This is a genomic window from Streptomyces sp. 3211.6 (assembly GCF_003634815.1).
GTDB lineage: Bacteria > Actinomycetota > Actinomycetes > Streptomycetales > Streptomycetaceae > Streptomyces > Streptomyces katrae_A.
Map to the genome: position 1 here is coordinate 115,344 of NZ_RBXC01000001.1, position 57,671 is coordinate 173,014.

Annotated in this window: 47 protein-coding genes and 4 pseudogenes (2 of these 51 cut by a window edge); 18 read left to right on the forward strand and 33 right to left on the reverse strand. The window is 70.0% G+C overall.

Features of this window, described 5'->3' with window-relative positions:
- The 7 genes from BX286_RS00500 to BX286_RS00530 form a co-directional block, all read right to left on the reverse strand.
- On the reverse strand, nucleotides 1-1,343 hold the 5' portion of the coding sequence (locus BX286_RS00500) for an NHLP family bacteriocin export ABC transporter peptidase/permease/ATPase subunit (RefSeq protein ID WP_398898870.1). 901 nt of this gene lie to the left of the window's left edge; only the first 1,343 of its 2,244 coding nucleotides appear in the window; it begins with the start codon at nucleotides 1,341-1,343; its stop codon lies off the left edge, out of view.
- The gene (locus tag BX286_RS00505; protein WP_121014288.1) at nucleotides 1,328-2,134 is read right to left on the reverse strand and encodes an HlyD family efflux transporter periplasmic adaptor subunit; all 807 of its coding nucleotides are present in this window, start codon (nucleotides 2,132-2,134) and stop codon (nucleotides 1,328-1,330) included. Before BX286_RS00505 ends, BX286_RS00500 begins: the two co-directional genes overlap by 16 nt.
- Nucleotides 2,135-2,216: 82 nt before the next feature.
- The gene (locus tag BX286_RS00510) at nucleotides 2,217-2,435 is read right to left on the reverse strand and encodes a hypothetical protein (RefSeq protein WP_079431433.1); all 219 of its coding nucleotides are present in this window, start codon (nucleotides 2,433-2,435) and stop codon (nucleotides 2,217-2,219) included.
- 1,089 nt (nucleotides 2,436-3,524) lie between these two features.
- Nucleotides 3,525-4,550: a 2,3-diaminopropionate biosynthesis protein SbnB gene (gene sbnB, locus BX286_RS00515; protein WP_100861994.1), complete on the reverse strand. Its 1,026-nt coding sequence runs from the start codon at nucleotides 4,548-4,550 to the stop codon at nucleotides 3,525-3,527.
- On the reverse strand, nucleotides 4,547-5,587 hold the full coding sequence (locus tag BX286_RS00520) for a TauD/TfdA family dioxygenase (RefSeq protein WP_100861995.1): 1,041 nt from the start codon (nucleotides 5,585-5,587) through the stop codon (nucleotides 4,547-4,549). Before BX286_RS00520 ends, sbnB begins: the two co-directional genes overlap by 4 nt.
- Before the next feature lie 41 nt (nucleotides 5,588-5,628).
- A complete protein-coding gene (locus tag BX286_RS00525) occupies nucleotides 5,629-8,205 on the reverse strand; it encodes an amino acid adenylation domain-containing protein (RefSeq protein ID WP_121014289.1) in 2,577 nt (858 codons plus the stop codon).
- A gap of 38 nt (nucleotides 8,206-8,243) precedes the next feature.
- The gene (locus BX286_RS00530; RefSeq protein WP_187344050.1) at nucleotides 8,244-10,838 is read right to left on the reverse strand and encodes a Pls/PosA family non-ribosomal peptide synthetase; all 2,595 of its coding nucleotides are present in this window, start codon (nucleotides 10,836-10,838) and stop codon (nucleotides 8,244-8,246) included.
- A 339-nt stretch (nucleotides 10,839-11,177) separates the two neighbouring features.
- Between BX286_RS00530 and sbnA the strand changes: the two genes are divergently transcribed.
- On the forward strand, nucleotides 11,178-12,143 hold the full coding sequence (gene sbnA, locus BX286_RS00535) for a 2,3-diaminopropionate biosynthesis protein SbnA (protein ID WP_079431428.1): 966 nt from the start codon (nucleotides 11,178-11,180) through the stop codon (nucleotides 12,141-12,143).
- A gap of 763 nt (nucleotides 12,144-12,906) precedes the next feature.
- On the opposite strand, the gene BX286_RS00550 is transcribed toward sbnA, so the two are convergent.
- From BX286_RS00550 to BX286_RS00565, 3 genes are all read right to left on the reverse strand, one after another.
- Nucleotides 12,907-14,412, reverse strand: a complete 1,506-nt coding sequence (locus BX286_RS00550) for a hypothetical protein (protein WP_121014291.1) — start codon at nucleotides 14,410-14,412, stop codon at nucleotides 12,907-12,909.
- Nucleotides 14,413-15,919: 1,507 nt separating this feature from the next.
- Nucleotides 15,920-16,780, reverse strand: a complete 861-nt coding sequence (locus BX286_RS00560) for an alpha/beta fold hydrolase (protein WP_121014293.1) — start codon at nucleotides 16,778-16,780, stop codon at nucleotides 15,920-15,922.
- A gap of 82 nt (nucleotides 16,781-16,862) precedes the next feature.
- On the reverse strand, nucleotides 16,863-17,522 hold the full coding sequence (locus tag BX286_RS00565; RefSeq protein WP_121014294.1) for an ATP-grasp domain-containing protein: 660 nt from the start codon (nucleotides 17,520-17,522) through the stop codon (nucleotides 16,863-16,865).
- Nucleotides 17,523-17,806: 284 nt separating this feature from the next.
- On the opposite strand from BX286_RS00565, the gene BX286_RS00570 reads away from it, so the two are divergent.
- Complete coding sequence (locus BX286_RS00570; RefSeq protein ID WP_100862002.1) at nucleotides 17,807-18,307, forward strand: VOC family protein; 501 nt, start codon at nucleotides 17,807-17,809, stop codon at nucleotides 18,305-18,307.
- Between the two features lie 263 nt (nucleotides 18,308-18,570).
- On the opposite strand, the gene BX286_RS36260 is transcribed toward BX286_RS00570, so the two are convergent.
- From BX286_RS36260 to BX286_RS00580, 3 genes are all read right to left on the reverse strand, one after another.
- Nucleotides 18,571-18,729, reverse strand: a complete 159-nt coding sequence (locus BX286_RS36260) for a hypothetical protein (protein ID WP_187344051.1) — start codon at nucleotides 18,727-18,729, stop codon at nucleotides 18,571-18,573.
- Between the two features lie 95 nt (nucleotides 18,730-18,824).
- Complete coding sequence (locus BX286_RS00575; protein ID WP_121014295.1) at nucleotides 18,825-19,265, reverse strand: SRPBCC family protein; 441 nt, start codon at nucleotides 19,263-19,265, stop codon at nucleotides 18,825-18,827.
- Between the two features lie 311 nt (nucleotides 19,266-19,576).
- Nucleotides 19,577-20,017, reverse strand: coding sequence for a hypothetical protein (locus BX286_RS00580; protein WP_261993283.1), 441 nt, complete (start codon nucleotides 20,015-20,017; stop codon nucleotides 19,577-19,579).
- Between the two features lie 680 nt (nucleotides 20,018-20,697).
- On the opposite strand from BX286_RS00580, the gene BX286_RS00585 reads away from it, so the two are divergent.
- The 4 genes from BX286_RS00585 (at nucleotide 20,698) to BX286_RS37200 (ending at nucleotide 24,573) form a co-directional block, all read left to right on the forward strand.
- Nucleotides 20,698-21,405 carry a hypothetical protein gene (locus BX286_RS00585; RefSeq protein WP_100862005.1) on the forward strand — a complete coding sequence of 236 codons (708 nt, stop codon included), beginning with the start codon at nucleotides 20,698-20,700 and terminating at the stop codon, nucleotides 21,403-21,405.
- Between the two features lie 234 nt (nucleotides 21,406-21,639).
- Complete coding sequence (locus tag BX286_RS00590) at nucleotides 21,640-23,184, forward strand: IS1182 family transposase (RefSeq protein ID WP_121014297.1); 1,545 nt, start codon at nucleotides 21,640-21,642, stop codon at nucleotides 23,182-23,184.
- Nucleotides 23,185-23,301: 117 nt separating this feature from the next.
- Nucleotides 23,302-24,169, forward strand: a protein-coding gene (locus BX286_RS00595) for an IS5 family transposase (protein ID WP_187344052.1) whose coding sequence is annotated in 2 segments (ribosomal slippage) — nucleotides 23,302-24,122 and nucleotides 24,121-24,169 — 870 coding nt in all. Because the reading frame shifts where the segments join, the coding sequence is not laid out codon by codon here.
- Nucleotides 24,170-24,450: 281 nt separating this feature from the next.
- Nucleotides 24,451-24,573 (forward strand): hypothetical protein, encoded by a 123-nt coding sequence (locus BX286_RS37200; protein WP_257790377.1) that lies wholly within the window; start codon nucleotides 24,451-24,453, stop codon nucleotides 24,571-24,573.
- Between the two features lie 70 nt (nucleotides 24,574-24,643).
- On the opposite strand, the gene BX286_RS00605 is transcribed toward BX286_RS37200, so the two are convergent.
- The 8 genes and pseudogenes from BX286_RS00605 to BX286_RS00640 form a co-directional block, all read right to left on the reverse strand.
- Nucleotides 24,644-25,186 carry an SMI1/KNR4 family protein gene (locus BX286_RS00605; RefSeq protein ID WP_121014298.1) on the reverse strand — a complete coding sequence of 181 codons (543 nt, stop codon included), beginning with the start codon at nucleotides 25,184-25,186 and terminating at the stop codon, nucleotides 24,644-24,646.
- 375 nt (nucleotides 25,187-25,561) lie between these two features.
- Nucleotides 25,562-25,657 (reverse strand): annotated as a pseudogene (locus tag BX286_RS00610) (IS481 family transposase); the annotation flags it as partial.
- A gap of 467 nt (nucleotides 25,658-26,124) precedes the next feature.
- Complete coding sequence (locus BX286_RS00615) at nucleotides 26,125-26,454, reverse strand: hypothetical protein (protein ID WP_121014299.1); 330 nt, start codon at nucleotides 26,452-26,454, stop codon at nucleotides 26,125-26,127.
- 244 nt (nucleotides 26,455-26,698) lie between these two features.
- The gene (locus BX286_RS00620; protein WP_148710232.1) at nucleotides 26,699-27,880 is read right to left on the reverse strand and encodes a cytochrome P450; all 1,182 of its coding nucleotides are present in this window, start codon (nucleotides 27,878-27,880) and stop codon (nucleotides 26,699-26,701) included.
- Nucleotides 27,873-28,445: a DUF5825 family protein gene (locus BX286_RS00625; protein WP_148710233.1), complete on the reverse strand. Its 573-nt coding sequence runs from the start codon at nucleotides 28,443-28,445 to the stop codon at nucleotides 27,873-27,875. The genes BX286_RS00620 and BX286_RS00625 overlap by 8 nt, the downstream gene beginning before the upstream one ends.
- Entirely contained in the window at nucleotides 28,442-30,358 is a 1,917-nt protein-coding gene (locus tag BX286_RS00630) for a RiPP maturation radical SAM C-methyltransferase (RefSeq protein ID WP_261993601.1), read from the reverse strand. The genes BX286_RS00625 and BX286_RS00630 overlap by 4 nt, the downstream gene beginning before the upstream one ends.
- Nucleotides 30,359-30,411: 53 nt before the next feature.
- A complete protein-coding gene (locus BX286_RS00635) occupies nucleotides 30,412-31,680 on the reverse strand; it encodes an MFS transporter (RefSeq protein ID WP_185117132.1) in 1,269 nt (422 codons plus the stop codon).
- 86 nt (nucleotides 31,681-31,766) lie between these two features.
- Entirely contained in the window at nucleotides 31,767-33,005 is a 1,239-nt protein-coding gene (locus tag BX286_RS00640; RefSeq protein ID WP_398897968.1) for a cytochrome P450, read from the reverse strand.
- Between the two features lie 598 nt (nucleotides 33,006-33,603).
- Here BX286_RS00640 and BX286_RS36265 point away from each other — a divergent pair.
- The 6 genes and pseudogenes from BX286_RS36265 (at nucleotide 33,604) to BX286_RS37980 (ending at nucleotide 39,361) form a co-directional block, all read left to right on the forward strand.
- Nucleotides 33,604-33,765: a hypothetical protein gene (locus tag BX286_RS36265; RefSeq protein ID WP_159036654.1), complete on the forward strand. Its 162-nt coding sequence runs from the start codon at nucleotides 33,604-33,606 to the stop codon at nucleotides 33,763-33,765.
- Nucleotides 33,766-33,855: 90 nt separating this feature from the next.
- Nucleotides 33,856-35,817, forward strand: coding sequence for a B12-binding domain-containing radical SAM protein (locus BX286_RS00645; protein WP_159036655.1), 1,962 nt, complete (start codon nucleotides 33,856-33,858; stop codon nucleotides 35,815-35,817).
- Nucleotides 35,814-37,058 (forward strand): hypothetical protein, encoded by a 1,245-nt coding sequence (locus BX286_RS00650; RefSeq protein ID WP_121014304.1) that lies wholly within the window; start codon nucleotides 35,814-35,816, stop codon nucleotides 37,056-37,058. Before BX286_RS00645 ends, BX286_RS00650 begins: the two co-directional genes overlap by 4 nt.
- A 41-nt stretch (nucleotides 37,059-37,099) precedes the next feature.
- The gene (locus BX286_RS00655) at nucleotides 37,100-38,065 is read left to right on the forward strand and encodes a ThiF family adenylyltransferase (protein ID WP_100862013.1); all 966 of its coding nucleotides are present in this window, start codon (nucleotides 37,100-37,102) and stop codon (nucleotides 38,063-38,065) included.
- A gap of 330 nt (nucleotides 38,066-38,395) precedes the next feature.
- Nucleotides 38,396-38,901, forward strand: a pseudogene (locus tag BX286_RS37975) (Tn3 family transposase).
- On the forward strand, nucleotides 38,864-39,361 hold the full coding sequence (locus BX286_RS37980) for a Tn3 family transposase (RefSeq protein WP_398897972.1): 498 nt from the start codon (nucleotides 38,864-38,866) through the stop codon (nucleotides 39,359-39,361). Before BX286_RS37975 ends, BX286_RS37980 begins: the two are co-directional and overlap by 38 nt.
- On the opposite strand, the gene BX286_RS00665 is transcribed toward BX286_RS37980, so the two are convergent.
- The gene (locus BX286_RS00665; protein ID WP_079431410.1) at nucleotides 39,333-40,448 is read right to left on the reverse strand and encodes a serine hydrolase domain-containing protein; all 1,116 of its coding nucleotides are present in this window, start codon (nucleotides 40,446-40,448) and stop codon (nucleotides 39,333-39,335) included. The genes BX286_RS37980 and BX286_RS00665 overlap by 29 nt on opposite strands.
- A gap of 346 nt (nucleotides 40,449-40,794) precedes the next feature.
- Between BX286_RS00665 and BX286_RS00670 the strand changes: the two genes are divergently transcribed.
- Nucleotides 40,795-41,715, forward strand: coding sequence for an AraC family transcriptional regulator (locus BX286_RS00670; protein ID WP_121014305.1), 921 nt, complete (start codon nucleotides 40,795-40,797; stop codon nucleotides 41,713-41,715).
- Between the two features lie 845 nt (nucleotides 41,716-42,560).
- Here BX286_RS00670 and BX286_RS36955 read toward each other — a convergent pair.
- The 8 genes and pseudogenes from BX286_RS36955 to BX286_RS35955 form a co-directional block, all read right to left on the reverse strand.
- Nucleotides 42,561-42,722, reverse strand: coding sequence for a hypothetical protein (locus BX286_RS36955; protein WP_222842045.1), 162 nt, complete (start codon nucleotides 42,720-42,722; stop codon nucleotides 42,561-42,563).
- Nucleotides 42,688-43,371, reverse strand: coding sequence for a recombinase family protein (locus tag BX286_RS00675; protein WP_222842046.1), 684 nt, complete (start codon nucleotides 43,369-43,371; stop codon nucleotides 42,688-42,690). The genes BX286_RS36955 and BX286_RS00675 overlap by 35 nt, the downstream gene beginning before the upstream one ends.
- Nucleotides 43,372-43,510: 139 nt before the next feature.
- The gene (locus tag BX286_RS00680) at nucleotides 43,511-44,269 is read right to left on the reverse strand and encodes a DUF3626 domain-containing protein (protein WP_187344262.1); all 759 of its coding nucleotides are present in this window, start codon (nucleotides 44,267-44,269) and stop codon (nucleotides 43,511-43,513) included.
- A pseudogene (locus BX286_RS00685) lies at nucleotides 44,264-44,998 on the reverse strand (Tn3 family transposase); the annotation flags it as partial. The pseudogene BX286_RS00685 and the gene BX286_RS00680, both read right to left, overlap by 6 nt.
- A 46-nt stretch (nucleotides 44,999-45,044) precedes the next feature.
- Nucleotides 45,045-45,275 (reverse strand): annotated as a pseudogene (locus BX286_RS00690) (transposase); the annotation flags it as partial.
- A gap of 190 nt (nucleotides 45,276-45,465) precedes the next feature.
- A complete protein-coding gene (locus BX286_RS00695; protein WP_121014306.1) occupies nucleotides 45,466-46,308 on the reverse strand; it encodes a cyclopropane-fatty-acyl-phospholipid synthase family protein in 843 nt (280 codons plus the stop codon).
- A 329-nt stretch (nucleotides 46,309-46,637) separates the two neighbouring features.
- On the reverse strand, nucleotides 46,638-47,222 hold the full coding sequence (locus tag BX286_RS00700) for an RICIN domain-containing protein (protein ID WP_315974780.1): 585 nt from the start codon (nucleotides 47,220-47,222) through the stop codon (nucleotides 46,638-46,640).
- A 627-nt stretch (nucleotides 47,223-47,849) separates the two neighbouring features.
- Complete coding sequence (locus BX286_RS35955) at nucleotides 47,850-48,557, reverse strand: DUF4232 domain-containing protein (RefSeq protein ID WP_148710235.1); 708 nt, start codon at nucleotides 48,555-48,557, stop codon at nucleotides 47,850-47,852.
- Between the two features lie 105 nt (nucleotides 48,558-48,662).
- Between BX286_RS35955 and BX286_RS00715 the strand changes: the two genes are divergently transcribed.
- Both BX286_RS00715 and BX286_RS36270 read left to right on the forward strand, forming a co-directional pair.
- A complete protein-coding gene (locus tag BX286_RS00715) occupies nucleotides 48,663-49,190 on the forward strand; it encodes a SigE family RNA polymerase sigma factor (RefSeq protein ID WP_079432177.1) in 528 nt (175 codons plus the stop codon).
- Nucleotides 49,191-49,581: 391 nt separating this feature from the next.
- A complete protein-coding gene (locus tag BX286_RS36270; RefSeq protein ID WP_121014308.1) occupies nucleotides 49,582-49,998 on the forward strand; it encodes a DUF4232 domain-containing protein in 417 nt (138 codons plus the stop codon).
- A gap of 290 nt (nucleotides 49,999-50,288) precedes the next feature.
- Here BX286_RS36270 and BX286_RS00725 read toward each other — a convergent pair whose 3' ends face one another.
- Together BX286_RS00725 and BX286_RS00730 are read right to left on the reverse strand one after the other, a co-directional pair.
- A complete protein-coding gene (locus BX286_RS00725) occupies nucleotides 50,289-51,356 on the reverse strand; it encodes an IS630 family transposase (RefSeq protein WP_121014310.1) in 1,068 nt (355 codons plus the stop codon).
- Between the two features lie 322 nt (nucleotides 51,357-51,678).
- The gene (locus tag BX286_RS00730; RefSeq protein ID WP_121014311.1) at nucleotides 51,679-52,998 is read right to left on the reverse strand and encodes an MFS transporter; all 1,320 of its coding nucleotides are present in this window, start codon (nucleotides 52,996-52,998) and stop codon (nucleotides 51,679-51,681) included.
- Between the two features lie 75 nt (nucleotides 52,999-53,073).
- Here BX286_RS00730 and BX286_RS00735 point away from each other — a divergent pair, with 75 nt between their 5' ends.
- From BX286_RS00735 to BX286_RS00750, 3 genes are all read left to right on the forward strand, one after another.
- The gene (locus BX286_RS00735) at nucleotides 53,074-53,571 is read left to right on the forward strand and encodes a transcriptional regulator (protein ID WP_079431401.1); all 498 of its coding nucleotides are present in this window, start codon (nucleotides 53,074-53,076) and stop codon (nucleotides 53,569-53,571) included.
- A gap of 701 nt (nucleotides 53,572-54,272) precedes the next feature.
- Nucleotides 54,273-54,695, forward strand: a complete 423-nt coding sequence (locus BX286_RS37205; RefSeq protein WP_237293241.1) for a hypothetical protein — start codon at nucleotides 54,273-54,275, stop codon at nucleotides 54,693-54,695.
- 208 nt (nucleotides 54,696-54,903) lie between these two features.
- Nucleotides 54,904-55,791, forward strand: coding sequence for a DUF4232 domain-containing protein (locus BX286_RS00750; RefSeq protein WP_079431400.1), 888 nt, complete (start codon nucleotides 54,904-54,906; stop codon nucleotides 55,789-55,791).
- Nucleotides 55,792-56,464: 673 nt separating this feature from the next.
- Here the strand turns inward: BX286_RS00750 and BX286_RS00760 are convergent.
- Nucleotides 56,465-57,671: the 3' portion of a tetratricopeptide repeat protein gene (locus BX286_RS00760; RefSeq protein WP_121014312.1), read on the reverse strand. The gene runs 3,599 nt beyond the window's last position; only the last 1,207 of its 4,806 coding nucleotides appear in the window; its start codon lies off the right edge, out of view; the stop codon is at nucleotides 56,465-56,467.

Consider the following 57,671-nt stretch of genomic DNA (forward strand, 5'->3'; position numbering starts at 1 on the left):
ACCGAGAGGTGTCCCTCCACCGCCCGCAGGCCGCCGATCATCAGGATCAGCGCGCTGTTGAGCGCCGCCAGCGTGGGCGCGACGACCGCCAGCCACGCGCTGGGCATGCCGAGGCGCTGCTGCACGTCGAGGGTGACGGCGTGCCGGCCGGCCCAGCGGCGGAAGAAGCCGTCCTCGCCGCCGGTGGCCTTCATCGTCTCGATGAGCTGGAGACCGCTGTAGGAGGTGTTGATGAGCCGGGCGTTCTCGGCGCGCAGCTTCTGGGTGCCGGTGGCCCGTACGCGGATCACGATGCGCATGGCCACGAGATTGAGCAGGGCGATGCCGATGCCGACGACGGTGAGCTGCGGATCGTACGTCCACAGCAGCACCGCGTAGAGGACGACGACCACCGCGTCCACACCGGCGGCGGCGAGGTCCCTGGCCAGGGTCTCGGCGACCGCGTCGTTGGACTGGAGGCGCCGGACCAGGTCTGCCGGGCCGCGCTGGGAGAAGAAGGCGACCGGAAGCCTGAGGAGGTGCCGTAGGAAGCGGGCGCTGCCCAGGGTGGAGGAGATGATGCGCCCGCGCAGCAGGTTGGCCTGCTGGAGGCCGGTGAGCACGGCCGTCAGGAGCAGGGTGGCCGCCATCGAGGCGAAGAGCACGCCCAGGAGCGAGGTCTGCTCGCCGATCAGGAACATGTCGATGTACGTACGGCTCAGCGCGGGCACCGCCGCGCCGACGGCCACCAGGAGGAGGCTGGAGAGCACGGCCGCGAGCAGGGTGCCCGAGGTGCCGCGCAGGCGGGCCGGCAGGGCGGCCAGAATGCCTGGCTTGCGGCCGGTGCGGCGGAAGCCCGGGCCCGGTTCGAAGGTGAGGACGACGCCGGTGAAGCCGGTGTCGAACTCCTCCATGGGAACGAAGCGCCTGCCCTTGGCCGGGTCGTTGACGTGGACGCCCCGGCGGCCGAAGCGGCGGCCCATGCCCTCGTAGACGACGTAGTGGTTGAACTCCCAGAAGAGGACGGCCGGGGGCCGCACTCCGGCGAGCGCGGCCAGGTCCATCTGCATGCCCTTGGCCGCGAGCCCGTAACCCCGTGCCGCCTTGAGGAGGTTGCTCGCGCGGGAGCCGTCTCGGGAGACCCCGCAGGAGACCCGCAGCTCTTCCAGGGGGACGAAGCGGCCGTAGTGGCCGAGCACCATGGCCAGCGCGGCCGCGCCGCATTCCACCGCCTCCATCTGGAGCACGGTGGGGGTGCGTACGGGCCGGGGCGTACGGCCTCGCGGGGCAAAGGCGGGACGGCGGCGCGAGGAGCGGCGACCGGCGTTCTTCCGCCGCTGCGGGGCGGTCACGGCAGCAGCCAGTCGATGGGCCGCTGCACGGCGAGGTGGACGGCTCCGGTGACGGGCGTCGCGGAGTCGACCGGGTAGGGGGGACCGTCCTGGGAGGACCAGCGGTAGCCGGACGCGGTCGCGGACGAGCGCTCGAGCCGCACGACCACGGCGACCGGATCGCCCTGCCGGGTGAACTGTGCGGCGAGCCGGCCGTCACCGAGGAAGCCACCGATCTGCGCCGCCGTCTGGGGCGCCCGGCCTACCGCCTGGACGCGGCCGCGCAGCACCCCGTACCGGGGCTGGGGGACGGACTGGACGGTGAGATCGACCGGGGCGCCCACGGGGATGGCCGCGCTGCTCGGGCCGGATACGTAGAGCAGGGCGGTCAGCGGCTCGGCGGGGTTCTTCACGCGTTCCACGGTCGCGACGTCCGCGCCGGTCGTCAGGACCGAACCGGTCTTGGCGACCAGCGTCGTCACCCGCCCGCCGGCCACCAGGCGTACGACCTGCTCGCCGCGGTCCGTCGCGACCCGGACCAGGGGCGCGCCGGGGGCCAGCAACTGGCCCTCTTTGGCCAGGGCCTCGGTGACCTGTCCCGCATACGGGCTTTGCAACAGGTAACTGCCCTCGGGGTGAGTGAGGATTCCGGGTGCGCTCAACTTCGCGGACACGGATCCGGTGCATGCCCAGATGCTCGCGGCGGCCATGACGACCACGGTGACCGCCAGCACGAGCCGGCCCTGCGGACGCGCGAATCGTACGGGCAGATCGAGTTCTTCGGGCGATTGCAGCTTGGAAAGCGCCTTTTGGCGGAACTGCACGGGGTATTCCTTCGACTGCGTGAGCCGCCGTGAACCCCGGAACGGCTGCGTTCCGGGGTTCACGGGCGACAACCGGCCGTACTCAGAGACCGGCGACGCCGACCTGCACGCCGGCGATGCCGGTGACCGCACCGGGCAGGGCCGTGGCGGCATGGACGGTGTCCAGGGAGGTCACGGCGCCCAGCACGGTCTGGACGTCGCCGAGGACGGCGCCGGCGAGGCCACCGGAAATCGCCACACCGCCGGCGACGGCGTCCAGTTCGGTGTCGTCGATCTCGCGGGTCTCGATGTCGTTACGCATGGTTGCGCACCTTTCCTTCGTATGAGAATTCGTCAATTGCCGTGACTGAAAGGGGAAAACGGCCACGGGCATTTCCGCCGCGGCAGCCCGGCCCGGGCCGAACCCGGGCAGGGTTTCCGAGAACCGCCGGCGGTGGGCAGATGTAAGCACGCGAACGAGTGGTCATGCCAACCGTGTTGACGCTCGCCGCGCCCCGGGGCGTGAACTCGGGCGAAGGGCCTCCCCATTCATTCGCCGGATCATCGCAACGCCTTCACAAGATCGAGTAACGAATATGCGAGGCCCACGGCGCTCACCCGACATAAAGGGGCACACGGCCATCAAACACCTGGGGCATTACGGTCATACCGCGGTGCGGCGCGGGAAGGGGCGCCCCTCCGGTGGCAGGTGTGAAGATTTGCCGAAGTGGTGCACCACGTTCCGGTCGCCCGGGGGAGGCCGGATCGTGAACGTCGGTCCGGTGCGGCCGGCATCGGCCGCCGGCTCGCCACCCGACACCGCGACTCCGCCGCTCAACACCGAGCAGCAGACCCGGCTCGGCAAGGCGGGCGGCACCCTGCGGGCCGCGCCCACCCGCCGAGGGCCCACCGGTTCGCGTGCGCGCGAATCTCGGCGGACTCCGGCACTACCCCGAAGGCGAGGCGGCCCGCTGACACCGCGCCCAGAGCACGCCCGGGCAACGCTCCACCCGAACCCTCGGCGACCGAAGGCTGTACCTCCTCGTCCACCCGCCCCACACAACCGGCCCTGGCCAGCCGATAGGTCAGAACTCACGAAACTGAGAAAATCCCCCACCGGTCTCTCACATCAGAGACGGTGACACCAGACACCAAAGAGGCCCTGACCAGCACCAACACCTCAGATCCCCCCTGTCTGCCACACCACCGTCCCGAACCCGAGAGATCGCACCTCGGACAGGACTGGGCCGCCTCGTGAGACCGGGGGCCGGATCCTGTGTACGGCCCCGGGTCCGGGCGGGCCCCGCCCGCAACGGTGCGGGCATCGAAGGCCGTTCCAGAAAATCTGGAACGGCCGGCGCCCGGTCGCGGTCCGGGCTTCGGCGAGGCCGAGTGCCTCGGCACGAGGTGCTCAGCCGTATCGGCGCAGTTCGTGGAAGAAGTCGTCGATGACGTGCAGTTGCCCGGTACGGGCGGCCTCGTCGTAGACGTGTCTGCCGACGACCAGGTCGAGCACGCCCAGGCCGAAGGGGGAGAACACCACCGGCCGGCCTCGGGGCAGTGTCGCGCGGCCGGTCGTCACGTCGTGCAGCGTGCCCGTGAGGAAGTCACGGTTCCCGGTGAGCTGTTCGGCAAGGTGGGGCGAGGTGTCGGCCTTGAGGCAGTGCTCGACGTCGTCGACGACGTTGGTCGAGGCGAGCAGGATTTCGGGGGCGAGGTCGCGCAGTGACACGTGCAGGACCAGGGGGTTGTGGTCGAACCATGCCGGGTCGGTGACGTGTGGCCGGTCGGCGACGGTGGCGAGGACGAGCAGGTCGCTGGAGCGGATCAGCTGCTCGGGGCTGTCGTGCACGGTGAGCTCGGTGGCCGTGTCGGCGGCTCGCAGGTAGCTGTGGAAGCCGGCCGCGCTGTCGGCGCTGATGTCGTGCACCCCGATCTCCTCGAAGGACCAGCCCGTCGCGGTCAGGAACGTGTGGATGTAGCGGGCGATGAGTCCTGTTCCGAGGAATCCGACGCGGGTCGGACGCGTCCCGCGGGCCCGGCTGAGCGTGTGGGCCGCCGACGCGGCCATCGCGGCCGTGCGGGTGGCGCTGATGATGGAGCTCTCCAGGCAGGCGAACGGGTAACCGGTGTCGTGGTCGTTCAGGATCAGCACGGCCGAGGCCCTGGGGAGGCCGGCCTGCACGTTGTCGGGGAAGCTGGAGATCCACTTGAGGCCGTCCACCCGTGCCCGTCCGCCGATCGACGCGGGCAACGCGATGATGCGGGCGGTCGGGCGGTCCGGGAAGCGCAGGAAGTACGACGGCGGGTTCACCGACTCCCCGACGGAGTGCAGGTGGTAGGTGGTCTCGATCAGGTCCATGATCAGGCGTTCCTGTCCCTGGAGGATGTGCTGGACCTGGGCTCCGGGGATCACGGCGAACGCGGGCGTGGTCATCGGGTGCTCCTGTCGGGGGACGCGGTGGGGGTGGCCGGGAACGGGGCCGGGGGCAGGGGTTCGGCCATGGCGACCAGGACGTCGCGCGGTGGCTCGAACGCTTCCCGGCTGTGGGCGGTGCGGATGTTGTCGATGAGCATCAGGTCGCCGGACTGCCAGGGCTCACGGACGGTGTGCTCGGCGTAGGCCGTGTTGATCAGCTGGACCACGTCCTCGCCGATCGGGTCGCCGTTTGGGAAGGCGGTGTTGAACGGCAGGGCTCCGGGGCCGTAGACGTCGAGGAGGTACTCCCGTACGTCGCACTCCAGCGTCCACTCGTTGAAGAACGCGATCTGGTTGAACCAGCAGCGCCGGCCGGTGGCCGGGTGGCGCACCACTGCGGCACGGTGCTGGCGGGTGCGCAGACCGCCGTCGTCCTGCCAGTCGAACTCGATGGCGTTGGCGCGGCAGTAGTTCTCGACGGCGGCCCGGTCGTCGGTGCCGAACGCCTCGGTCCAGCTGGCGCCGATGTCGTCGTTGTAGCTGCGGGTGAGCAGCCAGCCTTCCCGTTCGAAGCGCCGTACGAGCTCCGCCGGCAGTGCGTCCAGGACGGCCGCCGCATCCGCGAGGGCGGTGGCTCCGCCTGTGGTGGGTGCCGTCAGGCAGCCCAGCAGGAGCAGGCCGGGAGGTCTGTGGACATAACTGAGTTCGTGGTGCATGCACATGGGCTGGTTGGCGGGCCACGCCGTGGAGGAGTACACCCCGGGGGCGAGGACCTGACGGGGGGCGAAGGCTTCGGTGTCGGTCATCAGGGCGGGGGCCAGCCGGGCGAAGACCGCAGCGGCCTGCCCGGTGTCGCGCAGGCCGAGCCCGCGGACGAGTACGGCGCCGTGTTCGGCGGCGAGGCCCAGCAGTGCGCGGCGGTGTTCGGCCGCCCAGGCCGTGGGGTCGGCCGGGGCGGGGACGTGCAGGACCGGGGGCCTGTCCGGGTGCAGCTCCACCGGGGGCAGGGACGCGGCGACGGGCACGGAGCGGTTGACGGAGCGGGTGAATGACATGGACTTCGTCCTTTCGGTGCTGTCGCGGAGGAGGCCCGCGATCAGGGGGAGGCCGGCTGGGCGGGGCTCCGGTCGGGTACGGCGTCGAGGAACCGGGCCAGTTCGGCCAGGACGGGGTGGCGGGCGACGTCCGCCGGGGACACCGCGCGGTCCAGGGCGACGGCGAGTCTGACCGCCGACAGGGAGGTCCCGCCCAGGTCGAAGAAGTTGTCGCGGCGGCCGATCCGGTGTCGGGCGATGCCGAGCACGCTCGCCCAGGCGGTCGCGAGACGGCGTTCGCAGGGCGTTTCCGGAGCCTGGACGTAGTGCTCGGCCGCGTGCAGTCGTGCGGCCAGGGCCGACAGGGCAGTCCGGTCGATCTTGCTGTTGGCCGTGAGAGGGAGGCTTTCCTGCCAGTGGACGGCCGAGGGGACCATGTACCCGGGCAGGGACGTTCCCAGGTGGTCCAGCAGGACGCCCGTATCGATCGGGTGCGGGGCGGTGTAGAACGCCACCAGGTGGGCGCTGCGGTCGGGCCGTTCGGTGACGACCACGGCGCTGGCGCGCACCCCGGGCGCTCGCAGCAGGATGTTCTCGATCTCTCCGGTCTCGATGCGGAATCCGCGGAGCTTGACCTGGTTGTCGTGGCGGCCGAGGAATTCCAGCTTGCCGTCCGGTCGCCAGCGGCCGACGTCGCCGCTGAGGTACAGGCGCTCGCCCCCGCGGTGGGGGTCCACGAGGTAGGTCGGCCGGGTGCGCTCGGGGTCGTTGACGTAGCCGCGGCCGACGCAGACCCCGGAGAAGGCGATCAGGCCGGGCGCGCCGAGGGGCACCGGGTCGAGGCGCTCGTCGACGACGTAGAGGTGCACGTTGTTGACGGGGCGGCCGAGCGGGACCCGGTCGCCGTCCGGCGTGCGGTCCATGACCTCATGGTTGGTGTCGTCGCTGGTCTCGGTCAGGCCGTAGGCGTTGACGAGCTTGATGTGGGGCTGGGCGGTGAACCAGCGCTGGGCGAGTTCCCTCTTCAGCTCCTCACCCGTGACCGACACGTACCGCAGGTCCGGCAGCGTCCGGGGGTGCTGTTCGAGATGGGACACGACGACGTCCAGGTAGGACGGGACGACTTGCAGCACACCCACCCGGCCGCGGACGACGGTGTCGAGGAAGCGTGAGACGTCGAGGATCGCCTCCTGCTCGATCAGCAGGGTCCGCCCCCCGGCCAGGAGCGGCGCGAGCAGCTGCCACAGCGAGATGTCGAAGCACTGGGGCGCGGTCTGGGCGACCACCTGCCCTTGGCCGATCTCAAGGTCGTCGATCTTGGCGTAGAGGTGGTTGAGCATGCCCTGGTGCTCGCACATCGCGCCCTTGGGCTCGCCCGTCGAGCCGGACGTGAAGTAGATGTAGGCCAGTTGGTCCGGCTCGACCGCCACACCGGGATCGGTCCCGGGATACCCCTGGTCGTAGGCGGTGTCGACGATCAGCGTGCGGACCTCGGGCCGGACGGCCACCAGGGCCTGCTGGAGGGTGGTGGGGGCGCCCTGGGGGGCCTGCTGCGTCAGCACCAGCCCGCATCCGGCACGGGCCAGCATCGCCTTGATCCGTTCGGCCGGCAGGTGCGGCTCGACGGGCAGGTACGCACCGCCGGCCTTGAGGACGGCCAGGACGGCGGCCGGCCAGTCCAGCGTCCTCTCCATGGCGACCGCGACGACGCCTTCACGCCGCAGTCCCTGGGCGCGCAGGGCATGGGCCAGCTGGTTGGCGCGGACGTTGAGCTCCTGGTAGGTCAGCTTCCGGTCGCCGTGCTGGGCTGCGACGGCATTCGGGTGCTGCCGTACGCGCTGCTCGAACAGCTCGTGCGCCCGGCGCGGCGGCAGTGCTCGGCGCGGCCCGGCCAGGCCACGGAGCTGGAAGCGGAGCTCTTCGGCCGACAGTATGCTCCGACCCGTGTGGTCGGCATCCGGGTCGGCGGCCATCAGGGTGAGCACGGTGAGGTGGTATCCGGCGATCCGGGCGGCACAGCCCGCGTCGAGGACGTCGGTCCGGTAGCGCAGCCGGAGCGTCGGCCGTCCGGTGTCGTGGTGGCCGTCGACGCCCAGCCACAGCACCGTGTCCGCGGCCGGTGTGGCGCCGTCCCCGGTCTGCTCTCCGTCGACGGCGAGGCGGCCGCCGTCGATGCCGGTGGGATCGAGGACGGTCTCGAAGGGTGCGCCGGTCAGGTCGAGTTCGCGCCGGAGGTCGTCGACGGGGAAGTCCTGCTCGGCCAGTAGCCGCTCGACGGCGTGGTGACCGTGCAGCAGCAGCGTCCGCCACGAGCCGGGCCCTGCCGTCAGCCTGCACGGCAGCGGCCGGCCGTCGGCGGATGTGACGTACCCCGTGGTCACCTCCTGTTCGCCGCTGAGTGCGGCCAGCACCTTCGCGTGCGCGGTGAGCAGCACGTGGTCCAGCGGAACGGCCAGGTCGTCCGCCAGGCGGCGCAGTGCCACCGCCAGGCCTTCGGGGAGGCGGGCCTCGTACTCGGCCACGCCCGCGACCGGCCTGCGGGTCCAGCGTGGAAGGGACGTGCGGCCACTGCCGGTGCCGCTGCCCGCGGCTAGGACGTCGTGCCAGAACTCTCTGCCGGTGGATGCCTCGACTGCCATGACGGTCTCTCCTGTCCTGGTGCTGGTGTGATCGGGTGTCAGACGCCGTGTGCCGGGGGCGTCGCGGATGGCGGGGTGTCCTCGGGCTGCTGCCGGGCCGGGTTCCCTGCCCAGCGGGCTCCTTGCGGGACCTGCTCGCCCTTCATGAGGAAGGAGTCGCAGGCGAGCTCGACGCCGTCGGCGAGCGTCACGCCGTAGTGGACGAACGCGCCGACACCGAGGGTGCAGCCGTCACCGATCGCGGTGCGGTCGGACTTGAAGGCGCCGTCCTCCTGTGAGTGGCACTGGACGACCGTGCCCGCGTTCAGCGTGCAGTCGTCCCCGACGGTGACGAGGGTCCGCTCCGGGAAGAAGCAGCCGTCGTCGAAGACCCGCTTTCCGATCCTCGCGCCCAGCAGCCGCCAGACGACGTTCTTGAACGGGGTTCCGTTGAAGAGCTGCGTGTAGTCGACCGACGCGGCCTTCCAGAAGCGCTCGTGCCGCCAGAACGACGGCTCGTAGATCGAGCAGTACAACGGTTCCTGGGGCCTGAACCCGGCCGCGGCCCGTTCGACCAACGCGAAGTGGACGACGCTGATCAGCAGTGTGGCGACGCCGGCCAGCGCGAACGCCGACGCGCCCAGCGAGGGGTAGAGGGCGTTGGCGCCCAGGGCGACCAGGGCGACGACGAAGAAGTGGGCCCACCGCGCCGTCAGGTACAGACCCGCCGTGACGGCGTTGTGCCGGTTCTTGGCGGCCAGGCGCCGGCGCAACTCGTCGCCGCTCTCCAGGTCCTGGAACCTGGTGTCCCGCAGCACCGTGCGTGGAATGACGAAGGGAGGCGAGCCCAGCAGGCCCACGTCTTCCCGGACCTCTCCGTCGACCGGCACCATCACCTTCGTCGCCAGCAGACAGTTGTCACCGGTCCTGGCCTGCGCGGGATAGGCGATGCGGTTGCCGAGGAAGCTGTGGGCCCCGACCGAGACCCGGGACAGCCTGAACGACGTGTTGGAGTATTCGGCGTTGATCAGCGACAGCCCGTCGGCGACCATCGTCCCGCTGCCCACCGAACTCTGGAAAGGGCTGTCGTGCTTCACGCTGGTCCCGAAGTTCGACCCGGTCTGTGTGACACGGGACAGGTCGTAGCCGAGGTAGCGCAGGTAGTGGACGATCGCGGAGCTGTCTCCGAACAGCGCCATGAAGAACTTCCTGTTGGTCAAGACCCTGATGGCCCGGTGCAGGCCGTACTGGACGCCGTAGAGCGGATGGACCGTGTCCGGCTCGACCGCCAGGTTGAGCAGACGCGGTACGACGCCCTGGATGAAGAGCGCGACCAACGCGGCGCCGAAGAACAGCACCAGGGAGGCGGCCAGCGCGGTCAGGTAGAACGTCCCGCTGGTGAAGGCCGACGTCCCGACGCGAGACGGTGCGTCCAGCTGCGGCAGCGGGTCCAGCAGCGCGACGACGCCGCCGGTGGCCAGCGGCAGGTACACCATCAGGAGAGCCAGCAGCTGCCCGACGGTGTAGCAGACCTTCCTGGTGCCGGAGCGGTCGGCGCCACCGAGCGTACGGACCGTACCGACCGTGCGGAAGTCTGTACCGCCGGGCTCGGCCGGTGACCCGTGCCAGCTCTCTCCTGAGGGAACGCTCTGACCTGCGTGCAGGCTGGAGGCGTGCCCGAGCTGGGCCCAGGCGCCCATGGAGGTGTTGATGTCGAGGACGGCTTGTTCGCCGACGAAGGCGCTGTCACCGAGGGTGACCGGTCCGGTCTGGATGAGGCCGGCGTGCGCCCGGTAGCAGGAGAAGAGCACGTCATTGCGGATCACCGCACCGTCACCGATCGTGAGCAGATCGGTGCAGACAGGAATGTGCGTGGAGAAGATGGCGACATCGCGCCCGATCCTCGCGCCCAGCGCCCTGAGATACGCCGCGTACAGCGGCGAGCCGGTGAACAGGCGCACAGGGCTCGTGCGGATCAAGGTCTTGACCAGCCACCACCGTACGTAGGTGAGGCTCCAGACGGGGAAGTCCCGGGGCGTGAAACGACCGATGAGGGTCCATTTCGCCGCGATCGGCACCATGCACAGGCCGGCGAAGCCCACGCTGCCCACCAGCACGGACCGCAGGTAGACGTCGAGCACGCCCTGGCCGGCGGCGACCCACTCGAAGCCCCGGACCGTGGCCAGCGCGGCGAGGTAGGAGTACGCGAGGAACAGCAGGAGCTGGAGCGTTCCGCACAGCAGGTACTGCCCCGTTCCCGCCCTCGCCGGCCTCGTGGCCGCGGGCGCGGGCGCGGGCGCGGGACCGCCGGCGGCGGCGGGCGCGGCGCCGACGAGCGCGGAGGCGAGGCTGTTGACGGTGGGATGGCGGTAGACGTCCTTCATCGACACGGGCAGCAGGTCCGCCCGCTTCCGAACCCGGGCGCAGAACCGTGCCATCACCATCGAATCGGCGCCCAGATCCTCGAAGAAGTCGCTGTCGCCCGACACCCGCTCGATGCCCACGACATCGGCCAGCACCTGTGCGAGGAGCCTGGCGGTCTCGGCCGCCGGGCCACCGGACGCGCCTTCGGGCCCGGGTGCGGGCCTGCGCTCGGGAAGTACTGCGGGGACCGGCCGGGCGGCCGCCCGGGCATCAGTGGGTATCTGTGGCATGTCTGCTCCTCGACGACGTTCGGGGGGCGCAGCAAGGCGGAGGCCTTCAAGGGCGGAGGCGCGATGCCGCCCTTCCAGTAGGCCGGGCCTCCGGACGCCCGTCATGCCGCTCGATGTCGTGGCTTGACATGAGGTGTCCCCGGGGCTAGAGCGGCGGCGCCGAGCCGTGATGGCGACCGGTGTCAAGTCCCGAGATCAGGTGACGTGACAGGGCCGCGGTCAGCCCGCGTACTGGTAGTGGCCCCGAAGGCGCCGCAGCCGACGGATTGCTCCCCGAACCGCCGCCACACCGGGCCTCGGCACCCGGACGCCGATGCGAGTGCACACAAGGAGGCGACCATGCCGGTCATCTCGACCCCCCAGGCATTCAACCAGGACGATCTCTACATCGACCTCGAGGCGATCACCGGGCACCGGCTGTTCCTGAAGTGCGAAGGGTTCAATTTCGCCGGGTCGATCAAGCTCAAAGCCGCGATCGCGATGGTCGAGGCTGCCGAACGCGACGGCCTGCTCTCCCAGGACTCCGTCCTGGTCGAATCCTCCTCCGGCAACCTCGGCGTGGCACTGAGCATGATCGCAGCCAGCAAGGGCTACCGGTTCGTGTGCGTGACGGACTCCCGTTGCAACCTGGCGACCCGGCTGCTCCTGGAAGCCCTCGGCAGCGAGGTCCACGTCATCACCGAACCCTCCCCCACCGGCGGCCTGCTCGGCGCCCGGATCGACCACGTCCGCGCCCTGTGCGCGTCCGACGACCGCTACGTCTGGCTCAACCAGTACACCAACCCCAACAACCAAGCCGCCCACTACCGCACCACCGCACCGGCCATCGCCCGAGCTTTCCCTGACCTCGACGTGCTCTTCATCGGGGCCGGCACCACCGGGACCCTCATGGGGTGCGCCCGCTACTTCCGCACCTGGCACCGCCCGGTACGCATCGTCGCGATCGACGCGGAGGGCTCCGCCACCTTCGGACGGCCGCCCAACCGCCGCATGATCCCCGGCCTCGGCACCAGCATCCGCCCCCCGCTCCTCGACTGCTCCTACGTCGACGACGTGGTCCATGTCGACGAAGCCGACACGATCCGTACCTGCCACCAACTGGCCCGCCACGGCTTCGTCTTCGGCGGCTCCACCGGGACCGTGGTCAATGGCGCCGCCCAGTGGCTGGCCCAGCGGGACCGGCCGGTGACCGCGGTCGCCATCGCCCCCGACCTCGGGGAGCGCTACCTCGAAACCGTCTACCGGGCCGACTGGGTGCAAGACCTCTACGGCGACGACGTACTCCGGTCCAAGACCGCCGCCTGACGGCCCGGGCGCCACGCGTACCGGCCGGTGGACGGGTGGGCCGGGCTCGGTCGGTGCGCCGCTCGGGCGCCCGTCGCGACCGGTCCGGCCGGGGTGAGGACAGCGGCCGCCAGGTGCTCACGGAACCAGCGATGCCCCGGGTCGGTGGAGTTGTGGGGGTGCCGAGCCCTGCCGAGATCCAGGGGTTCCAGGTCGGGGGGGGGACATTCACAGGCCCATGGCTGCAGTGGTGCCGGGGGGAGCCGGCCGGCCAGGCTGAGGGCGACGAGGTCGGCAGGCGGCGTTCATGCTGATGCGCGGGCAGCGCACGGACCCGAGGATCTACCGCGACGTGGTCCGCGACGACCAAACGGTTCGCGGCCTGACCATCACCACGGAAGCTAGCACCACGCCTGGCTCGCCACCCCCGACCGGTACGTCCCTCGAACCGGCCGAGCACCGCCTCCACCCCGATCGAGTCCATCACCGCCGAAGCCGCCTCCGGGGCTGCTCAGGCACTTTCGCAGGCAGTCAAGACAACAGCGAGAACGGACACGACCTCCACATCACGGGCGTCTGCCGCTGGCCGGCCTGGTGATGAGTGGCTGGCTGCGTAGGTGAGAACGGAAAACGTTTGTAGGTGAGTTGCAGGAGCAGCCGCTTGTCACTGATGCCCGGAATGTTGACGAGACTTGGACACACCTGTCCGGAGCGTCGGCGTCGGCCGATGGCCGATGGCCGACGGAGCTTGCCAGACCTGTGATCGCTGGGAGGGCGTCGTCTCTCAGTGTCCGCCCTGCGGTGAGGTGGCGGAGTCGTTCAGGCAGCGGTCGAGCAGTGCGTGCATGCGGGGCATGGGGAGCGAGGGGTTTGCCGCGGCACCCTCGGCGGTGCGCGAGTCAGCGAGGAGGGCATCCAGGGCTTCCGGTGTCAAGCTCGGGTTGGCAGCGGCTGCCCGGCACACCGACTCGTCGGGGTCTTCCACCGGGGCCTCGGCCAGGGTGGGATCGGCTGCGGCAAGGGCCCGTACGTCGGTATCCGGGTGGCCGATGAGGTGGGCCCAGCCGGTGCGGGGGAACGCGGGCAGAGTCAGCAGGTGCGGTCGGTGGGCCGGGCGGGTGACGAAGACGTCCAGGAGGAGTTGGGGCGGAGCCAGCGGGTGGTGGCAGGCCAGCAGGATCCGTACCTCCTCGTCGTCGTCCTGTGCCAGTGTCGCGGCGAGTTCCGCAGGCAGGCCGGGGAAGCGCGCCGCGACCCGGCGGAGCACCGGTTCCTCGGACGCCGCGCAGGCGGCGAACCAGTCGGGCGACGGTTCGCCGGTCGGCTCCGTGATCGGGCAGGTGCAGTCCGGGCCATGCCCGATGACCCTGTCGATCGCCCAGTACTCGGCCCAGGTGCGGGGGAAGGGGCGGAGGCGTGCGCGCATCCGCACGTCCTCGTCCGGGTCCTCCCTCAGCTCCGCCACCAGGTCCGGTCCGAGGTCGGGCCGGGCGGCGACCAACTCACGGATCTGCGCCTCGGGGTGGCGGGCGAGCCGGGTAACGGCATCGGCCGGGGTTTGGGGATTCCAGGTCAGGGGGTGCACCGTGCCGTCCGCGAAGCACTGCTCGACGACCGTGGGGGACAGTGCACACGTGCCGAACACGAACGGCCTGCCGCGGGAGCCGTAGGACGGCAGCCTGGCCTCCACCCGTTCCGGATCCAGCACCCAGCTGTGCTCCTGCGCCGCCTTCCGTACCGCGGGGTCGGGGTCGTCGAGCAGGGCCTCCCGCTGCGCGTCGGTGAGCGACTGCCACTCCCGGGTGGCGCGTTCACGGAGCCCGGGGTGCTCGTGCCCGGCCATGGAGCGGTGGAAGGCCAAAGGGATCTGCCGGGAGGAAACGAGCTCCCCGACGATCTCGTTCGCGGTGAGCGTGCCGTCTTCGCCCCCGTCCCGGGCGGTCAGGAGGGTGACGAGGATGTCGTCCGGCAGTGGTCGGACCCATCGCGGGCGGAGATGGGCAGGCACGCCGCCGGCGAGCCACCCGCGGACGATCCCCGACGGGTCCGTCGCCAAGGGGACGAGTCGTGCGGGGTCGATGTGCCGGTTCTGCGCGAGCGCCCGGCGGATCCTTCTGTCCGGGTGGTTCAGGGCCGCGTCGATGACGGCGTCGGGCAGGTCACGACCCGCGCACATCAGCAGGCCGACCTCACCAGCCGCTGGATCGAGCAGGCGTGTCAGGACGTCGGAGGGCGCCGCCGGATTGAGGGCGATGCCGCGCAGCCACAGTTCGTGCAGAGAGTCGGACACCGCGTCATCCTGCCACCTCGCCTCCTGAACCGGGCCGCAGGACGGCTACCTCGTGGGCGCTTACCGGCGTCTCCGTCCGCAGGGATTTGGACCACGTGCCGCGGGCTTTGCTCTTCATGCGCACGCTGACCGTACGCGGCACACCGCCAGGCTCCGCATCCACCGCCGCCGGGGAACGCACGACATCCGGGGCAAGTCAAGCAACCGGGCGTTGCTGGAACTCGGCTACATCATCTTCCGCGCCCACAAGGTGTTCTCGCTTTGGGCAACAAACGTTCTCGCTACTGACCGACAAAGCCAGAGTGGCCGAGCGCAGCGCCGGTGGCGCGGGCCGTACGAAGCCCGCCAGACGCCCGCAAGGACGGGCGCGGCCCACATCCGGGCGGGGCGCGAAAGCCTTTCACAAGGGCATCCAGGCTCTGACTCGGTGCCTGGAGCGGGAAAGCGGCGGCACGACGGGGCGAGGGCATGTCGAGCTACTCCCGGACGGATGCCATGCCACCGGGTCAACCGGCGGCGTCCCGCTTCCTGACGGCCTCGAAGGGGGGTGTTGCCCGTGTACTGGTTGTCGCCCGCGGGGAGGCAGTTGTCCTCCCGGACGGTTCCCAGCCCGTCGCAGTGCTCGGAGCTCGTCCGGAAGAACACCGTGGTCGTGTGCGTACCAGGCCTGAGGCCGGGCAGCGCCGGGGACGCGAAGTAGGAGAAGGGCAGCCCTTCCTCGATCCGTACGAGGCGCAGGACCTCTGGCCCGAAGGAGAAGCTCCGCTCCTGCGGTGTACCGATGTCCTGGACGATCCGCACGCCGAGGAACTTCAGGACGAAGTCGTCCAGCGGCTTCGGCACGGACGGCGTGTATCCCGCCGGGTAGACGGCGGTGGCGGCGTCGGCGGCCGTGCCCCAGCTGGGGAAGCTGCGGACCCACGGCTTCTTCGCCACGGCGACGCGGCGGGCCGGCGGGCCGGCGGGCCGCCGGGCCGATGGGCCGATGGGCCGATGGGCCGATGGGCCGATGGGCCGATGATCCGTTCCCTGATCGACAGGAAGGCGTTGAGGTCGACCCCTTCCACCAGGCAGTGGTCCTCCGCCCCGGCGGAACGGGCCTGAGCCGTGCCCTGCGCCGTGGTCTCCTGCCAGCCCTGCACTGCCTGGGCCGTGCCGCTGCCCAGAGTCGTGAGAGGCCGGAAGCCATCGCGTGGAAGTACCTCATCTGCTCCCCTTTCCGCGGCTCCCCCGCCGCGGTCGCCATTGCCGGACCACGGCGGAGCACGGCCTCTGGCCTTCACCATCACCGCGGGCGCCGGGGCCGGCCGCCGGACGCGTTGGGGCCGGCGCCCGAGGCCCTCGCCGAACGCGGCCGCAGCGCCGCCGCTCAGGTGGCGACGACCGTGGACGTCGTGCGCGCGACCCTGGAACAAGATCGCCGGAGAGAACAAGGGCCGCTCGAAGGGCGGCGGCCCCGTCCTGCGTCTGGACGACGACGTCGAGGGCCTGCTCAAGGAGGTCCTGCTCAAGCAAGAGAAGAACCGCCGTGCTGCGCCGCCAGGGCATGGCCAGCCCGTCCCCGTGGAGCACCGACGCCCACGGCGTACACGCCTATGACGGGAGGTACTCCTTCCGCCAGGAAGGCCGTGACGGCGGCGGCGAACTGCTCCGGGGCGTCGTGGTGCACGACGTGACCGGCGGCCAGCTCCACCAGGCGCGCGCGGCCTTCCCGGAGGGCGACCATGGTCCGGGCGTGACCGGCCGTCAGCTCGTCGCTCTCCGTGCCGCGCACCAGCAGGGTGGGGCAGGGCACGGCGGTCCAGTCGGCCCGGTGATCACCGCACAGCGCCTTCTGGGACGCGATGGTGTCCTCGATGCCGAAGGAGAAACCCCAGTCCCTTTCCCGCCGGCGGAACGCGCATTCCAGGTAGGGTGCGGCCGAGCCCAGTGCCTCGGCCAGCGCCTGCCTGGACGGCGCGTGTGCGGGAAGGCGCGTGGTGAACGACCAGTCGCAGTCGACGACCGCGCCGATGTCCTCCACGATCAGCCGTTCGACCCGGTCGGGGTGGTGCGCGGCGAACTGGTAGGCGTTGACCCCGCCCAGTGAATGCCCCAGCACCGGCACCGGGCCGCATCCCAGGTGCCGGTGGAGGGCGAGGAGGTCGGCCACGTAGTCCCCCCGCCCATAGCTGTCGGCGCGGTCGGACTCCCCATGTCCGCGCTGATCGAGGGCGATCACCCGCCACCGAGGCGCCAGCGCCTCCGCGAGCGGGGCGAACGCCGATGCCTCGTTGTAGTGCCCGTGCAGGGCGAGGAGCGGCTTCCCCTGACCGCCGAAGTCCAGGTACGACAGCCTCCGCCCGCCTGTCGTGAAGTATTCGCGCATGGTGCCGATCGTAGGATCCGGCACTGACAGTCCGCGGCGGTCGGTCAGGCGCGGGCCCGGTCCGGGGCGGACCGGGGGCCCCTCAGGTGCGGCCGGTCCCGCTCGGCGACCTCGGTGAGGGGCCGGCGGCGCGGAGCAGCACGTCGAGGACGCGGTCCGGTTCGGCGGCGTAACAGTGGGCGAACCAGGCCTTGTTGGCCTCGACCACCGCCCAGCCGCCGTCGGCGAGCCGGCCGATGTCCAGACAGCCCGCGCTGGGCAGGCCGGCGGCCGTGGCCTCGAGGACGGTACGGCCGAAGGCACGGCTCTCCGTGTCCAGCGGCACCGGGTCGAGGCGTCCGTGGACGGCGCAGCGGCTGCCGGCGACGGCTTCGCCGTCGATGACGAACAGCCGGTACTCGGCCTCGAACTCCACCACCCCGCTGACCGGCACCGGCGTGGCCCCGTCAAGCCCGCCGGGCAGCGGCCCGCCGCCGGTCCCGTCCGCGTGGACGGCGGCGGGCAGCAGATCGAGCTTGGCCGAGGGCGGTTTCACGAAGAGCCGCTCCCGCAGCATCCGGGCCTCGGCCAGGGTGGTGAGCCGCACGGAGCGCCGCAGGAGAGGGCGCGGTACGCGCGTCAGCCACTCGTCGGCCGGCTCCAGCAGCCCGAGGCCCAGCGGACCGGCCCCGCGGGCGGCCGCACGGGGGCCGCCGTACCAGTGCACCCGGCGCCCCTCGGCGTGCGCCGCGCGGCCGACCACGTCGTAGCCGCGCCATGCGGCGGCGCGGGCGAGGAGTTCGGCGGTGGAGGTACGGGGGCGGGCAGGAAGAGTGCGGGCGGGGTACGGGCTTCCATTCCGCCGACCTTACGGGCTCCGGCAGCGGCCGGCTGCGGCTTCGCGGCGCTGTCGTCACCTCCCGATCCCACCGCGTTCGCGGTGCGTCTCGCGCGTGGCCACATCCGCACCGGGTTGTTCGAATTCGAATCACTCGGTATCGTCGAAGCAATTCGATTCAAATTTGAACTTCGCAAGGGAGAAGCCCGATGCCGGTACGCCGCCTCAACCACGCGGTGCTCTACGTCCGCGACGTCGCAGCCTCGGCCGCGTTCTACACCGACGTGCTGGGCTTCAAGGTCGACACCGAATTCCCCGGGCGGGCCGCCTTCCTCAGCGCCCGGGAAACGCTCAACGACCACGACCTCGGCCTGTTCGCGATCGGCGCCGACGCACCCGGCCCGCAGGCGGGCCGGGTCGGCCTGTACCACCTGGCCTGGGAGGTCGGCACACTGGGCGAGCTGGCCGAGATCGGCCGGACACTCGGCCAGCGCGGGGCGCTGGTCGGCGCCACCGACCACCACCGCTCCATGTCCTTCTACGCCAAGGACCCGGACGGCAACGAGTTCGAGGTGATGTGGCGGGTGCCGCGCGAGGGTTGGGCGGCACCCGGCGAGGCACCGAAGACGGGCCCTCTGGACCTGGAGGCCGCCATCGCCCGCTGGGGCGCCGACCTTGTCACCGGCGCCGCCGCCGGCTCCGCCACCTGAGGCTCACCCCGGGAACGGCGAGTCGATCCCCTTCCGGTGTGTGTCAGCTGATGCCGACGGCGGCCAGGGGTGGTGGTCCAGTCGGCGGCGACGGCCTGCCGGCCCACGGCCAGCCGGGGCGGCGCCGAACCCCGACGCACGAGTGGATGAACCGCCGTTTCCCGTCCCTGTGGTGCCCCCGGCCGGCATGGGCGCCCGCTGGCGGCCGATGTGACGACGCTCCCGCACGCCTGTGTGCGGGGGCCTGCACCAGATCGGCGAACTCACGGCGGAGCCGGGCCGCGAGCGTCCACACCGAGGGGTGCCGACTGGCCTTCGACCACGGGCACCCGCCGCGCACCCTGGCCGCGCTCGGTGTGCTGGCACCGCACGGCACGGCGGCTGTGGGCCAGGGCGAGTTCGGGGTTGTCGAGCGGCGGCATCGGGGCCTGGATGACGGGCGCACACCCCGATCCACACGACACGGCGACCCGGGAAACGCGGCGCATCGGCTCGGTCGCCTGAGAGCCGTCGTCGTTCAGGCCTTCCTGAGCAGCTGGGTGGCCGCGCGGCCGAACACGAGGCGGGCCGTCCGCTTCAGGACGCCGCCGAAGAGGCGCGGCAGGCAGCGGATGCGCAGTTCCTCCCGCCACACCACCCGGCTGCGGCCCCCCGGCCCTGGCCGGACCTCGATCTCCGCCCAGCCCAGGACGACCCGGCCGCGCTTCTCCAGCCGGCACAGGCCGGGCTCGTCGCCCGCCGGCGGGCGCCAGACCGTCACCTCCATGACGTCGTCGACGGTCACCGGTCCGACGCCCGACCGGGCCACGAAACGCGTGCCCTCGCGGGTCGGCAGCGCGGTGAGCACCTCGATCCTGGTCAGCGTGACCACGTCGGCGTGGCGGGGCCATTCCGTCAGCCTGCGCCACGCCTCCGCGGGGGCGAGCGGGGGATTGCGTTCGAAGGAAAAGGTGGGCACGCAGCAATCGTAGGGAATCGGTGCCGTCCACCGTGCGGCACGTCCCCCGCAGCCCACCGCCGTACAGGGTGAAGATGACCGAACCCCTCGACACCGCGCCCCCTGAGGGCCCGGCAGGGGCCTTCGGGTCCAAGGGGGCGGGCCGGGCCCACAGCATCGGGCCGGGCAACGTGCGTGAGGGCCGCCTCCCTGGCTCGGGAGGCGGCCCTCAACCGGCGGGCCTGCGATCCGGCCGCCCGCCGCATCCGGAAGATCCCCGCAGCGTCAGTCACACCCTGCAAAGATCACCGTCATGGGTCCGAGTGCGGTCGTCAGCCCGGGCACTTCAGACCGGTCCGCGCGGACTTCACCGCGCTGTCCAGCATCTGGGCCTGCGGCTTCAGCTTGGTGGCGGCCTCGGCGCCGGCGGTGTCGTCCGGCAGGCCGTCCCAGGTCTTCTTCAGCCCGTCCGCCGCGGACTTCACGGCCTCCCTCTGCGCCGCATTCCATTCCGCCGTGGACTTCGCGACCGCATCCCAGCCGTCCCTGACGTCGTCGTACGCGCTCTTGACCTGGTCCTTTGTCGCCGACGCCGGATTCAGTCCGAACAGTGCCGTCGCGTCGGAACGGAGCTTGTTCAGGTCGGTGCACAACTGCGCAGCCGCTGCACTGGAGTTGGGGCTCGGATCGGCCGCGAAGGCGGGAGAAGCTCCGCCGACGGAAAGGGCCAGCGCTGCCGCCGCGCTCAGGGCAGTACTCGGAATGTGCCTCATGGGTTTCCCCTCGTACGGGATTCCTCGGGTCGTCCCCGCCCCTGACAACCCCGAGCTTCCGGCTAACCACGCTGACACAGCCCACCGGACCCCGCAATCCGCGGCCGCCACGCCCTGGCAGTGCATGGCCGGCCCGCCTTGTCACGTCGGCGGCGCGGCAGGACCAGCGCGAGGAGGACGGACGGCTCGTATCCGCAGGGGCCGGTGTTCGGCCAGGCAGCGACGACGCGGGCGACGGCTTCGGCCTGCGTGGTGTGGAAGCCGCGCGGTCCGAAGGCGACGGACCAGGCGTGACAGCGGCCCCGGGAGCCGATGGCGCCGCCCTCGTCGGTGATGGGGCCGATCCCCGGCCCGTGAGGACGCCGCCCCGCACGGTCGCGGGCTTCCAGCGGCCGGAGCGAGCGCGACGGTGGCGACGAGGTCCTGGGGGTCACCCCGGAATCGACGGTCACTCCGTGTCACGGTAGCTGGGGCGGGTTAGCGCGCTGGGGTGAAGGCATCACAGCTGGTCAGTGCGATCTACCAGGCCGTTGACGGGCGTGTCGTCGGAACGGGAGGGCAGCTCCGGTTGCGGTGCGTGACGGGATGGCGGTGAGTGGTAAAGGGCATCCACCCCGCCCCGGGCCGACTCCGGCCACACCACACCGTCATCACCGAACAGGAGCAAGCCGTTGCACCGCATGACCCGCTATTCCGTTCCCGCCGCCCTCTGCGCGACCCTGCTGACCGCGTCACCGGGTATCGCGGCAGTCGCCCGCGGCCCCGAGCAGCCGCCCCTCAGCGTCACAGGAGAAGCCGTCCCCGGCAGTGACGCGTTGCTCGCACAAGTCCAGTCGCTCGGCGCTGCCGCCGGGGTGCTGGAGCCCGTCACGGATCTGCTCTCGGCGGTGCTGAAGTCGCCGGACGGGAAGGTGTCAGCGGCTGAACTGGCTGCGGTCAAGGCGAAGATCGAACCTGCGTTCGCAGACCTGAAGAAGTCCGTCCCCGCCGCACAGACTCCGGCGAAGCCCGTCGTCAACGCCCCGGCGAAGCCCGCCAACCCGCCGGCCGACCCGGTGGCGAAGCCCCCGGTCGCGAAGCCGGCCGACCCGGTGGCGAAGCCCCCCGCTGCCGAGCCCGCGAAGCCCGCTGCGCCGATCGCCCAGCCCCCGGCCGCCACGCCCGCGAAGTCGCCCACCGTGCTTCCGGCGGCCGCCCCCGAGTCCGCCCGTGTCGAGCAGGCTTCCGCCGCGATCGACAAGCTCAAGGGCTCCGTCGACGGCCTGCTGATGGTCGCCGAGAAGGGCGCCACCACGGCCGACGCCAAGGCCAAGGCGAACATGGTCGTGACCGACCTCGGCACCGCCCTGGTCGCCCTGCTCAACGTCCACAAGGCCCCCATCGCCTGAGTGCGGTCCCGCACCGAGCCGTCCCCGGCGTCCCTCGGGCGCCGGGGACGGCTCGCGTCCGCCCTCTGCACCGCCGCAGCCGCCTCCCCGCGAACCAAGTGCGCGGTCGGCCGAGATCACCGAGCCCTAGAAGACTGATGAAGATGTTGGGTTCTGGCCCCGCCGCGTCAGCGGTGGGGCCAGACTCGTGTTGTGGTTCAAGGGGAGTGGGTCGGGGAGACGGTCGGACCTGATGTGTGGGCGACGTGCCGGGAGTTGATTCCGGCTGGGAGTGTGTTCGCGTTCCTGGCCGAGCACCGTGGCCGGTTGTTCCCCGCGGCGATGTTCGCGGACATGTATCCGTCGGCGAACGGGCGGCCGTCCATGCCGCCGCAGATTCTGGCCGCGGCGATCACATTGCAGGCCCTGCACGGCATGTCGGACTTCGAGACGGTCCAGGAACTGCGGTGTGACCTGCGGTGGAAGGCCGCGTGCGGGCTGGGACTGCATGACACCGCGTTCGACCCGTCGCTTCTGGCGTACTTCCGGCGCCGGCTGGCCCGCTCCACCAGCCCGAACCGGGCCTTCGAGGCCGTGCGGGAGGTCGTGAAGGCCACCGGTGTCCTCAGGGGCAAGCACCGGCGGGCACTGGACTCCACCGTGCTGGACGACGCGGTCGCCACCCAGGACACCGTCACCCAGATCATCGGCGCCATCCGGGTGGTGATCCGGGAAGTCCCCGGCGGCGCCGAGGCTGCCGCCGCGCAGTGCACCGCCCACGACTACACCGACCCGGGCAAACCCCGCATCACCTGGAACGATGCCCAGGCACGAGCCAACCTGGTCGACGCGCTCGTCGGCGACGCGGTCAGACTGCTCGGGCATCTGCCCGAGCAGGAACTGGGCGAGAAGGCAGCGAACGCGGTCGGCATCCTCGCGCTGGTCGCCGGGCAGGACGTGGAACCGGCCGAGGACTCCGACGGCCGTGACGGCCGCTGGCGCATCACCCAAGGGACCGCCCCGGACCGGATGATCTCCACCGTCGACCCCGAGTCCCGGCACATCCACAAGACCCGCTCCCATCAGCAGGACGGATACAAGGCCCACCTCGCCGTCGAGCCGGAGACCGGGTTATACACCGCCGTCGCCCTGCGGCCCGGGGCCGGGCCAGAGCACCACGAGGCAGCCGTCGGCCTTGAACTGCTGGCCGAGGAGGACACCCCGGTGGACGCCTTCGGTGACACCGCCTACTCCACCGGCGACGCCCGCCAGGCCCTCGAAGAGGCCGGACACCGGCTGTTCCTCAAACCCGCCCCGCTGCGGCCGGCCGTCCCAGACGGCTTCACCCTCGACGACTTCGCCATCGACACCTCGGCCGCCACCGTGACCTGCCCCCAAGGCCACACCGTCGGCCTGTCCGAGCCCGGCGGCCGCCACCACCAGCGCAGGGCCGTCTTCGGGAACGTGTGCACCCGATGCCCGCTGCGTGAGCAGTGCACCAAGGCCAAAGCCGGACGCGTCCTGACCATCCGCCCCCACCATAATCTCCAAGCCGCGGCCCGCCGCCAGGCCGCCACCGACCCCGCCTGGCAGGCCGACTACCGCCGCTGGCGGCCACCAGTCGAACGTGCCGTCGCCTGGCTCGTCCACCACGGCAACCGCCGACTCCGCTACCGGGGCACCATCAGCAACAACGCCTGGCTCCACACCCGAGCAGCCGCCCTCAACCTCCGCCGCCTGATCAACCTCGGACTCACTCACACAGGCGGCACCTGGCACCTCGCACCGGCCATCACATAACCAGAGGGGCCGCCCGGCCTACGGCCGGACGGCCCCTCAACAAGATCTTCATCAGTCTTCTAGGCCGTGTTTTAGAACTGGGGTCCGTGTCTCGCCTCGTGCCGTGATGATCTCGGTGTGGGGCGAGGGGATCTTTCAGACGATCAGTGGGCGGTGCTGGGGCCGTTGTTGCCGGTCGCGGGGCTGGGCAGGCCGTCGGTGCGCCGGCGGCGGTTGATCGATGGGATCCGCTGGCGGGTGCGGACCGGTGCCCCGTGGCGTGATCTGCCGGCGGAATACGGTCCGTGGCAGACGGTCTATGGGCTGTTCCGTCGCTGGCAGCGCAATGGCGTCTGGTCGTCGGTGCTGACCGCGTTGCAGGCCCGGGCGGATGCCGTCGGGCTGATCACCTGGGACGTGAACGCCGACTCCACGATCTGCCGGGCCCATCAACACGCGTCCGGCGCCCGTCGGGACGGTCAAGCCCAGAAGGAGCCGCCGGGCGGCCACCAGGCCGAACCGGACGATCATGGCCTGGGCCGGTCCCGCGGGGGCTGGACCACGAAGATCCACCTCGCCTGTGAGCAAGGCCAGCGGCCGTTATCGGTGCTGGTCACAGCCGGTCAGCGGGGAGATTGCCCGCAGTTCACGGCGGTGCTGGAAGCTATCCGGGTCCCTCGTCTCGGCCTGGGCCGGCCCCGGGTCCGCCCGTTGCGGGTGCGGGCCGACAAGGCCTACTCATCGCGCGCGAACCGTGCCTATCTACGGCGGCGCGGGATCCGCTGCACCATTCCGGAACCTGCCGATCAGGCCGGTCACCGTAAGCGCCGGGGAACAGTCGGCGGGCGGCCTCCGGCCTTCGACCGTGAGGACTACAAGGCCCGGCACGCGGTCGAGTGCGGCATCAACCGGCTGAAGAGGAACCGGGCGGTGGCCACCCGGTTCGACAAGCGCGGTCCGCTTCGAAGCCACCGTCCTCGTCGCCGCGATCAACGAATGGCTGTGACCTGCCGGGCGTGTCGGTCCCGCATGTCATTCTGGCCGCGATCAGGTCAGCGGGTTGAGGGGATGTGGTCCCTGGACGCAGGGAAGCCGATCACCGACTTGAAAAGCTGTGACGAGTTCGTGTTCGCCAACGCCGCGCAGAGCGCCGGAAACCCGGCGGGCCCCAACCCCGTCGGTTACAGCGGCGCGGAGAGTGCATACAGACCTATCTCAAGCGCAACGCCGACGACACCAAGACGCTCCACCTGCGGCCGAACACCCCGGCACCGAGGCCGGTCCTCGATGTCGAACTGGCAGAACACCCAGTCGATGCGGCCGTTCGGCGACTTCATCAAGGATCAGCGCTTGATGGAGGACGACGGCTACTGGGTCGACCTCGACGGATTCACCGCACCCACTCCGTAACCGGACCATGAGAAGTGCCCCCGGCCGTCTTCGGTTCCGGGGGGCACTTCTGTTTCACGGCGTCGCGGCCTCACAACCAGACAAGTCGCCCATCGACAACAGAACAGGGCGGATAGTCCCCTGTGCCGATCCTCGTCAGCATCTCCGCCACGGAGTCGAAGTAGTGGGCCAGTGACGGGTGCTCGCCGGTGGCCGTGGGCTCACCCACGAACCATTTGCCGATACGTCCGTCCGTCACATCGATGAACCGCCCCGTCCAGGCATCCTGATCGGACAGGAACGGGATCCACTCCTCGCGCCATTCGTCGCCACCGGACAAGGGGTGGTTGGCGTAGAGCTTCTCCATCGCCCGGATGCCCAGAAAGAAGCTCGCCTCGTCCGGGAACCCGGCGTAACCGCAGCAGGCGACGTCGTCGTCCACATCGTCCTCGGGGAGATCCAGGTTGTTCTGCAGCAGCCACACGCGCAGGTCCTGATGCAAGGAGACACCCATGCGCTCCTCGGCGGCCGCGAGTACCCGCTCCGGGGCCGGGCCGGGCAGGTCCGCGTGATCGGCCGGCGCATGTGCCCGGAGGAGATTCATGACGCGGGACCAGCTCTCCGCCACACTCATTCCCCGCTGCCCCTCTCTGCACGGATGCGCTATGCCACTCAACGGGCTCGCCCACTGTAACCGTCTAGCACTGCGGGCCGGTCGAAGCGCCCCCGCCGCTGCTGGAGCCTACGCTCTCTGCGGTTTGCGCCGCTTGCCCCATCTGCCATGCGGCCTGTTCCGGTCCTGGGCCGACATCACAGCGTCGAACTGGGCTTCGGTGGTTACTGCTCGTGGCTCAGGTGCGAGTGTGGTCGCAGCCGATCGCCACGGGACAGCCGATGCCCAGCCGGCCACGGGCATGGGTCTCTGAGGCTGACCCCGTGGAGTGGACACCCTGACAATGGATCTTGCTGGTCCAGGGAGGGATGTCCAGGCGGGACGCAGGTCTCCGTACTCAGACGGCCGCCGCCACGGCCAGCCGTCCTCGACCACGCAATGGGCCAGCCGCAGGCGTCCGGTCTCGGTCAGGGGTGCATTACGGTGGGGCACGAGGGCCTTTCTGGTCGCCGGTGCAGATGTCGCAATCCACACCAGGCCAGAAGGCCCTCACCCATTTCAAGATCTCTCAGCCGAGACCTGCATCACCCGTCCACAACCTCCCTGGACAGAACAGAACCCCCTGGCCACGAGGTTGAAGACTCAGGGAGGCTCAGAGCAACCCACGGGATGTCGCACAGTACTCCCCGGCAACCGGATGGATGAGGACCTCGTGGTCGCGTGCGTAGGCGGCGATGGCGTCGGTGGCCTGGAATTCGCCGCCGGCCGGGGAGGGCACCCCTCCTGGATGATTGGGAAGAGGGTGGGGTCGCCTGCCTCCTCGTCTCCCACCCACTGCCCGTCGTACGTTGCATGAGCCCCCGTGGCAAGGTCAACGAGACCGGTGGCGCCGAGGCCACCGCCAAGACCGGATGAGCCGGGACGGGTGCGCGAAGCCCTGCCCTTTCCCCGAAGCCTTCTCAGGACGCCAGCTCGTGATAGTGGTCGTCGCGGCCCGAGGTCACGGTGCCGCCGTCGCCGTCGCTCGTCGGTACCTCCCCCGCTGGCAGGTCCCTCAATTTGGACACCTGGACGGAATCCACCCGAGGCCCGGTCAGAGCACGGGGCACTGCCCAGTCGCGCAGTCCGTTGTCGGACCCGTCCCCTTGCTGCACGCCGAACTGGTCCGCAGTGAACTCGGAGCAGGTCATGGTCAGCAGTCGGGCGGTCCAGCTGTTCACCGCCTCCACCGCGAGGATGTTTTCCGGGGCCGGCGAGCAGGCGGACAGACCACCGGTCGTCAGCGGCACCGTGATGGTCGTTCCGAGCCGGGAGTGGCGGCGACGAGCAACCGGGTTCACGGTCTCGGCCCGAGCTCGTCGGGGGCCCACGGCAGATACCCGCCTCACCACGAGTTCGCCTCTGCCTCGAACCTCTCCAGGCACGCCTCCCCGGACGTGGAGGCATGGCTCGCGAAGAACCCGCACGTCCACTTCCGCGAAACCCTTCACCCGGACCACCCCACCGAAGTGACGCAATCAGGATCACGAGACACTAGTTCGCGCACTCGACCCAAATCGGGAGTTCGACGAGCCCGTTCATGACCGCAGTATCGTGGAAACGCAGCTCTGACGGCTCCACGGTCAGGCCGAAACTCGTCGTTCCCGAGAGGAATACGCGCAGGGCCTGCGCCGCGATGAGCCGCGTGACCGGAATGCCCAGGCACGAGTGCTTCCCACGGCCGAACGTCAGGTACTCGAAATCCCGGCCGCGCGTGGGGTCGAACCTGTGGGCGTCGGGAAGCACGGACGTGTCCCTGTTGCAGACGTCCACCCCGATGACGAGCAGGGTGCCGGCGGGAACCGCGTACCCGCCGATCACGGACGACTCCTTCGACATCCGGTAGATCCCCCGCGCGATCGGGCTCGCGTACCGCTGCACCTCATGGACGAGGCCGGGCAGCAGCGTCTCGTCGTCGCGCACGAGGCTTTGGGTCTTCGGGTCCTGCGCCAGGCAGAGGATGCCGTTCGTGATCAGCGCCGCCAGCACCTCGACGCCCGACAGCGCGAGCAGCCGGGTGTTCGCCGCGACCTGCCGGTCGTCGAGGGAGGGGAGCTCCGCCATCAGGTCCGACACGAGGTCGTCGGCGGGGCGGGCCCGCCTGTCGCGCACCCAGTCGACGAGGGTGGCGTCGAGCTCGCGGACCGGGTATCCCCCGTACACCGCGGCCCGCAGGGCCGAGACGAGCTTCTCGTCGAGTCCGAGCAGGCGCGACATCACGCTGTCGGCGATGGGCACGCCGATCGACGCGACCGCGTCGAGCCTCCCCAGCGCGAGGGCGCTCTCGACCACCTGCCGCACGTCCTGGACCAGCTGGTCCGAGACGTCGCGCACGCGGGTGTCGATGACCCTCCGGAGCGCGCGCCGCACGCGGCGGTGCTCCTCCCCGTCGGTCTGGTTGACCGCGAAGACCTCCTCGGACGCCGCGTGCGGATGCGAGCCGTCCGGATGCGCCTCGTCCGGCTCGTCGAAGACGCTCGCCATCAGTTCGCCCGCGCTGCCGTAGGTCTCCACGTCGGACAGGATGCGGGTGGCTTCGCGGTGATCGTTGACGAGCAGGCCCAGCCCGGCCGTCCCCATGCGCATGGGGACGACAGGCCCGGGCTGCTCCCCCGGCCCTCGCGACACGGTCCGCTCGTCGAGCGTCCTGCGGAAGAGGATGTGGCCTTCAGACACACCAGACTCCTTGTCTCACGGCGATGCCCACGGCGTGGTCGCCGGCACGAAAGACGAGGTCGTGCAGTTCGAGGGCGTCCAGGCTGGCCGCCTCGGCGGGGGTGAGCGTACGCCCCCAGCGGCCTTCGTCGAGGATGGCCGCCGCCGGTTCCGAGCGGTCGACGTCGATGCGGCGGCGCTCCCCGTGGCGGGTGTCCTCGACGGCCAGGAACGTCGGACCGCGCCGGACGACGAGGGCCCTTCCCTCCTGCGCCGACCACGCGAAGGAGCCGTCCGGCCGCCGCGGCGGGTCGAGGTGGCGCAGGCCCCCGACCTCCAGGGTGCCGCAGTCGCCGCTCCACGAGACCCGCAGGCCGACCCCGCGGGCGTCACGGAGCAGCGCGATCAGGGAGACGAGTTCGTCGTCGCCCATCTCCTGCAGGGCGAAGTGACCGGTCAGTCTGATCCCGGCGTATCCCGACCGGGTCAGGGCGACGAGGTCCTGCCTGCTCCGCACCGAGTGGAGGTCCACCGGCGCGAAGAGCCTCCGCCGGTTCGACCGCCGCTCTGCTGTCTGCTTCGTCACCAACGCAATCCCGTCGCGAGCGCCAGATAGGTCGAGTCCTCATGGAAGACGATGCCGAGCTCCGTCCAGTTCTCGACGAGCTCTTCGAGCTGACCTTCCCGCAGGTCGATCTCGAGCGAGCGCATCGCGGAGGCGAGCGCGGGAAGCGTCTTGCCCTTCGCCAGCGCCCGGTACGCCTCGGCTTCGAGCCCCGGCCGGAACACCAGCTCACGGGAGGGCCAGGCGGGCCGGTCGTCGATGACGACGAGCGAGTCGTCCGGCGACGGCAGGGTGACCAGCCGGGAGACCGAGGCGGTGTCCTTCCAGCTCGCGACCGCTTCGCGCAGCAGCTGGTTCGTCGCGGGAGAGAGGCCGGCGGGCGCGGACTCGAACACGTAGACGAGGTCGTCGAGGCCCTCCGCCACCCCCTCGTAGGCGCTCACCAGGTTGAGCGAGGGGCCGAGCGCCTGCAGACCGAGGGCGGGATCGTCGAAGTAGGGGCTGAAGCGTTCCAGCTTGATCGGGAACGCCCCGGCGGGCGGCGTCAGGTGGTGGAGGGACGGGAGCGAGGCGATCAGCGCCTCGTAGTCGCTGTCCTGCTCCCCGGGGAAGCCCACGAGGATGTTCCACGAGGGGTAGATCCTGCAGGTGGCGCAGTCGCGCAGGAACCGCACGTTCTGCCATCCGGTCACCCCCTTGCGCATGATCCGCAGGATGGGCGTGCACAGGCTCTCGACACCCGGCTGCAGCTGTGTGAAGCCGGCGCGCGCGAGGGACTCCAGCTGACTGAAGTTGAGGTTCGACTTCACCTCGGCGAACAGCCGGACGTCCCACTCGGCGGGCAGCGCCAGATCCGAGGTCAGCTGCACGACGTGCTCGGGCGCCAGGATGTTGTCGGAGAACACCAGGTCGAGCACGTTGTGCCGGCGGATGGCCCGGCCGGCCTCCGCCCGCACGCGCTCGGCGGGCTTCGCCCGATGGGTCATGGCCGACCCGTTCAGGCCGCAGAACGTGCAGTGGTGCTTCGCGCCCCACCAGCAGCCGCGGCTGGCCTCGAGCGGGATCTTGACGTCGATGAACGGCGCGGCCGGGGACTTCCCCAGATCGCGGAAGTAGTGGTCGTAGGTGGGCTCCGGCACCACGTTCATCGAGACGGGCGTCCGCCCGATGGGGTTGCTGACCGTGGTTCCGTCGGCGTCGGACCGCCAGCACAGGCCGGGCACGACACGGAGCAGTTCCTCGTCCTTCTTCCCGTCACCGCTGCGGCATTCCGCGATGTGGGCGATGAGCGGCGCGATCGAGTGCTCCGCCTCCCCCCGGATCACGTAGTCGAACTCCGGGCGGGCGCGGTGGACCGCCGTGCCCTGGACGCCGTCGCAGTTCGCCCCGCCGAGGATCGTCACGACGTCCGGCCGCAGCTGCTTGACGCGGTGCGCGAGCGCGAACGAGGCGATGTTCTGGTCGAAGGTCGTCGTCAGCCCCAGGACGTCGGCGTCCGAGGCCACGAGGTCCCGGGCCAGCTCGTCGATGAAGGCGGGCGCCGCGCGGAACATCGCGCAGTAGGCGTCGACGTGCTCGCTGTCGCGTATGAGGTCGTAGAAGCTCGTGCTCCGTGGGTCGACACCGGGGCGGAAACAGCTGGAGAAGACCCATTCGCCGACCCCGAACACTTCGGCGTCGACGATCAGCTCGTAGTGCCCGCGTTCGAGGCCCGCCTCCCGGACCAGGTGGTCGAGCCACCGGATGTTGCCGTAGACGACGTCGAGCTTCTCGACCTCTGCGCGCCGCTCGAACAGCGGGGCGACCGTGCTCAGCGCCAAGGAGGGCATGTCGACCACGGCCCAGGGCATGCAGACCAGCGCGACCGAGAGGGAGTCCTCATGTACGACCGGGGGGGAGAGATTCAGCACCGGTTGTTCGTGCCCGATCTGCATCAGTTCCACTTCGGCTCCTCATCGATCAGGGGCATTGGCCGAGACGGGCTGTTTCAGGATTCCTCCGGGGCGGCGGCCTGCTCGCTCCCGGTGCTCACCCGCGTCCCGCGGATGAGCACCGGGAGCCACAGGAGACACGCCAGCAGGGGGACCGCGGCGTAGACGGCCATGCCCACGCTGGAGCCCAGTCCGCCCATGAGCGCGCCGAGGACGAGATAGCCGATGCCGATGAGCACCGACTCCACGAACGCGATCATCGACAGCAGGCCCGCCCGGTGGCGCGAGGGCACCGCCTCGTTGAACACGTTGTCCACGAGCACGGCGGTGATCTCGGGGATTCCGACCAGGAGCAGGAACGCGGCGATGGTGACCCAGACGAGGCCGAGGCCGGTCAGGCCGAGGGCCGCGGCGAGCGCCAGGAGCGACAACGGGGCGATGATCCGGTACCCGATGCGCCGGTCGGCGCGGTCCGACAGCAGGGGAGTGAGGCCGCCGATGAAGAATCCCGCCGAGATGACCACACTGACCAGCGCGGTGCTCGCACCCTGATCGGAGAGCGTCTTCTGGGTGAAGATGATGTAGGGCGTCAGCGTCGCGTGCATCAGTCCGGACACCACGACGAGCGTCACGAGCGCCGGCGTGGCGACCCGGAGCATGGCCCGCCAGGCCGTGGTGTCGCCGTGCTCCTTCCCGGCGCCGTCCTGCTCGTCCACCGCGTCCGCGCCGCGGATCTCGGGCACCCGGGCCAGCAGCACCAGCACGGCCACGACGAGGCACGACGCCGAGGCGGTGTAGACGATTCCCCAGGAGAACCGCTGAAGCTGGCCGCCGAGGATGATGGCGGCCCCCGAGGTGACCGTCCCGAGCATGGTGAACCGGGACCTGATCCTGACGTAGCCGCTCGTCGCGCCGCGGCGCACGAGCAGGTCGTACAGCAGGGCGGTGTCCGAACCCGACACGCAGGCCATGCCCACGCCCTGGCCGATGAACAGCGCCAGGAAGAGCCAGTAGTCGGAGGTCGCCACCTGACCGAGCAGACATCCGGCCACCAGCACCTGGCCGATCACGATGCTGGCACGCCTGCCGATCCGGTCGGCGATGATGCCCGTGGGCAGCTCCGCGAGTCCGCTGACCAGGAAGAGCAAGGTCTGGAGGAGGGCCACCTGCGCGGCGGAGAAGCCTTGCTGGTAGAGGAAGATGACGAACACGCCGCGCTGGAACATCGAGTTGGAGAGCACGGCGTAGATGTAGAACGGGCGCGTGACGTCGCGTGCCACGTCGGCCGCCGCCGATCCGTCAAGGGCCTCTGTGGTGCCGGTCATGCTGCGGGTCCCCCCTGGTGACTCCGGTGGTCAAGGACGTTCTCCACCATCACGGGCGGATTCGGCTCCTGCTCGGTCGCGTTCACTTACCAGCTCACCGGCATGCCCTTGAGGCCGTACCCGAGACCGTCGTCCATGAACGGGAGGCTGTCGAGGTCGACGGCCAGGGCCAGGGTGGGGATGCGCCGGAACAGGGCGGTGAACACGACCTGGAGCTCCAGGCGGGCCAGCGGCTGGCCGGTGCACTTGTGCACACCGAACCCGAAGGCGAGCTGCTGGCCGGCGTCGCGGCGCAGGTCCAGCTTCTCCGGGTCGGGGAACACGCTCGCGTCGCGGTTGCCGATCTCCTCCGGGAGGATCAGGCCCTCGCCGGCGCGGATCAGCTGTCCGGCGATCTCGATGTCCTCCACGGCCACGCGGCGGCGGCCGGGCTGGACGGTGGTCAGGTACCGCAGCAGCTCGTCGACGGCCCCGTCCACTCCGGCCTCGTCGGCGTCCCGCAGCACGGCGATCTGGTCGGGATGGAGCAGGAGGGCCAGCGTGCCCAGAGCGATCATGCTGGCCGTGGTCTCGTGCCCGGAAATCAGCAGGAACAGGACCAGCATCACCAGTTCGTGCCGGTTCAGCTGGCCTGTGGCCAGCCGTTCGGTGGCGAGCTGGGACAGCAGGCCGTCATCGGGGTGGGCGAGCTTGTGGCCGATCAGCTTGGCCAAGTAGTGGTACAGCTCGCGTTCGGACTTGCTCGCGACGTCGGCCGGGACGTCGCTCTCGGTCACCGCCCTGATGGCGCGGTGGAAGAAGTCGTGGTGCTGGTAGGGGACGCCCAGCACGTGGCAGATGACCCTGGACGGGATCGGCAGGGCGAACTCCGACACGAAGTCCGCGGGCTTCGGGCCGGCCAGCAGGGCGTCGATGCGCTCGTCGACGACCTGCTGGATCGTCGGCCGCAGCTTCTCGACCATGCGGGGGGTGAACGGCCGGGCGATCATCCGGCGCAGCCGGAGGTGCTCGGGGCCCTCCATGGCGGTCAGGAACTGGCCCTCGCCGTGGTGGTCGCGCAGGAACTGGGTGTGGAACGGGTAGCCCGGCTGCATCCAGTCCGCGCTGACCCGGCGGTCCGACAGCAGCGCGCACTGTTCCGCGTGCCGGGTCACCAGCCACGGGGTGCTGCCGTCCCACAGCCGGACCCGGACCAGCGGCGCCCGTTCCTGCAGCTCGGCGAGCCCGGGTGCCGGATCCAGCGGGCAGCCGGACGCCCGGGGCATCGGAAAGTACGGGATTGCCGTGGATTCCAGCTCGGGAACGTTGGCCTGCGAAGACGTCACAATCCTAGCTCCGTTCCGAACGTCCCATAACGGAAGAAACATCAACATGGGGGGCCGATGCCGGCTGAAGGGTGTGATCACCGAATCGGCTTCCGCAGCCAGCGGATTCCGGTGCTCGTTCTTTTGCGCCACAGAGTGGAAAACCGGCCATGTCCGGCCTCCCCGTTTGGCAGTATTCCGGACCCGAAGCACCCTACCCAGCATTGATCAAGCCCCACAAGAGGCAGGAAGACACCGCATCCGCCGGCCGGCGGAGAGCCGGAGCGCGTGCCCGGAGCGGGACTTCAGCCGTGTGAAATCGCCCAGATCGCTCGGACTGCTGGTGGTTGCCGCACCTTGGGGCGCCCTCCATCCAGAGTGGGTGGATACTCCCTCTCACTCCGCCGCGACAAGGTTTCTGGCCAGGGAATTCGCGGCCCAAGGCGTTGGCGGGCGCGGGAGAAGCGGAATCCAACGGACGGCGGCGGTCCCTCCGTCCGCCGCCGGGAAGCGGCTTCGGACGCCGTGCCGGGCCATGTATGCACGCACCATTGACAGGACCTCAAGAACTGGGTGGGATGAAGAGGTTGGTGCCAGTCCAGGTGAAGAAGGGACAACGATGATGCAGGAACTGCAGGACAGTCCGGTGATCGCGATGACCGAGGCCGAGCCGGACATGGTGCTTTTCACCGATGGCGAGGGGTTCGACCTCGTCGACGACGTGGAGCTCATCTCCCTGTCGTCGGCCACACTCGGTGCCATCGTCGCGCGGCGCTGCTAATCACATCCGATGGCGACTCCGAAACGACTGGCCCTCTCGTTCGCCGGGGAGGGCCAGGTGTCGGTCCGGACGTCCACGCGGAATGTTCGCGTGACGCTGGGTCGGCCCCTGATCAATTCCGACACCAATTCCCCTTTCTTCGTCCCTCTCGGACTTCTCTGCATCGCCTCTCCCCTGAGGGCGCACGGCCACCCCACCGTCGTCGTCGACCTGGAGTACGAGCACCGGATCGGCGTCTTCGAACCGAGTGACGCCGACTGGCTCGACCAGACCTGTGAGCGTCTGCTCGCCGCCGACCCCGACGTGCTCGGCCTCACCTGCCTCGCGGACACCCTCCCGTCGTGCCTCCTCATCGGGCGCCGGGTCAAGCAGCTCCGGCCCGGTGTCACGGTGGTGCTCGGCGGACCCGGGACGTTCGGCGTCTTCCCCGACGCCCTCCCGCGCTTCGCCGACTGCGTCGACTTCGTGTGCCGCGGCGAGGGAGAGCTCGCGATCACCGCTCTCGCGGACGCCCTCGCCGACGGGACCGATCCCGCCGAGGTGCGCGGCTTCTGGTCGTGCGTGGACGGCCAGGTGGTGTCCAGCGGGCCGCAGCCGACCACGAACCTGAACCTCGTGCCGATGCCGGCGTACGACGCCGTCCCGATGGGCGACTACATCCGGCTCTCGACCCCGCACATCTTCGATGTGCACATCGGCTCCGGGTGCACCTATTCGTGCAAGTTCTGCATGACGTCGACGTTCTGGGACCGCGACTTCCGGATCAAGGACCCCGCGGTCATCCTCGAAGAGCTGCGGTTCCTGCACCGCACCTACGGGGTCACCCAGTTCAACTTCCTGCACGACAATTTCGCCAACAAGCGCACGTACCTCGACGAGTTCGTCTCCTATTTCGCGGAGCACAACGACATCTTCGAGTGGGGCTGCGCGGTCCGGCCGGACAACGTCAATCCGTCCCTTCTGCGGCGGATGGCCGACGCGGGGTGCTTCAACATCTTCTGCGGCACGGACGCGGGATCGGAGAAGATCCTCAAGTCCATGCTGAAGATGCCCTCGACCAAGCGGACCTACGAGTTCTTCCGGTCCGCCCAGGAAGTCGGCATCCAGTTCGAGACGAACACGATTGTCGGTTACCCGGAAGAAGCCGCCGAGGACCTGGAGAAGTCCCTGGAGGTCGTGTTCGACGCGATCGCCTACGGGGCTGTCAACAGCGACCTCAGCGTGCTCCAGCCGCTCCCCGGCGCCGAGATCACCGGTGAGTACCGGGCCGAACTCGAACCGCTCAAGGGCGAACTCGACGTCATGGGGACCTTCCTCCCGCCGGACGTCCGCGCGCTCATCAAGGAAGAAGCCGAGATCTTCACCGGCTTCAGCTTCATCCGCAGCGGAAACCGGGAATACGAGTACTACCAGGATGTGCTGCGCCTTTCCAGGTATTTCACGCGCCGCTACTACCACCTGCTGCGGTTCCTGAAGCAGGGCGCGGGGCTCACGTACGTGGAAGTCATCGACGCACTCCTGGAGCGGTCCGACATGCCGGTCGAGGACGCGCTCGGTGAGATCCTGGCGAAGCTGGACGGCGCGCACGCGCGCACCGCCAGGGCGCTGTTCACGTACGACTCGATGCTCGCGGGGTTCCGTGGCGACGAGGTCGAGGAAGAACTCGTCAACGTGTACCGGCGGCCCGCCGTCGTGGGGGAGAAGCCGCATTTCCTGACCGCGGACCTCGACGTCGACGTCGTCGCGATGGTCTCCGACCCGCGGGAGATCACCTGGGAGCCGGAGCTGGACCGTCCGACCGTCGTGGTCGTGTACCGCGCGAGCGAGGCGGAGGTGTCGACCCTCCGTCTGACGCCGGGGCAGGCCAAGATGTTCAAGGCGCTCATGCCGCGCGGGAGCGAGGAGCGCGAGGCACTCCTCGCCCAGGTCGCCCCCGGACGGCTGCGCGAGGTCGCCACGGCGGTGGCGGGACTGTGCGCCCGGATCGACGCCTCGCCGGACGCCCCCGGGCGGACTCCGCCGGTGGCCGACAGCCCCCTCCCGGCCACGTGAGCGCCCCGCGCCCCGTCGTCGTCGAGGTGGACGACGACCCGATCCGGTGGCACGGACCCACGGGAGGCGACTACCTGAGCCGCTGGTTCGCCTCGGCGAGCCAGCACAGCAGGCTCGACCTCCTGTGGTGCACGGACGACGGACTCAGCCAGCACTACCGCGTCCAGCGGGACGCGTCCTTCTCCGACGGGAGCCCGGTGCGTGCGAGCGATCACGCCCGGGCGATCCGGACCGCGCTCACGGTGCCGTCGCTCCAGCGGTTCCTGATCGACATCCGCACGGTCCACACCTCGAAGGACACGCTGGTCATCGAGCTTCGCCGCCCGGCGCCGCACCTCCCCGGCCTGCTCCAGAGCGTCGACCTCGCTCCGGTCTCGCCGTGCGGACAGCTGTCCTCGGGCGCGTACGAGCGTGCCGTGCGCACCTCCGACGACGAGTACTGGCTCGAACCCGTCAGGGCCGGCACGCCCCCCGTGCAGGTGCTCGTGCGCCGGGATCCGCACGGCGCCCCAGAGCGGTTCCGGCGGGGCGAGGCCGACGTGACGTGCGCGACGGCGTTTCCGCTCGACCGCGTTCCGGACTTCGCGGACAGCGGGGCGTTCCACACGGCACCGACCGGGATCGAGATGTGCCTGGAGGCCGTCCCCGGCAGCCGGTCGGCGGTGGGCGACCCGGAGTTCCGCCGCAGGCTCCTCGGCGCGCTCCGCTACGACCGCCTGGTCGCCCGGTGCTGGAACGGCGTGGAGTCGGCGGCGCCCGACCACCACGTCGAGGCTCCGCCCAGCACCGCCGGCACCGGTGAACGCCTGCGCCTGGGGTACTGGGACTACTACCCCAACCTGGACGTGGCCGAAGAGGTCGCGGCCCAGCTGAACGAGAACCTCGGCGTCGAGGTCGAGCTGGCACCCGCCGACTTCGTCTCGGGCTCGGCCCAGTCCTTCGACCTGCTCCTCGCCCTGCGGGGCCCGCTCTTCGAGGATCCGATCGGAGCCCTGGACCTGCTCGACCCGGCACGCCGCGATCCGGTCCTCGCGCCGCTGCTGCGCCGGCTGTCCGAGGACCCGGACGACGAGGAAGCGGCCGACGAGCTGCGGCGAGCGGCGCGCGAGCAGTGCCCGGTCCTGCCGCTGCTGCGGCTCCGGGGCCACTGGCTGCAGCGAGAGGCACTGGCGGGCCGGCCCTGGCCGCCGATGGACGCCGTGCGCTTTCCCCGGTTCAGCTGGAGCGCCGGTTCTCCATGACCCCTGGCAAACGGTGATCTCGCTATGAAGGAAGGCCAGGGATGGCTGACGGAAGCGACCGCTACGTGCTCTCGCCTGCGGCGACCTGGTCCCGCGACGGCGACGAGCTGCGCGTCTTCTCCGACGAGGTACTGCTGGTCCGGCGCTGCCCCGAAGCGATGTTCGCATGGCTCGAAGCGGTCTCCGACGACCCGCTCGGCCTCCCGGTGCCGAGGGGAGGGAACACGGACGCCATCGTGCGCACGCTCCTTCGGCTCCGCCTCGTCGTCGCACCGTTCGACCGCTCGTGGGAGTCGTCCGCCTGGCGGAACCAGGTCGAGTACTTCGCGGCCCTGGGCCTGGACGCCGGCGCCGCACAGGAACGGCTGCGCGCGGCGCACGTGACCGTTCTCGGCGTCGGCGGCATCGGCGGCGCGGTGCTGGCCGAGCTCGTGGGTGCGGGCGTGGGCGGACTCACGCTCGTGGACGGCGACCGGGTCGCGCTGGAGAACCTCAACCGCCAGTACCTCTACCGACGTTGTGACGTCGGACGGGCAAAGGTCGATGTGGCCCGCGAGTGGGTGCGTGAGCGCCTCCCCGAAGCGGAGCCGACCGCTGCCATGGAGACCATCATGACCAGCGAGGCGCTGGTGCCGTACCTGCGCGAAGGCGGGTTCCTCGTCGTGGCGGCCGACCGTCCCGCGTCGCTGCCGGAAGTGTGCGCCCAGGCGTGTCTGGAGCGCGGAGTGTCGATGATGACGGGTGGCTGCGGCCTCCGGGTGGGGTCGAGCGGCCCGCTGATCCGGCCCGCCGACGTCCCGGCCTTCCTCGCGTCGCTCCAGGAGGCGAAGGCCGTGGCCGGAACCGCGGTCACGCCGATGGCGGCCTCGTTCGGCCCGGTCAATACGCTGGTGGGCGCGACGATGGGCCGTGATCTCATCTTCGGCATAATCGGTGTGAGCGCCCGGACGACTTCGCATCGCGTCGAGCTGCTGGGGACGGCTTTGACCCGAGAGTGCGGAAGGTGAGCTCTGGCCTCGATCTTTCGTGAGGGCCCGTCAGCTTTTCGGCGGACCTTTCGGTTTGTTCGGGTGGGGTTCTCGGTGTGCGCCCGGGTTGAGGGCCTGGCTGTCTCGTCGGGTGGGTGCCGGGTTCCACTGCTCAGGCCGCGGGATGCCGCGTTCCGCGGCGATGGGGTGACGCAGGAGCTGACCTGTGGCCGACAGGCTGAGGATTGTCTGGACGCCCACCCTCGGGTAGGCCCTGTTCTCCCGAAGCTACGGCGAAGTGACAAGTCCGTTTTGGAGCTGTGCGTCTACAGCCAGCTCAAGTCCTGCTCGGCCTCCGAGGTCGCCGCGGTGATCGAGGGCGTGCTACGGCACTGCACGGACGCGGAGATCGACCGGCAGTACACCGACACGCACGGTGCCTCCATCGTCGGCTTCGCCTTCGCCCACATGCTCGGCTTCAACCTGCTGCCCCGGCTGAAGAACGTCGGCTCCGCCCGCCTGTACCGGCCGGCGGCCGGACAGGACGAGACGTGGCCGAACCTGGCGTCGGTACTGTCGACCAAGACGATCGACTGGGACCTGATCCGCCAGCAGTACGACCAGATCGTGAAGTACACCACCGCCCTTCGCCTGGGCACCGCCGAAGCCGAACAAGTCCTGCGGCGCTTCACCCGCGGCGGGCCCAAAACCCCACCTACCGCGCGATCGAGGAACTCGGGCGTGCGGTGCGCACGGCGTTCATCTGCGACTACCTCACCGACGCGGAGCTACGCCGCGAGATCAACGACGGGCTCCAGGTCGTGGAGAACGGGAACAGTGCCCAACCACGACCTGTTCTACGGCAAGGACGGTGACCTGAGCGGCTCCGACAAGGAGTCCCAGGAGGTCTCCATGCCGGCGCTGCACCTGCTCCAGTCAGCGCTGGTGCACGTCAACACCCTGCTCCTCCAAGACATCCTGAGCAAGGAGAAGTGGCAGAAGCGGCTCACCGATGCCGACCGGAGGGCCCTGTCCCCGCTGTTCTGGACCCATGTGAACCCCTACGGCCGGTTCGAGCTGGACATGACCAACAGGCTCGAACCTGGTCCGCTCGCGGCGCCCCCAGCCCAGCGGACGGACGAACGTCAGACGGCAACCATCCAGGGAATCGCCGGGGCGCTTGAAAAACGGCCGTTCGGCACCGACGTCCGTCGGAGCCGGCCGTCGAGCGTGACTGGCGGTGGCCCCACGACTTGCGAATATTCGAGCGGGAGAGGGAACAGGGCAGCCTCGGCCGCCCAGTTGCTCAGTGCAGTCCGCTGTAGGCGGCCATGATGATCTCCATGCCGCGGTTGTCCTCCTGCCGGTCCCGGTCGATCATCTGGTTCATGGCGTAAGCCACCGTCATGCGCGAGCCCGGGTCGCTCATGACCAGTGAGCCGCCCCATCCGCCCCATCCGAAGGTGTTACCGAACTTGCCGAAACCAGCGGTCCAGGACATCGGCGTCCGCAGGACACGGTCCTCACCGTGGAACAACTCCTGCCACGCGGGCTCGCAACCCTGAGGGGACAGCAGTCGCACACCGCCGGCCGAACCCTGGTTTGCCAGTACCGACTGGACGAGGGCGACGGACCGGGCGTTGCCGAAGCCGTTTACCGCTGGGATCTGCGCACGGCGCCAGGCCACAGAGTTGGCGTCCTTGACCTGGACCAGGACACCGGTGTACTCCCGGCGTACGCCGTCCGGTCCGGGTGGCGCACTGGAGGCGTACTCGTCGGTCAGTGACGGGGGCGGGATGAGCGGTGCGACACGGGAGTCATGTTCCGCAGAGAGCCCGATGTGGAAATCCGCGCCCAGCGGCTTGGCGACTTCATCGGCGAAGAAGTCACCAAGGCTGCGGCCGGTGATGCGACGGACGATCTCACCCACAAGGAAGCCGAAAGTGAGCGCGTGATAGCCGGCCGCCGCTCCCGGCTCCCATTCGGGCGCCTGCGCGGCCAGCCCCGCCGTTGTTCCCGCCCAGTCGTAGAGCTCCTCGACCGCGGTCGGTCCGGTCAGGTCAGGCAGCCCTGCGGTGTGTGACAGCACGTGCCGTACCAGCAGGTCCTCTTTGCCGGCCGAAGCGAACTCGGGCCAGTAGGCGGCGACCGGCGCGGACAGATCGAGCTCGCCCCGGTCGGCCAGGACGAGCGCGCACAGTGCAGTCATGTTCTTGCTCGTCGAGTTCACGCCGACGATGGTGTCGCGCTCCCAGCTGACGGAACGGTCCGCGTCGGCGTACCCGCCCCAGATGTCAACCACCGGCTCGCCGTCAATGTAGACGGCCGCTGACGCGCCCACGTCGTCCTTGCTGAGCAAAGTCGCCAGTGCATCCCGGACCGCGGCAAACCGCGGCTCGCAGAATCCCTCAATTTCAGTCATGGGTGTCAGCCTCAGGTAAGGCCAGGGCTCCGGCCCGATAATTCCCGTACCGGTTTTGTCGGGCGGGACTCGATCAAGTCTTCTCTACTTCCAGCACGGCGGCCGGATGGTCGCGCGGTCGGGCCGCCGGCCCTCAGCGGACCGCTCCTGCCCTCGCCCCGCAGTCGGCGGATGACCCGGGCGGTGGCCCCAGATCGCAGCGCCGATGGCCGGCAGGGCGCCGCGGCGGCGGGCGACTCCGGCTTGGGCTCGGGTGCCGACCGCTGTGGCTTCTGCGGCTGCGTGCGGCTGTTTGGCAGGGTGGGCGCTCCTGAGGTGGAGACGCAAGAAGAAAGGACGGAGACACGTGCTGGAGCGGCTGAATCAGGCGCTGGACCACCTGGAAGCCTGCCTCGACCGGGAGGTCGACATGGCCGAGGCAGCCCGGATCGCCGCGGTGTCGGAGCACCACTTCCGGCGGCTGTTCTCCGCGCTCGCCGGGATGCCGCTCCCGGTCTACGTGCGGCGGCGGCGAATGACACTCGCCGGGGCCGAGGTGCTCGCCGGGGACCTGACGCTGCTCGATATCGCAGTGCGGTACGGGTACAGCTCGGGCGAGGCGTTCGCCCGGGCGTTCCGATCGGTGCACGGCATCGGGCCGGGCGAGGCCCGGCGCACGGGTGCGATGCTCACGGCGCAGTCGCGCATGTCCTTCCGTGTCGTCGTCGAAGGGAGTACGGCCATGCGCTACCGCATCGTGGAGAAGGAGTCGTTCCGGGTCGTCGGCAAGAAGGCCAGGCTCCCGCTCGTACACGAGGGGCTCAACGCAGCCGCCGCGGCGCACGCGGAAAGCCTGGACAAGCAGGCAATCGTACGGATGAAAGAGCTGACCGGCCAAGAGCCGGACGGGATTCTGTCCGCGGTGGTGTACCTGACCGACAGCCGGGAGGAGGGCGCCGAGGCAGACTACTGGATCGGTGTGGTGACCGGTCCCGATGTGGCAGCCGAGGAGCTCGACGCTCTCGACGTGCCTGCCGGGACGTGGGCGGTCTTTGACAACCACGGACCGTATCCGAGCGCCCTCCAGGAACTGTGGCGGGACGTGTTCACGCAGTGGTTCCCCTCGAATCCGTACGTGAGCCGGCCGGGGCCGGAGCTGCTGCGGACGCAGCCGGTCGAGATCGGCGCCGAGACCGACTCCCAGCTGTGGATCCCGGTTGAGCGGGGCAGCTGGAGCGCTGAGGCGCGAACGCCCGCCGGGATGCCGGGCCGGGGCCGGCACATTTGACGCTCATGGACCTTGACGATTTATTGCGGTGCTTGGCTGAGGCTGACTCCGGGAAGCTGCGCCCCGAATTATGCGGCACGCGCTCTGCCTGATCGCCTTCGCCCAGCACGACCGGGTTGCCGTGCGGGAGGCGGTTACCAAGGCGATGATCACGTTCAACAGGCTGCCATCGAACAGCAGCTGAAGACGATCGCACGCCTGGGCGCGTTCGACGTGTTCGTGGACGCCCTGGATGAGACGGTGTGCCAACAGATCGGCACCTACGTCGAGCGCAGGCGAGCCCTCCCCACCGACGCCTCCGGGTTCCTGGACCCCGCAATGGCTTCTGTGCTTGCTCTGGCCGGGGTTGACGCTTTTCGAGACCGCATCCCTGCCTTGGGCAGTAAGTTCGCACAGCTGTACCCGACCCAGCAGGCCACTGTCATCCAGCGGCGGCCCTCCGCCTACTTCACCGACTTCCTGGCGCCCATCCTGGCCTCGGCCGGCGGCTGGCGCATCGCCGAGAGCCTCACCGCGATGACGGTGATCCCGTGCGCACGCCTGATCCAGCCCGAGCAGCTAAACGGCATCCTGACCGCATGGGCTGAGAACGCGCAGTGCCGAAGAGGCGTCAGGGATGACTCAAATCGCGGTCACCTTCTGGATGCACGCCACTCAGCTCCAGTCTCATCCGGCATGGACAGCATTCGTCAGGCGGGTGCGAGAGCTTGCGACCGATCCGCAGTGGTTCCAGTACGAGGAGCTGGCTGCCGTGATCGACTACAAGGAGGTCACCACCGCCTCGTAGGGGCGTGCGCCCTTGGGGACCCCCGTACAGCCGCTGGCGCTTAGAACGATCACGGGATCTAACTGCGGGTCTCCGTGTTCGGGTGGGACTGGGCCTGGAGGCGTTCGCGGAGGTCGATCTCCTCGGGGGTGAGCGGGTCCTCGGGCCGGCGGATGCGTACAGGCTTGGGCCGCAGGGACAGGCCGTCATCCGCCGTGGCGGCCTCGGCTTCCGCGAGCACCCGGTAGAGCGAGGCGACCGACGGGGACTTGCCCGTGTTCTTCCCGGTCTTGATGGTCAGCTTCTGGCGATCTCGGGGACGGGGACGCCCTTGTCCTTGAGCGCGACGGCGAAGGTGAGCATGTCGTCGTCGATGACCTTCGGGCGTCCGCCGTGGTTGCCCTTGGAGCGGCGATGACCTGGCCTTCGAGGGTCTTCTCCCGGATGTGGTTGCGCTCGATCTGCCCGGCGACGGCGAGCACGGCGAAGAACATGGCGCCCATGCCGTTGGGGTCGTAGATGCCGGTGAGCGGTCCGGTGAGGAGTTCGAGCTGGATGCCGCCGGCCTGGAGCTCGGCGGACAGCGTCATCAGCTCGGCCGCGTTCCTGGCGAGGCGCTTGAGCTCGTGGACGGTGAGGATGACGGGCGTCTCAGGTGCGGCCTCCTTGAACTGGTGGGCCAAGGCGAGCGCCTTCTCCAGCTCGGGCCGGATCTTCACGCGGGTACTGATCTGCTCCTGAAAGACCTTGTGGCACTGGGCACGGTGGAGTGCTTCGAGCTGGCTCGCCAGCTCCTGCCGGGCCGTCGACGTCCTGGCGTACCCGATGCGGACCGGGCGCTCGGTGCGGGGCGCGGGCACGACGGCGAGCGCCGGGCCCTGCTTCCACACGCGGGCACGGGGTGGCGGTCGGTGGGGACGAGGACTTCGAGTTCCCCGCGGAGCGCGGGGACGAGGACGAAGCGGGGGGGTGTGGTACTTCGCGGCGGTCTTCCCGCCGCGGGTGCGACAGGCGGAGCCGGCAGGCGCGTCACAGTTCGGGCATTCGTGACGCTCTACCGCCAATGCGGCCCGATCGCGTGTGAGATCGATCCGGGAAGTCTCTCAGAAGCGCCTCGCACAGCGTGCGGGTTTCGACGACCGCGATCTGCGTGGCCAAGTCGACGTACTCCTGGCCGCGGTAGCCGGGATGACGGCGGAGTTCTTCGATCTCGACTCGGAAGCCTGGGTGCCACTCCACTGGGCAGCCAGTACGCACAGCCGCGGCCTCGACTGTCGTATCCCGGTAGCAGGGGTCCAGAACCAGCGCCTCCACATGGCCGCGCAGCCGGACCGGCCCGTGCACCTGCGCCTCAATGTAGTCGTCGAGCTCATCCTGATGGTCGGCCAGGGCAAGCTCAATGAGTCCCATGCGGGCCGCAACACCGAAATCTGAAGGTTTGAGGAAACTATCCGGGTAGCAGAACGTGGTCCGCGCGAGCGTTTCGGCAGTCAGCCGGAAGTGGGCGGACCCGAACCGCGGCGCCGCGCCGACCGGATTGCGACGGAAGTTCAACGCCCCGTAGACAGGTCGTTCATCCGCGGTCCCTTCGTCATAAGCCCCGCCGAAGATCCGGCTCTCCCAGCGCCACCGATCGCCACCTGGATGCGCGGTCAGTCCACCGTTGCTGGTCCCTGTGACGAACTGCGAGCGGTAGGTGCCGTCCTCAGCCATGGCGTCCAGGATCGGCTTGGCGTGCAACAAACGGTCCGGGTGGAAGTTCAAGGTCACCCGCAGCGCCGAGTCCATCGCCGGTGTCTCCGGATCGCGCAGCGGGCGCAGGGCTCCGGCGGCCGGGGTGGAGGCGGTGAAGCTGTAGCGGCCGAGCACGTTGAGGTTGCGGTGCTTGAGCGGGGAGAGCCGGGCAATGTCCTCGTCCCGCAGCTCGTGGCCCTCGGCGTGGAGCTGGGCGGCGGCGTCGATGTACTTCGTGGTCCAGAGCACGATGGCGTTGAGGACGAGGCCGAGCGCGCCGAGCTGGTGCTCCATGCCGTCGCTGTACGCCTGGTGGATGGTGCCGCGCTTGCCGTGGCACACGTCATGGGCCGGCTTGTGCCGGGACTCCTGCACGGTGAGCTGCCGGTTCGTCTGACGGCGGTAGGTGTCATCCACCGGGTCGGCCATCCGCATCAGGTGCTCGGTCTTGGCGATCCGACCGTACTCCGCGAACGCCTGCCCCAGCGGCGTGGGGTGACCCTCGCGGCCGAACATCCGCAGCAGGTCGTAGACCCGGACCTGATCGGTGACCAGGGAGCCCGCGACCCGGAGCATGTCAGGCCACCACGTCTCGATCTTCTTCAGGTTGACGCGGTTGCGGGCGAGCGGCTCCAGCACCCCGTACGCGCCCGTCTCCACCCCGGGCATCGTGGGCCGCCGGAACTGCTGGTCGTCCAGGTCCTTGAAGCGGGGGCTGACGTTGTAGCCCAGGATCTTGAAGATCCCGAACACGATGTCGGAGTAGGAGGCGTTGTCGGTGGCCGACCCCGGACTCGGACGCGGCGGGCTGACCCCCAAGATCCACCTCGCGGGCCCATATTCCGTCCCGCTGCCAGCGGCGGAACAGGTTGTAGGCCCGGTCCCACGGCCCGTAGCGTTCGGGCACGTCCCGCCACGGAGCACCGGTACGGGTCCGTCACCGTATGCCGTCTATCAGCTGCCGCCACGGCCACACCTGCGGCCGGCCCGGCTTGATGCCCTGCGGCAGCAGCGGCTCAAGCCGGGCCCACTGGCCTTTCGTCAGATCTCCACGTCCCACAAGGTGTGATCACGAACGAACAAGATCCACTTTCGTGCACCCTACGGCAAGGTCCCGCTGCGGCGCCTACATGGCCTGCTACTTCGGCGCCCGCGCCGAAGGCCTCCTCACGACGCCTGCGTCTGCGGGGTCGTCGTCGTGCGCTGCAACCCGGTCCCATCTGGTGCCTCCGCTGGACGGGCGGCTGCTCTCAGGGGCGGCGGCAGTGGAAGATTCCCCAGCTCGTGAGGCCCTTCCGGCAGGCTTCCACCCAGAGTGGGAGGTTCTGCAGGAGGCCCTGCACGTAGGCGGGGCTGATGACGCCGGCGAGTTCCTTCGCACGTCGGGCGGTCTCCTCGGTGAGGCGGAGGTAGTGGGTGAGTGTCTGGTCGCTGCGGTCGTCGAAGTCGATGCGGGTCAGGCCGAGTCCGGCGATCGTCCGGCGGTAGAAGCCGGGCGTGGCGAACCCGTCCACGTCGAGGCGGGCCACGGCAGCACGCAGCGCGTCGGGAGGGGCCGTGTCGGCTGCCATCAGATCGGTGAAGACCAGGTCTCCCCGGGGTTCGAGGACGCGTACTGCCTCGCCCAGCAGCTGGTTCCGGTCGCCGCTGTGGCAGAAGGCCTCCTGCGACCACACGACGTCGAAGTACCCGGCCGGGTACGGGATGTCCTGGAAGGATCCGGTGACGACCTCGATGAGCCCGTCCATGCCCTGCTCGGCATTGGCCCGGCGGTGCCGCTCGTTCTGCGATTCGCTGATGTTCAGCGCCACCACCTTGCAGCCGAACCGCCCGGCCAGGTAGCGGGTCGGCCCGCCGTAACCGGAGCCGAGGTCCAACACGGTGCTGCCCGGGCCGAGGCGGTCGGCGACCTTCCCGGCCGCCAGCTCCACCGTCCGCCGGGAAGCGAGCGCGACCGACTCGTGCTCATGGGCGTACACGCCGGTGTGGATGTCCTCGCCGCCCCACACCGCGGCGTAGAAGGCGTCGACATCACCCGTCCCGTAGTAGCGGCGTGCCGCCGCCTCGGCCTTGGCCGCGCTCTCAAGACTCATTGCCACCATCCCGACGTCCAGGTTTTCGTGCACAGGGCGCCGAGGCCCCGGAACGTGACGCTATCCGTGGCTCCCGTAAGAAGTCAGGAACACGAAATCAGCCACCCCCGCGTCGGCGGCTTGCGGCTCTAGCCGCCCGCGGGCGGGCCGAGCAGGCGGTGGAAGTCAAAGCGGCCCTCCGTGCGGTGTTCGGCATTCCGCAGGACCTCCGGCAGTCGGCTTCGCCCACGGCGCCCCCTTGACCGCCGGCAGCGAGGTGCACACCACCTTCCAGCGATTCCTTCAAAAGCTCCGCACGAAGTCCTGAAGCGGGTGCAGCGGGCACAGTGTCAATGCACGTGGGGGCCGGTTCCCCAGTCCTGCACGTTCACGAGCTGCCAGTCCTGGTTGACCGCGTTCCAGTCGCTGTACTTCGTGATGCAGGGCCACGCCTGCAGTCGGGCTCCCTGAACGGGTGGATTCGGGGCTCGTCCGTTGTCCGCGTCCAAGCAGAACCGGCCGCCGCCGTACTGGTTCTGGATGACGGTGCGGGAGCCGCCGAAGCATTGGTTGGGGTTGGCGCAGTCACTCGCACTCTTCGGGATTTCCTGTGTTCTCCAGAGGTTGCGCGTACCGATCGGGTTGCTCGACAGCCCCGAGCACTCCTGCTGGAGCACTGTGTTCTTCGTGGTGTCGAGCGTGCGCCCCAGGCACTTGCCGGAATGCTTGGCGACCAGCCCGAACCAGCCGTCGCCCTGGGGTTCCACCTTGAACTGCTCGCTCTGGCCGCCATAGTTGGCCCACAGGACTATCGCACCACCTTCGTCGGTGTTGTGCGCGAACACCTCCGCCACCATGTGGGTGCTCTGGTTCACCACATAGACGTATCTGTCCTCGGCGGTGGCTGTGGATGGAGCAATGATTCCCGCCGCGATGAGTGATGCGGTGGCGACGGGTACCGCGAAACGGCTCGCCCTGGTTCTTCGTCTTGCTCTTCATGTGACTCTCCCGCCTGGCGACTGGGCTCCGGCGGCGAGACGCCTGATGGATCAGACCGCTTCCAGCCTAGTCCCGGCGGCCTTGCCGTGCATGTCGGCAGCCGCACACCCGTCAGGTGTGGCCGCCCCGGCCGGCTTCCACGTCGACGAGGATGGATCCGTTGCCCGGGCGCCGGCGCGGCCGAGGCGCGCTCATCGGCGAGTTGCTCGCTGACCCGCTCAGGGACTCGTTCGGCGACAGCGAGCTCGTCTCGCTCGGCCCGTACCTTCGCCAACTGCTTGGCCAGTTGTTCTTCGAGTTCGTCCAGCTCCGCGCGCCGCGCGGAAATCCGTTCCAGCGCTCGGGATCCAACATGCATCGGATGGTAGAAGGCCGTCCGGCTACCGCGAGCAGGAACCGGCGAATCGACCGCTCCGCCGGACGATCTTCTCCCCACACTGCCGCCCACGACCAGCGTGAGCACCCCGACGGTCCAGCACGCCAGCCCTGTGACCTGCCCGATTTACGGTCCCAGGGTCGCCGCGCCAACGGGGCGACCCTCCCTTTCGTTCTGGTCGGGGTGGTTAGGACGACATGATGAATCGCAGGGCGAGGCCGGAGGCGGTGATCCAGTAGGTGACGCGGGCGCCGTCGTCGAACGACACCTGGCCGGGCAGGCTGACGTTCGCCGGGTCGCTCGGCTTGCTGCCGGGGTCGGGGCCCTGGAGGCTGAGGGGAAGGGTGTTCGTGTCGTAGGTGTCCATGTGGCCGCCGCTGGCCAGGAGAGCTGCGTACGCCTTCTCACCCGGAGCGAGGGTGGGGGGCGCGTCCTTGCTGTCCTTGATCACGGCGATCGGGGCCCTGGCGTAGGGGAACCTCAGGTAGGGGTATTCGTAGAGGTTGCACTTCTTGTCACCGGTGTTGGTGACCGTGAGGAGGAGGTGCCTGACGGGCTTGCCCTTCTCGTCCTCGTTCGTGGCGGAGAACGCGAGGTCGCTCACCGCACACGCGGCAACCGCGGCGCCGTCGCCCTTACCGGCGTCGCCGCCGGCATTGCCCGAACCGCCGCTGGGCTTCGCCGAACCACCCCCGCCCTTCGCCGAAGCCTCGCTCGGCTTCGGAGAAGAGGTCTCCCCCGCCTTCGGCGAGTTCGTCGCGCTCGGCTGCTCCGAGGTCTTGGAGTCGCCCGATACGTCGGCCCCGCTCGGCTCGCATGCCGTGGCCGCGAGCAGCAGCGCACCGAGGACGGCCGCGGCCGCCCCCGTCCTGATTGCCTTGTTTCCGCTGGTCAACAGAGCCCCCTATGTGGTGTTCTTCGCTGTACACGACCTGTACGCACGCCATGAGTCAGGGGGTTGCATGCGGATCGGAAAATTTTTGGGACCGAGGGGGGCGGTTTGACGGAGGACGAGTTCGACGCGTTCTACGCGTCGGCGTTCCCGCGTGTCGTCGGCCAGGTGTACTCCTTCACCGGTGACCATGGCCAGGCCCAGGACGTTGTTCAGGAAGCCTTCATACGTGCCTGGGACCGGCGGCGTGACTTCCTTGCCGCCGAGTCCCCCGAAGCCTGGATCCGCACCGTCGCGATGCGCCTCGCGGTCAGCCACTGGCGGCGGGCGCGGCGATGGCTGGAGCTGGTACGCCGCACCCCGCTACCCGATCACACCCCTGGACCCGGTCCCGAGCACGTCGCCCTTGTCGCGGCGCTGCGACAGCTCCCGGAGGCCCAGCGCCTGGCGATAGTGCTGCACCACCTGTGTGACCTCAGTGTGGAGCAAGTAGCCTCCGAGACCGGCGCACCGACCGGTACGGTCAAGGCCCGCCTGTCACGCGGCCGCGCAGCCCTCGCCAAGCTGCTACCAGCGAGTGAGGTCGCAGTAGTGGGTGGACGTAGCGAGGAGAAGGAGGAAGACCGTGGCCGATGATCTGTCCTCCGCCCTGCGCGAGCTGGCCGACAGCGCCGCCAGCCCCGCGCCGACGACGGGCGCGGATGTCCGGCGCCGGGCCGTTTCCCGGCGCCGTCGCCGACACTCCGCACTCGCGGGAGGCACCGTTGCACTGGTCGCAGCCATCGCGTTCGGCCTGACCACGACCCTCGGCGGCCCAAAGTCCCACCGGCACCCCGCACCACCACCCGCCGCCGCCTCCCTCACCGCGCCCACGGCCGATGCGGCCTCTCCCGCTGCGCCCACCGCCAGTGTGCCCTCGTCCACCGAGCCCTCCCCCACTGCGCCGACCCTCGCTGGGCCAACCCCCACCGCCCCCACCACCGGGGCGGCATCCCCCACTGCGCCTGCCGCGGTTGCCGCGTGTGCGGTGAGCGACCTCGCGTTCTCCGCCACGAACGAGGACGAGAAGGGCAAGCCCGTCAGGCACCTCCTCCTCACGGTCACCAACACCGGTGACAAGAAGTGCAACCTCTACGAATACCCCTACCTGAGGTTCCCCTACGCCAGGGCCCCGATCGCCGTGATCAAGGACAGCAAGGACGCGCCCCCCACCCTCGCTCCGGGTGAGAAGGCGTACGCGGCTCTCCTGGCCAGCGGCGGCCACATGGACACCTACGACACGAACACCCTTCCCCTCAGCCTCCAGGGCCCCGACCCCGGCAGCAAGCCGAGCGACCCGGCGAACGTCAGCCTGCCCGGCCAGGTGTCGTTCGACGACGGCGCCCGCGTCACCTACTGGATCACCGCCTCCGGCCTCGCCCTGCGATTCATCATGTCGTCCTAACCACCCCGACCAGAACGCTCGTCAGCTGGCTCCGACGGACGCACCCACGCGGATGCCAACGTCCTCCACCTGCTCACCTCCCACACTGACACCGCCACGGCGAACCCCTCGACGCCGGAAAGTGACGGGCAGCCTTCACGCTGATTCGCGTACTGACCTGCATGTTTGCCGCCCTGCCTGGGGTCGTGCCCCCAAGTGGGTATCGAAGGAAGCTCCGAAGTCGGCCTCGGGCATCAATGGACCAGCCGTTAGCGCTAAGTGGTTGGCGCCGGAAGTCCTTCGGGGGTTGATCATGCTGCCAGGGCGGCGGAGGATTCTTGCCGGTGATCTGTGGTGTGCCGGTCGAGTCTGGCTGGCAGATCGTCAAGTTCGGAGGCGGTGAACTTCCACTGGAACGGCTGTGCCGTGGCGTTGTAGCGGTCTTCGAAGACTCGGAGTCGGTCCCCGACCTGGGCAAGGTCGGTGAAGTCGTTGGGCGAGACGACCTTGCGCTGGACGACGGAGAAGTAGATCTCCACCTGGTTCAACCAGGAGGCGTGCACCGGGGTGTGCACCAGCACCGCGTTCGGGTAGGCGGCGGTCAGTCGGTCGACGGCCTTCTTGCCGCGGTGGGAGGAGCCGTTGTCGACGATCCAGAACACGCGCTTCGCTCTGGCGTACGGTTCCTGGCTCATGACCTGGGTAACCAGGTTCATGAACGGGACGATGCCAGTGCGCGGTTCGGTGCGTCCGAACACTTGCGCGTGGTGGACGTCGTAGGCGGCCAGGTAGGCCACGGCTCCGCCGCGGCCGTAGGTGTGGTTGACGCGCATCGCCCGGGCCTGGCCGGGGGCGAGAGTGGGGTGGCAGCGGCAGCGGGCCTGGATGGAGGTCTTCTCGTCGGCGCTGATCACGTACTCGTCGTGGCCGAGCGGTTCGCCCTGCCAGGTGTGGGCGTACAGGTCCAGGACGCGGGCGGCCCCGGCGCGGAAGCCGGGGTCGGTGATGAAGATCCAGGAGCAGTGCTGCCAGGGCTTGATCGCGTCGTCCTTGAGCCAGCGGCGCACGGTGGAGGCCGAAAGGACGGCAGCGATACCCCGCTCGACGGCCTCGCGGGCCAGGTCAGGGCACGACCAGCGGGACAGCGGAACCCCTGTTTCGGCGGGCAGTTGGCAGGCCAGGGCCTTGAGTTGGGCGGCCTGCAGCGCGCTGAAGGAGGGCGGGCGGCCCGAACGGTCGCGGCCGGCCAGCCCGGACATGCCCTGTGCGGCGAACCGGCCCCGCCACCTGCGCACGGTGTCCACATGCAGGCCGGTCTCGCGGGCGGTGCGCGCGTTGGAACGTCCCCGCGCGGCATGCAGCACGACCTGCGCGCGCATCCGGACCTGGTAGGGAGTCTTATGGCCCCGGGCAGCCTTCTTCAACCGGTGGCGCTCGGAGGCGGTCAGGACGATCGGGCGGGCGGCAGCAACGGGCAAGGCAGACAGGCCGATCAGCAGAAGTGGATCTTACCGGAAGGAGTCTGCCGTGCCACCCGGCACGGCGACCGGGCAGCATGGGCCCCTGCCCGCCGTGCCACAGTCGACCAAGTCCCCCTCGACCAGAAGTGACCTCCCACGCCCGCATCGCCTGTTCCGGGCTCGCTGGCCTGGCCATCCGCCACCGCGGGCGATTCGTGCTGAGCAGGCAATCGTCTCCTTCTCAGGGTTGGCTCGGCACCAACGGGCCGGCGGCGGGGTCCCTCTCCGTCGCCGGCTCCGCGTGGGACGGCAGTTCGCGCATCCGGCGCAGCGGCGACAGGAATACGGGCAGGAAGGTGAGTGACTGGCCGACCGCCCCGGCCAGCAGCGTGCCGCGGACGCCGATCGTCGAGCCGAGCAGGCCGCCGAGCAGCGCCCCGAAGGGCATCGTGCCCCAGACCAGGAACCGCATCGTCGCGTTCATCCGGCCGAGCAGCCCGGGCGGGCACAACGCCTGCCGGAAGCTGACCTGGTTGATGTTGTAGACCACGATGCCCATCCACATCGCGATCTGCGTTACCGCGAGCAGCCCCACTGTCCAGTCGCGCTGCACGAACGGGGTGACCAGCGCGCACGGTCCGGCGACCGCGCTCGCGATCCAGATGGCCGGGCCCTGGCCGACCCTCGCGGCGAATCGTCCGGCTGCCAGCGCACCGATCAGGCCACCCACCGCCGCGGTCGAGGTGAGCAGGCCGATGACGCCCGGCGAGAGCCGCAGTTGGCGGGCGAGCAGCACGTAGAAGACGGCGGAGATCACCGAACCGAAGAGGTTCGCGGAGCTGGTGCACATGGCGATGGCGCGGAGTATCCGGTTGCCGAGCACGAACCGCAGACCGTCGCGGATCTCCCGGAGCAGGTTGGAATCGGGGCTGCGCTCGGGGCGCGGCGGCCGGACCTCGATCCGCATCACCCACGCGGCCGACCACAGGAAGCTCACCGCGTCGACGAGCACCGCGTAGGGCGCCGTGAGCGCCTGGATCAGCGCGCCGCCGAGGCTCGGGCCCGCGATCTGGCTGACCGACTCGCTGGCCTGGAGCTTCGCGTTGCCCTCGACCAGCAGCTCCCGGTCGATCAGCTGGGGCAGGTAGGACTGGTAAGCCACGTCGAAGAAGACCGTGCTCACCCCGGTGGCGAGCGCAATCACGTACAACTGCTCGATCGTCAGCACACCGAGGAGATGAGCCACCGGAACCCAGGCCAGCAGGGCAGCCCGAACCAGGTTGTTGACGATCAGCACCCAGCGGAAGCGCATCCGCTCCACCCACGCGCCGGCCGGCAAGCCCACGGCCACGAACGCCGCGGTCTCGCACGCCGCCAGCACCCCGACCTGCCAGGTGCTGGCGTGCAGCACCAGGATGGCGACGAGAGGAAGCGCCAACTGGCTGACCATGGACCCGAACTGACTGACCGTCTCACCGACCCACAGTCGACGGAAGTCGGCGTGCCGCCACAGTCCGCCGCGGTTGGCCGGTCGGTCGGGTGAGGGCTCGGGAGCAGTCATGGGAAACTACCGTGGAAGAATGATTGGGTTTTGTCAATCACTTGTCCTCCCCGATCCTTCAGTAGGCTGCTGACCATGACCGAACGCCGGCCGGCGACCGACGAGGAGGCGAAGGCGCTCGCCTCCGCGCTCCGCCTGCGTATCCTGCGCATCTGCCTCGGTGAGGCGCGCACCAACAAGGAGATCGCGGCGATCCTCGGCCGCGATCCCGCCAGCGTGCTGCACCACACCAGGACGCTGGTGCGCACCGGTTTTCTGAAGGCCCAGGAGGAGCGACGCGGCGCGCGCGGCGCACGGGAGATCCCCTATCTGGCGACGCGGAAATCCTGGCAGCTCGACGCGGCCGCGCACGACCGGTCGATGCTCGACGCGTTCCTGGAGGAACTGACGCTCGCACCTGCGGCCGAGGTCGACAGCACCCGGCTCGGGCTGCGCCTGCCGCCGACGGAGATGGAGGAGTTCCAGACCCGGCTCCGAGCCCTGCTCGAGGAGTTCGCCGCCCGCCCGGACGACCCGACCGCGCCCGCCTGGTCGCTTTTCGTGGTGGTGCACCCCGACCCGAATCGGTCCTGACCGGGCGCGAATTCCCGCTCGAGCGAACGCAAGGTCGTCTCGCCCAACGACTTCACCGACCTTGCCCAGGTCGGGGACCGACTCCGAGTCTTCGAAGACCGCTACAACGCCACGGCACAGCCGTTCCAGTGGAAGTTCACCGCCTCCGACCTTGACGATCTGCCAGCCAGACTCGACCGGCACACCACAGATCACCGGCAAGAATCCTCCGCCGCCCTGGCAGCATGATCAACCCCCGAAGGACTTCCGGAGCCAACCACTCAGGCAAAGGGCCATCCCCCTGGGTGCGCGGGATGCAGCATTCCACGGAGTTGCCCTCGCTCTCTGCCCGGGGGCACGGCCTGACGAAAGCCCCGCCCCTGCGCAGGAGGACATCCCCGGCGAGTGCGGGGAGCAGGAAGACTCCGCCCTCGACTTCGGGCGCGACTGGGGATCACCCCCGCGGGTGCGGGGAGCAGGCGGCGGTCCGCTGGCTGGAGGAGCATCCCGAGGACACTGCGGCTGCGGAGTGGATGGCCCGTCGGTGTGAGGAGTGGAACGGGTACACACCGGCGGCCCCATACGGGCCGGCACCCGAGCCGCCCGTGGCCGCCCCCGGGAGCGGGGCGGGGTATTGCGGCCCGTGGCGGATCGCCCGGGAGGAGGAGCGTGCCGAGTGGACGTTCACGCCGTACGTAGGGGTCGGACCCTTGCACTTCGGGATGACCCTTGAGGAGATCACCGGGGCCCTGGGCGAACGTCCGGCCGTCTCCTCCTACTCCCGTCACGGCGAAGACCAGCTCGACTACGCCGACTTCACCCAGAGCGGGATCAGGGCCATGTTCCGCGACGGCCGCCTGGGATGTGTCGCCGTGAACGCCCTCACCGGCCCCCAGGTGAGACTGGACGCGGCCCCGCTGACCGGCTGCGCGCCCGCCCGTGTGGAGGACTGGCTCGTCCACCGCACGACCCGGCCCGGCAGCCTGAGGTACAGCGTCCCCGGCGACCCCGTCTTCGCCGACCTGGGCCTGGCGATCCGGTCCCAGCGGGCCGGTGACACCACCCTGACCCGCCCGCTCTTCCTCCTCCGCGGCTGGCTCGACCTCTGGCATTCGCTGCCCAGCGACGAGTGGAACTCGGCTTGAGCCACCACTCACCGGGTGGCTCCGCACGCAGGACGCTTCGGGGAGGGGGCAGCGATGTCCGCAGTGCTGCCGGTCAGCCGGGAACCGGGAACCGGGGCCCGCGCGGGCCGCGGCGGGGCCTCAGCCGACGGCCATCCGTGACACGCCTGTGACGGGGAGTGTGGCCCACACCATGGCCCGGCACAGGCCTCCCTGATGGGGTGGCGGCATGCCCACAACCAAATCCCTTCTGCCGGCCCTCACCGCACTCCTGCTGCTCACGGCGTGCGGCGCCCCGGCGGCCCGGCCACCCACCACGCGCGTGCCCGAGGACGGTGTCCGGATCACCTCGGTCACCTTTCCCTCCGCCCAACCGGGCCCAGGCTCCGACGGGTCAAGCGTCCACGCGGACCCCCTCCCCGCCGGCGGCCCCGGCATCACGGCGGCCTACGAAGTCACCAACGGCGGCACGGAGGCGCTGGCCTACACGATCTTCTTCGACTTCACCACCGACGGCGGTCAGGTCATGGCCAACACCAAGGAGACGGTGCGCTCGGTCGCCCCCGGTGCAACCGTGCGGGGCACAGTCCGGCTGGGCCGGGGCACCCCTGGGGCGGGCGGGGTGACCCGCGTCAAGGTGTCCCAGGTGACCAAGGTGCCCGCCGCCGAAGCGCCACCCGAGGCCGGCCAGTGCCCGCCCTCCGGCATCCGTGTCACCGCCGACGACGGCGACGCCGCGATGGGCCTGCGGGTGGTGGGCCTGCACCTGGAGAACTGCGGGAAGAGCGACTACGCACTCGACGGCTACCCGCTCCTTGAGCTGCTGGACAAGAACCGCTCACCCGTCCAGGGCGTCCGGATCGTGCAGGGCAGCGGCGGCATCGCCACCGGCACCGGGTTCGACGAGCCGGCCCGCCCGGTGGTCCTGAAGCCGGGTGAGAGCGCCCTTTCCGGGCTGATGTGGCGCAACACCACCGGATCCGGGGATGCCGTCGACGTCCCGTACGTCAGGGTGCGGGCGGTACAGGGCGCGGATCCTGTGGTGGTGACGCCCCACCTCGACCTCGGCACGACCGGGCTGCTGGCCGTCCGCGCCTGGACACGCCCGGCCGGTTAAAGCCCCGTCCGGAATCTGCACCCGGCTCACCGGCTCGTGGGCTCACCGGCCGCCGAGAACCGTCTGTCCAGGGAACGAGTAGGAGGCGCGGGGTCCCGGAGCAGCGCGGCAGGCGTAGGTCAGCCGCCGTCGACGTATGCGCGGGCCGCCACCATCACGTCGCGCATGCGGCCGTCGGCGATGCACTGGGCCGGTGCTTCGTCGTCCAGTTGCGGGTTCATGCCGATCATCCAGGCTCGGGCCGTGTGGAGGCGTTCCGCGTCCTGGATGAGCTGGAAGACCTGAAGTGCGGCGCGCAGGCGGTCCTCCGCATCGGGGCGGGGGGCGGGGTCGCCCGAGACCCACTTGCCGACCTGCTTGGGGTCGTTGATGTCGGCGATGCGCGCGGTCAGACGCTGCCCCAGGTTGTCCTGGAGGAAGCGCGTTGGCGGTGGTTACGCATCATCAGGTCGGGGGACGCTCCATGGGTCCACGTACGGCTTGGACTTCCCAGCCATGGAAGTGCAGACCTCTCGTTCGGGTGGCCCCCGGAAGTCACGTAGGGTCAACTTCCGTTCTGCTCCTCCCGGATGTGCCGTTCGAGTGCCCGGTTGGACGGTGAGCGGACAGCACCGCCCCGGGCCCCTGGACGTCAGGAGCCCGGGGCGGTTTGCCGTCGTGGGTTGGTGGGGCGTCAGGTTCCGTCTGTGTCGGAGGGCCGCTGGGGACGCCCCCGTTCGCCCAGTACTGCTGCCAGTTCCGCCCGTGCCTGCGCCGTGTCCGGGTGCGCCGGCCCCAGGATGCGGGTCCGGTCCTCCACGACGGACGTCAACAGCCTCATGGCCTCGTCGGTGCGTCCGGCCTGCCGGTACGAGGAGCCGAGGTGGTGGCGGGCGGTGAAGGTCTGGGGATGGTCCGGGCCCAGGGCCCGGTCGCAGGCGGCCAGGGCCTGTTCTCCCACGGCGATGGCCTCGACGAGGCGCCCGACGAGCCGGTAAGACACCCCGAGGCCTTCCTGGGCGGTGAGGGTCTGGGGGTGGTGGGGGCCCAGGATCCGACTGCGGGCGACCAGGACCTGCTCTCCGACGGTGACGGCCTCCTCCAGACGCCCGGCGAGGCGGTAGAAGGGGGCGAGGTTGCCGTGCGAGAGCAGTGTGTCCGGGTGGTGGGGGCCCAGGAGTCGGCGGCGGGTGGCCAGAACCTGCTCTCCCATGGTGATGGCCTCGTCGTTGCGGCCGACGCCGTGGTAGGAGAGGGAGAGGTTGCTGAGGGTGGTCAGGGTTTCCGGATGCTCCGGGCCCAGGACCCGTACCTTGCCTGCGTGGGCCTGCTCCTCCATGGCGATGGCTTCATCGACGCGCCCCGCGTCCCAGTAGCAGCTGGCGAGGCTGCTACTGGCGGCGAGGGTGTCGGGATGGCCGGGGCCGAGGATACGCGTGCGGTCGACCACCACCTGTGCCAGCAGCTCGGTGGCGTCGGCGGTGCGCCCGGCCTGGGAGTAGGCCGCGGCGAGGTTGCTGCGGGCGGTGAGGACGTCGGGGTGGTCCGTGCCGAGGAGCCGCTCTCTGTCGGCGAGGACCTCCTCCCCGATGTCGATGGCCTCGGCCGTGTCCCCAGCCTGGTGGTAGGCCGCGGCGAGGTTGCCGCGGGTGGTGAGGGTGCTTGGGTGGTCCGTGCCGAGGAGCCGCACTTTGTCGGCGAGGACCTCCTCCCCGATGTCCACAGCATCGTCAAGACGTCCGGCCTGTTGGTAGGCCTCGGCGAGGTTACCGCGGACGGTGAGGTTTTCGGGGTGGTCGGGGCCCAGGACGCGCGCGCTGTCGGCCACTACCCGTTCCAGCAGGGAAACGGCTTGGGCGATGTTCCCCGCCTCCAGGTGGGCGAGGGCGAGGTTGCCGCGG

Bases quoted from the DNA above. Each gene is read 5' to 3' on its own strand.
- BX286_RS00525 (WP_121014289.1), bottom strand. From the start codon at position 8,205: ATGGCAGTCGAGGCATCCACCGGCAGAGAGTTCTGGCACGACGTCCTA.
- BX286_RS00680 (WP_187344262.1), bottom strand. From the start codon at position 44,269: ATGGACTCGGCGCTGCGGGTGACCTTGAACTTCCACCCGGACCGTTTG.
- BX286_RS00725 (WP_121014310.1), bottom strand. From the start codon at position 51,356: ATGCGCGCGCAGGTCGTGCTGCATGCCGCGCGGGGACGTTCCAACGCG.
- BX286_RS00665 (WP_079431410.1), bottom strand. From the start codon at position 40,448: ATGACTGAAATTGAGGGATTCTGCGAGCCGCGGTTTGCCGCGGTCCGG.
- BX286_RS00520 (WP_100861995.1), bottom strand. From the start codon at position 5,587: ATGTCATTCACCCGCTCCGTCAACCGCTCCGTGCCCGTCGCCGCGTCC.
- BX286_RS00735 (WP_079431401.1), top strand. From the start codon at position 53,074: ATGACCGAACGCCGGCCGGCGACCGACGAGGAGGCGAAGGCGCTCGCC.
- BX286_RS00570 (WP_100862002.1), top strand. From the start codon at position 17,807: ATGCCGGTACGCCGCCTCAACCACGCGGTGCTCTACGTCCGCGACGTC.
- BX286_RS00580 (WP_261993283.1), bottom strand. From the start codon at position 20,017: ATGAGGCACATTCCGAGTACTGCCCTGAGCGCGGCGGCAGCGCTGGCC.
- BX286_RS00605 (WP_121014298.1), bottom strand. From the start codon at position 25,186: ATGAGTGTGGCGGAGAGCTGGTCCCGCGTCATGAATCTCCTCCGGGCA.
- BX286_RS00635 (WP_185117132.1), bottom strand. From the start codon at position 31,680: ATGACCGGCACCACAGAGGCCCTTGACGGATCGGCGGCGGCCGACGTG.
- BX286_RS37200 (WP_257790377.1), top strand. From the start codon at position 24,451: ATGTCGAACTGGCAGAACACCCAGTCGATGCGGCCGTTCGGCGACTTC.
- BX286_RS37205 (WP_237293241.1), top strand. From the start codon at position 54,273: ATGACCCTTGAGGAGATCACCGGGGCCCTGGGCGAACGTCCGGCCGTC.
- sbnA (WP_079431428.1), top strand. From the start codon at position 11,178: ATGCCGGTCATCTCGACCCCCCAGGCATTCAACCAGGACGATCTCTAC.
- BX286_RS36265 (WP_159036654.1), top strand. From the start codon at position 33,604: ATGATGCAGGAACTGCAGGACAGTCCGGTGATCGCGATGACCGAGGCC.
- BX286_RS00750 (WP_079431400.1), top strand. From the start codon at position 54,904: ATGCCCACAACCAAATCCCTTCTGCCGGCCCTCACCGCACTCCTGCTG.
- BX286_RS00695 (WP_121014306.1), bottom strand. From the start codon at position 46,308: ATGAGTCTTGAGAGCGCGGCCAAGGCCGAGGCGGCGGCACGCCGCTAC.
- BX286_RS00560 (WP_121014293.1), bottom strand. From the start codon at position 16,780: ATGCGCGAATACTTCACGACAGGCGGGCGGAGGCTGTCGTACCTGGAC.
- BX286_RS36260 (WP_187344051.1), bottom strand. From the start codon at position 18,729: ATGCCGCCGCTCGACAACCCCGAACTCGCCCTGGCCCACAGCCGCCGT.
- BX286_RS00510 (WP_079431433.1), bottom strand. From the start codon at position 2,435: ATGCGTAACGACATCGAGACCCGCGAGATCGACGACACCGAACTGGAC.
- BX286_RS00585 (WP_100862005.1), top strand. From the start codon at position 20,698: ATGACCCGCTATTCCGTTCCCGCCGCCCTCTGCGCGACCCTGCTGACC.
- BX286_RS00730 (WP_121014311.1), bottom strand. From the start codon at position 52,998: ATGACTGCTCCCGAGCCCTCACCCGACCGACCGGCCAACCGCGGCGGA.
- BX286_RS00655 (WP_100862013.1), top strand. From the start codon at position 37,100: ATGGCTGACGGAAGCGACCGCTACGTGCTCTCGCCTGCGGCGACCTGG.
- BX286_RS00630 (WP_261993601.1), bottom strand. From the start codon at position 30,358: ATGCAGATCGGGCACGAACAACCGGTGCTGAATCTCTCCCCCCCGGTC.
- BX286_RS00530 (WP_187344050.1), bottom strand. From the start codon at position 10,838: ATGCCACAGATACCCACTGATGCCCGGGCGGCCGCCCGGCCGGTCCCC.
- sbnB (WP_100861994.1), bottom strand. From the start codon at position 4,550: ATGACCACGCCCGCGTTCGCCGTGATCCCCGGAGCCCAGGTCCAGCAC.